The sequence below is a fragment of the Pseudomonas sp. AU12215 genome (genome assembly GCF_001675465.2).
Classification (GTDB): Bacteria; Pseudomonadota; Gammaproteobacteria; order Pseudomonadales; family Pseudomonadaceae; genus Pseudomonas; species Pseudomonas nitroreducens.
On the sequence record NZ_MACM02000186.1, the window covers coordinates 56,979 to 114,649 of the forward strand.

General features: G+C 62.7%; 48 protein-coding genes and 1 tRNA gene (2 of these 49 cut by a window edge). 39 read left to right on the top strand and 10 right to left on the bottom strand.

All coding sequences use genetic code 11. The features are described 5' to 3' along the window. From A9513_RS32660 to A9513_RS32800, 29 genes are all read left to right on the top strand, one after another. On the top strand, positions 1–1,439 hold the 3' portion of the coding sequence (locus A9513_RS32660; RefSeq protein WP_065086498.1) for an LTA synthase family protein. It extends 892 nt beyond the left edge of the window; only the last 1,439 of its 2,331 coding nucleotides appear in the window; its start codon lies off the left edge, out of view; it ends in the stop codon at positions 1,437–1,439. Positions 1,440–1,723: 284 nt separating this feature from the next. Then, positions 1,724–2,497: an ABC transporter ATP-binding protein gene (locus A9513_RS32665; protein WP_024762237.1), complete on the top strand. Its 774-nt coding sequence runs from the start codon at positions 1,724–1,726 to the stop codon at positions 2,495–2,497. Between the two features lie 14 nt (positions 2,498–2,511). Then, positions 2,512–3,264 (top strand): ABC transporter substrate-binding protein, encoded by a 753-nt coding sequence (locus A9513_RS32670; protein ID WP_024762236.1) that lies wholly within the window; start codon positions 2,512–2,514, stop codon positions 3,262–3,264. Positions 3,265–3,319: 55 nt separating this feature from the next. Further along, on the top strand, positions 3,320–4,015 hold the full coding sequence (locus A9513_RS32675) for an ABC transporter permease (RefSeq protein WP_024762235.1): 696 nt from the start codon (positions 3,320–3,322) through the stop codon (positions 4,013–4,015). Next, entirely contained in the window at positions 4,012–4,704 is a 693-nt protein-coding gene (locus A9513_RS32680) for an ABC transporter permease (protein WP_024762234.1), read from the top strand. Before A9513_RS32675 ends, A9513_RS32680 begins: the two co-directional genes overlap by 4 nt. A 66-nt stretch (positions 4,705–4,770) precedes the next feature. Next, on the top strand, positions 4,771–5,991 hold the full coding sequence (locus A9513_RS32685) for a methyltransferase (protein ID WP_065086499.1): 1,221 nt from the start codon (positions 4,771–4,773) through the stop codon (positions 5,989–5,991). A 388-nt stretch (positions 5,992–6,379) separates the two neighbouring features. Beyond that, entirely contained in the window at positions 6,380–6,853 is a 474-nt protein-coding gene (locus A9513_RS32690) for a MarR family winged helix-turn-helix transcriptional regulator (protein WP_065086500.1), read from the top strand. 2 nt (positions 6,854–6,855) lie between these two features. Next, positions 6,856–8,337 (top strand): efflux transporter outer membrane subunit, encoded by a 1,482-nt coding sequence (locus A9513_RS32695; protein WP_226045626.1) that lies wholly within the window; start codon positions 6,856–6,858, stop codon positions 8,335–8,337. Positions 8,338–8,351: 14 nt separating this feature from the next. Beyond that, positions 8,352–9,536 (top strand): efflux RND transporter periplasmic adaptor subunit, encoded by a 1,185-nt coding sequence (locus A9513_RS32700; RefSeq protein ID WP_065086502.1) that lies wholly within the window; start codon positions 8,352–8,354, stop codon positions 9,534–9,536. A 13-nt stretch (positions 9,537–9,549) separates the two neighbouring features. After that, positions 9,550–11,088 carry a DHA2 family efflux MFS transporter permease subunit gene (locus A9513_RS32705; protein WP_065086503.1) on the top strand — a complete coding sequence of 513 codons (1,539 nt, stop codon included), beginning with the start codon at positions 9,550–9,552 and terminating at the stop codon, positions 11,086–11,088. A gap of 73 nt (positions 11,089–11,161) precedes the next feature. Then, positions 11,162–11,237, top strand: a tRNA-Thr gene (locus tag A9513_RS32710). A 551-nt stretch (positions 11,238–11,788) separates the two neighbouring features. Beyond that, complete coding sequence (locus A9513_RS32715) at positions 11,789–12,760, top strand: glycosyltransferase family 2 protein (protein ID WP_065086504.1); 972 nt, start codon at positions 11,789–11,791, stop codon at positions 12,758–12,760. Between the two features lie 5 nt (positions 12,761–12,765). After that, positions 12,766–13,824 carry a dTDP-glucose 4,6-dehydratase gene (gene rfbB / locus A9513_RS32720; RefSeq protein WP_065086561.1) on the top strand — a complete coding sequence of 353 codons (1,059 nt, stop codon included), beginning with the start codon at positions 12,766–12,768 and terminating at the stop codon, positions 13,822–13,824. Further along, on the top strand, positions 13,821–14,729 hold the full coding sequence (rfbD, locus tag A9513_RS32725; protein WP_065086505.1) for a dTDP-4-dehydrorhamnose reductase: 909 nt from the start codon (positions 13,821–13,823) through the stop codon (positions 14,727–14,729). Before rfbB ends, rfbD begins: the two co-directional genes overlap by 4 nt. Further along, positions 14,726–15,607, top strand: a complete 882-nt coding sequence (rfbA, locus tag A9513_RS32730; protein WP_065086506.1) for a glucose-1-phosphate thymidylyltransferase RfbA — start codon at positions 14,726–14,728, stop codon at positions 15,605–15,607. The genes rfbD and rfbA overlap by 4 nt, the downstream gene beginning before the upstream one ends. Beyond that, positions 15,607–16,152 (top strand): dTDP-4-dehydrorhamnose 3,5-epimerase, encoded by a 546-nt coding sequence (gene rfbC / locus A9513_RS32735; RefSeq protein ID WP_065086507.1) that lies wholly within the window; start codon positions 15,607–15,609, stop codon positions 16,150–16,152. The genes rfbA and rfbC overlap by 1 nt, the downstream gene beginning before the upstream one ends. Then, on the top strand, positions 16,152–16,970 hold the full coding sequence (locus tag A9513_RS32740; protein WP_065086508.1) for an ABC transporter permease: 819 nt from the start codon (positions 16,152–16,154) through the stop codon (positions 16,968–16,970). Before rfbC ends, A9513_RS32740 begins: the two co-directional genes overlap by 1 nt. Continuing rightward, the gene (locus tag A9513_RS32745) at positions 16,960–18,273 is read left to right on the top strand and encodes an ABC transporter ATP-binding protein (RefSeq protein WP_065086509.1); all 1,314 of its coding nucleotides are present in this window, start codon (positions 16,960–16,962) and stop codon (positions 18,271–18,273) included. The genes A9513_RS32740 and A9513_RS32745 overlap by 11 nt, the downstream gene beginning before the upstream one ends. A 91-nt stretch (positions 18,274–18,364) precedes the next feature. Further along, positions 18,365–21,373, top strand: coding sequence for a polysaccharide pyruvyl transferase family protein (locus tag A9513_RS32750; RefSeq protein ID WP_065086510.1), 3,009 nt, complete (start codon positions 18,365–18,367; stop codon positions 21,371–21,373). Between the two features lie 9 nt (positions 21,374–21,382). Continuing rightward, the gene (locus tag A9513_RS32755) at positions 21,383–22,444 is read left to right on the top strand and encodes a glycosyltransferase family 2 protein (RefSeq protein ID WP_065086511.1); all 1,062 of its coding nucleotides are present in this window, start codon (positions 21,383–21,385) and stop codon (positions 22,442–22,444) included. 54 nt (positions 22,445–22,498) lie between these two features. Further along, positions 22,499–23,860, top strand: coding sequence for a glycosyltransferase (locus tag A9513_RS32760; protein WP_065086512.1), 1,362 nt, complete (start codon positions 22,499–22,501; stop codon positions 23,858–23,860). Between the two features lie 13 nt (positions 23,861–23,873). Further along, on the top strand, positions 23,874–24,884 hold the full coding sequence (galE, locus tag A9513_RS32765; protein ID WP_065327971.1) for a UDP-glucose 4-epimerase GalE: 1,011 nt from the start codon (positions 23,874–23,876) through the stop codon (positions 24,882–24,884). A gap of 120 nt (positions 24,885–25,004) precedes the next feature. Next, positions 25,005–26,801, top strand: a complete 1,797-nt coding sequence (locus A9513_RS32770) for a sensor histidine kinase (RefSeq protein ID WP_065086514.1) — start codon at positions 25,005–25,007, stop codon at positions 26,799–26,801. Continuing rightward, positions 26,798–28,192: a two-component system response regulator DctD gene (dctD, locus tag A9513_RS32775; RefSeq protein WP_065086515.1), complete on the top strand. Its 1,395-nt coding sequence runs from the start codon at positions 26,798–26,800 to the stop codon at positions 28,190–28,192. The genes A9513_RS32770 and dctD overlap by 4 nt, the downstream gene beginning before the upstream one ends. Before the next feature lie 586 nt (positions 28,193–28,778). Further along, complete coding sequence (gene arcD / locus A9513_RS32780; protein WP_083196263.1) at positions 28,779–30,230, top strand: arginine-ornithine antiporter; 1,452 nt, start codon at positions 28,779–28,781, stop codon at positions 30,228–30,230. Between the two features lie 16 nt (positions 30,231–30,246). After that, positions 30,247–31,503 (top strand): arginine deiminase, encoded by a 1,257-nt coding sequence (arcA, locus tag A9513_RS32785; protein ID WP_065086517.1) that lies wholly within the window; start codon positions 30,247–30,249, stop codon positions 31,501–31,503. Positions 31,504–31,643: 140 nt separating this feature from the next. Then, positions 31,644–32,654 (top strand): ornithine carbamoyltransferase, encoded by a 1,011-nt coding sequence (locus tag A9513_RS32790; RefSeq protein ID WP_065086518.1) that lies wholly within the window; start codon positions 31,644–31,646, stop codon positions 32,652–32,654. A 69-nt stretch (positions 32,655–32,723) separates the two neighbouring features. Then, positions 32,724–33,656 carry a carbamate kinase gene (arcC, locus tag A9513_RS32795; protein WP_065086519.1) on the top strand — a complete coding sequence of 311 codons (933 nt, stop codon included), beginning with the start codon at positions 32,724–32,726 and terminating at the stop codon, positions 33,654–33,656. 255 nt (positions 33,657–33,911) lie between these two features. Further along, positions 33,912–35,810 (top strand): beta-ketoacyl synthase, encoded by a 1,899-nt coding sequence (locus A9513_RS32800; RefSeq protein ID WP_065086520.1) that lies wholly within the window; start codon positions 33,912–33,914, stop codon positions 35,808–35,810. Between the two features lie 74 nt (positions 35,811–35,884). Here the strand turns inward: A9513_RS32800 and A9513_RS32805 are convergent, their stop codons facing one another. Continuing rightward, positions 35,885–36,709 (bottom strand): HDOD domain-containing protein, encoded by an 825-nt coding sequence (locus A9513_RS32805; protein WP_139791463.1) that lies wholly within the window; start codon positions 36,707–36,709, stop codon positions 35,885–35,887. 193 nt (positions 36,710–36,902) lie between these two features. On the opposite strand from A9513_RS32805, the gene A9513_RS32810 reads away from it, so the two are divergent. Next, a complete protein-coding gene (locus tag A9513_RS32810; RefSeq protein WP_065086522.1) occupies positions 36,903–37,442 on the top strand; it encodes a type 1 glutamine amidotransferase domain-containing protein in 540 nt (179 codons plus the stop codon). A gap of 88 nt (positions 37,443–37,530) precedes the next feature. Next, a complete protein-coding gene (locus tag A9513_RS32815; protein ID WP_065086523.1) occupies positions 37,531–38,727 on the top strand; it encodes a class I SAM-dependent rRNA methyltransferase in 1,197 nt (398 codons plus the stop codon). 163 nt (positions 38,728–38,890) lie between these two features. On the opposite strand, the gene A9513_RS32820 is transcribed toward A9513_RS32815, so the two are convergent. Beyond that, entirely contained in the window at positions 38,891–39,220 is a 330-nt protein-coding gene (locus tag A9513_RS32820; RefSeq protein WP_065086524.1) for a hypothetical protein, read from the bottom strand. A gap of 376 nt (positions 39,221–39,596) precedes the next feature. Between A9513_RS32820 and ilvD the strand changes: the two genes are divergently transcribed. Continuing rightward, complete coding sequence (gene ilvD, locus A9513_RS32825) at positions 39,597–41,435, top strand: dihydroxy-acid dehydratase (protein WP_065086525.1); 1,839 nt, start codon at positions 39,597–39,599, stop codon at positions 41,433–41,435. 64 nt (positions 41,436–41,499) lie between these two features. On the opposite strand, the gene A9513_RS32830 is transcribed toward ilvD, so the two are convergent. Continuing rightward, positions 41,500–41,961 carry a prepilin-type N-terminal cleavage/methylation domain-containing protein gene (locus A9513_RS32830; protein WP_065086526.1) on the bottom strand — a complete coding sequence of 154 codons (462 nt, stop codon included), beginning with the start codon at positions 41,959–41,961 and terminating at the stop codon, positions 41,500–41,502. 270 nt (positions 41,962–42,231) lie between these two features. On the opposite strand from A9513_RS32830, the gene A9513_RS32835 reads away from it, so the two are divergent. Together A9513_RS32835 and A9513_RS32840 are read left to right on the top strand one after the other, a co-directional pair. Next, positions 42,232–43,623 (top strand): uracil-xanthine permease family protein, encoded by a 1,392-nt coding sequence (locus tag A9513_RS32835; RefSeq protein ID WP_065086527.1) that lies wholly within the window; start codon positions 42,232–42,234, stop codon positions 43,621–43,623. Between the two features lie 48 nt (positions 43,624–43,671). Then, the gene (locus A9513_RS32840; RefSeq protein ID WP_141678567.1) at positions 43,672–44,139 is read left to right on the top strand and encodes a metallophosphoesterase family protein; all 468 of its coding nucleotides are present in this window, start codon (positions 43,672–43,674) and stop codon (positions 44,137–44,139) included. Positions 44,140–44,309: 170 nt separating this feature from the next. Here the strand turns inward: A9513_RS32840 and A9513_RS32845 are convergent, their stop codons facing one another. After that, positions 44,310–45,683 (bottom strand): GTPase/DUF3482 domain-containing protein, encoded by a 1,374-nt coding sequence (locus tag A9513_RS32845; protein WP_065086528.1) that lies wholly within the window; start codon positions 45,681–45,683, stop codon positions 44,310–44,312. Continuing rightward, entirely contained in the window at positions 45,676–47,061 is a 1,386-nt protein-coding gene (locus tag A9513_RS32850) for a DUF2868 domain-containing protein (RefSeq protein WP_065086529.1), read from the bottom strand. Before A9513_RS32850 ends, A9513_RS32845 begins: the two co-directional genes overlap by 8 nt. A gap of 164 nt (positions 47,062–47,225) precedes the next feature. Here A9513_RS32850 and A9513_RS32855 point away from each other — a divergent pair, with 164 nt between their 5' ends. From A9513_RS32855 to A9513_RS32870, 4 genes are all read left to right on the top strand, one after another. After that, complete coding sequence (locus A9513_RS32855; RefSeq protein WP_065086530.1) at positions 47,226–48,248, top strand: hypothetical protein; 1,023 nt, start codon at positions 47,226–47,228, stop codon at positions 48,246–48,248. Beyond that, the gene (locus tag A9513_RS32860; RefSeq protein WP_065086531.1) at positions 48,245–49,312 is read left to right on the top strand and encodes a hypothetical protein; all 1,068 of its coding nucleotides are present in this window, start codon (positions 48,245–48,247) and stop codon (positions 49,310–49,312) included. Before A9513_RS32855 ends, A9513_RS32860 begins: the two co-directional genes overlap by 4 nt. A gap of 20 nt (positions 49,313–49,332) precedes the next feature. Beyond that, positions 49,333–49,845: a dihydrofolate reductase gene (locus tag A9513_RS32865; protein ID WP_065086563.1), complete on the top strand. Its 513-nt coding sequence runs from the start codon at positions 49,333–49,335 to the stop codon at positions 49,843–49,845. Positions 49,846–50,193: 348 nt separating this feature from the next. Beyond that, positions 50,194–50,487: a zinc ribbon domain-containing protein gene (locus A9513_RS32870; protein ID WP_065327972.1), complete on the top strand. Its 294-nt coding sequence runs from the start codon at positions 50,194–50,196 to the stop codon at positions 50,485–50,487. 31 nt (positions 50,488–50,518) lie between these two features. On the opposite strand, the gene A9513_RS32875 is transcribed toward A9513_RS32870, so the two are convergent. Beyond that, positions 50,519–52,309 carry an acyl-CoA dehydrogenase C-terminal domain-containing protein gene (locus A9513_RS32875; RefSeq protein WP_065086532.1) on the bottom strand — a complete coding sequence of 597 codons (1,791 nt, stop codon included), beginning with the start codon at positions 52,307–52,309 and terminating at the stop codon, positions 50,519–50,521. Between the two features lie 2 nt (positions 52,310–52,311). Further along, complete coding sequence (locus A9513_RS32880; RefSeq protein WP_065086533.1) at positions 52,312–53,547, bottom strand: 3-hydroxyacyl-CoA dehydrogenase; 1,236 nt, start codon at positions 53,545–53,547, stop codon at positions 52,312–52,314. 104 nt (positions 53,548–53,651) lie between these two features. On the opposite strand from A9513_RS32880, the gene A9513_RS32885 reads away from it, so the two are divergent. Next, entirely contained in the window at positions 53,652–54,551 is a 900-nt protein-coding gene (locus tag A9513_RS32885; protein ID WP_024762196.1) for a LysR family transcriptional regulator, read from the top strand. Between the two features lie 227 nt (positions 54,552–54,778). Here the strand turns inward: A9513_RS32885 and A9513_RS32890 are convergent, their stop codons facing one another. The 3 genes from A9513_RS32890 to A9513_RS32900 form a co-directional block, all read right to left on the bottom strand. Further along, positions 54,779–55,381: a nitroreductase family protein gene (locus tag A9513_RS32890; protein ID WP_024762195.1), complete on the bottom strand. Its 603-nt coding sequence runs from the start codon at positions 55,379–55,381 to the stop codon at positions 54,779–54,781. A gap of 144 nt (positions 55,382–55,525) precedes the next feature. After that, a complete protein-coding gene (locus A9513_RS32895; protein WP_024762194.1) occupies positions 55,526–57,025 on the bottom strand; it encodes an NAD(P)/FAD-dependent oxidoreductase in 1,500 nt (499 codons plus the stop codon). Between the two features lie 134 nt (positions 57,026–57,159). After that, positions 57,160–57,671 carry the 3' portion of an ATP-dependent DNA helicase RecQ gene (locus A9513_RS32900; protein ID WP_065086534.1) on the bottom strand. The gene runs 1,414 nt beyond the window's last position, so the window shows 512 of its 1,926 coding nt (coding positions 1,415–1,926); its start codon lies beyond the right edge, outside the window; it ends in the stop codon at positions 57,160–57,162.

The window sequence follows — 57,671 nt, forward strand, 5'->3', positions numbered from 1 at the left end:
AGGGCGTCGAGCTGCTGGGCAATCCGACCCGCGCCGCCGAATGCCTGCCGGCGCAGATGCACCAGGCCGGCTTCAGCACCCACTTCCTGCAGGGCGCCGGGCTGCGCTTCATGGCCAAGGACAAGGTCATGCCGGCCATGGGCTTCGACAAGACCCTGGGCCGCGATTGGTTCAAGAAGAAGCCCTACCTGGAGTTCGCCTGGGGCATGGATGACAAGGCCTTCTTCGAGGGTGCGCTGGACTATGTCGGCCAGCTGCGCCAGAAGAAACAGCCGTGGATGCTCACCCTGCTCACCGTCGGCACCCACCAGCCGTATTCGGCCACCCCGGAGTACCTGGCCAAGTACCCGACGCCGCGCCAGGCAGCGGTCGCCTACCTCGACGACGCGGTCGATGCCTTCCTCAAGGGCCTGGAAGAGAAAGGCGTGCTCAAGGACACCCTGGTGATCGTCACCTCCGACGAATCCCACGGCATCGACAACGTACGCCTTGCCTCGGCCTGGGGCCTGAACCTGATTCTTGCACCGGAACAGGCCGCGCTCCCGCCGGTGAAGGCTGGCGTCTACGGACACGTCGACATGGAATCCTCGGTGCTCGACTACTTCGCCATCAAGGCGCCGCAGGATATTGCCGGCCGCTCCCTGTTCCGCGAATACAGCAACGGGCGCGAGATGGTGACGTTCACCAACGGCATGCAGCGCTACCACGACGGCAAGGGCAACTTCACCGAGTGTGACTTCCAGCAGGTTTGCCGGCGCTACCAGAGTGACGGCTTCATCGCTGACAGCGCCAAGTTCGTCGGGCGCTTCAGTGGCCGCGATGCCCGTCTGATGACCGCTCGCGCGGACATCCTCGACCAGTCGGTGGTCAATGCGCAGTCGGCCCGCGAATACCAGTTCGCGACCAAGGAGCGCATCCGCCTGAAGCCGCAGATCGACAACGAGTACACCGACAACCTGATCGGCGCGCAGTACCTGGAATTCCCGGCCAACACCCACACCACGGTGAGCCTGAAGATCCGGGCGATCCAGATGGACGCCAAGGGTGCGAAAGTGACACTCAAGACGCGCTCGTTCGAGAAGCCGGTGCCGATCCAGATGCCGGACTTCCCGCTGGTGAAACGCAACCAGCCGCTGGAAGTGACCTTCGGCTTCGACAACGAGGAAGCGCGCAAGGCGTTCTCCTTCCACCTGCTGGCCGAGGGCAAGGGCGTCATCGAGATCACCGACTTCCACGTGCTGACCCAGCCACGCAAATCGACGATCAATGCCACCGAAGCCGGCGGTACCGGCCTGGCCGACGCCAAGCCGCTGCCGGTCCCGCGCCTGTCCGGCCACCCGAATCTGATGGCCAGCCAGCCGCCGGAGTCCCAGGACGACATTACGCCCGCCGAGGCGTTGGAAGATCCGAATCCGCAGCTGCGGCAGATGATGCAGTAACCCGAACCGGCGGCCCCAGTGGCCGCCGGACTTTTAACTGCCGGCCTAAACTGGCACTATCCCGCGCCCGCGCCACCATCGGACACCCTCCTCCGGCGCGGCTAGTTCAGCCCAGGCGACAACGCCGAGCGGCAATGCGACAACTTGCCACTACAGCCGACGACCGCGGCAGATGGGCGCTTGGCGCACCCTGGAGTGCATGTTAGGTTGCCCCTCGCCAGGATGGCCCCGATTCTGCAGTGACCTGCTGCGAAAGCGTCCGAATAACAACAGAGGAGCCCCCTATGGCCACGGCCATACCCGCACTGGAAATCCGTAACCTGCACAAGCGTTACGGTGACCTGGAAGTGCTCAAAGGCATTTCCCTGACCGCCCGCGACGGCGATGTGATTTCCATTCTCGGCTCCTCCGGTTCCGGTAAATCCACGTTCCTGCGCTGCATCAACCTGCTGGAGAACCCCCACCAGGGCCAGATCCTGGTTGCCGGTGAAGAACTCAAGCTGAAGAAATCCAAGGATGGCTCGCTGGTCGCCTCGGACGGCAAGCAGATCAATCGCCTGCGCAGCGAACTGGGCTTCGTCTTCCAGAACTTCAACCTCTGGCCGCACATGAGCATCCTCGACAACATCATCGAGGCGCCACGCCGTGTGCTGGGCAAGACCAAGGCCGAAGCCACCGAGATCGCCGAGGCCCTGCTGGCCAAGGTCGGCATCTCCGACAAGCGCCACAGCTTCCCCGCACAGCTTTCCGGCGGCCAGCAGCAGCGCGCCGCCATCGCCCGTACGCTGGCGATGCAACCCAAGGTCATCCTCTTCGACGAGCCGACTTCGGCACTGGACCCGGAAATGGTCCAGGAAGTGCTTAACGTAATCCGCGCGCTTGCCGAGGAGGGTCGCACCATGCTGCTGGTGACCCACGAAATGAACTTTGCCCGCCAGGTTTCCAGCGAGGTGGTGTTCCTCCACCAGGGCCTGGTAGAAGAGCAGGGACCGCCGCAGCAGGTATTTGACAACCCGCAATCGGCACGCTGTAAACAATTCATGTCCAGCCACCGCTAACGGAGCATCACTGCATGAACAACTATAAGAAGATCGTTCTGGCTATCGCGGCCACCTTTGCACTGGGGAGCCAGGCCATCGCCGCGGACAAACTGCGCATCGGTACCGAAGGCGCCTACCCGCCCTTCAACGGTATCGACGCCAGCGGCCAGGTCGTCGGTTTCGACCTCGACATCGGCAAGGCGCTGTGCGCCAAGATGAAGACCGAATGCGAAGTCGTCACTTCGGACTGGGACGGCATCATTCCGGCCCTGAACGCCAAGAAATTCGACTTCATCGTCGCTTCCATGTCGATCACCGACGAACGCAAGCAGGCCGTCGACTTCACCAACCCCTACTACACCAACAAGCTGCAGTTCGTGGCGCCCAAGTCCACCGACTTCAAGACCGACAAGGGCTACCTGAAAGGCAAGGTGATCGGTGCGCAGCGCGCGACCATCGCCGGTACCTGGCTCGAGGACAACATGTCCGACGTCGTCACCATCAAGCTGTACGACACCCAGGAAAACGCCTACCTCGACCTGTCCTCGGGCCGCCTCGACGGCGTACTGGCCGACAAGTTCGTGCAGTACGACTGGCTGAAGAGCGACGCCGGCAAGGACTTCGAGTTCAAGGGCGAGCCGGTATTCGACAACGACAAGATCGGCATCGCCGTGCGCAAGGGCGACCCGCTGCGCGAGAAGCTGAACGCCGCTCTGAAGGAAATCGTCGACGACGGTACCTACAAGAAGATCAACGACAAGTACTTCCCCTTCAGCATCTACTGATGCACGTGCCGCGCCGCCCTTGCCGGGCGGCGCGCGCCTTCAGGCGTGACTCCCCATGATTTTCGACCTGCACGGCTTTGGCGATCAGTTGATCGCCGGCACCTGGATGACGCTCAAGCTCTCGCTCGCCGCAGTCTGCGTGGGACTGATCCTCGGCCTGCTCGGCGCCGTCGCCAAGACCTCGAAGAATGGCTTCCTGCGCATGCTCGGCGGTTTCTACACCACCGTAGTGCGCGGCGTACCCGAGACGCTCTGGGTATTGATGATCTATTTCGGCACCGTGGCCGGCCTGAACGCCATCGGTGACCTGTTCGGCTACCCCGAATTCGCCCTGTCGCCCTTCGCCGCCGGCACCTGCGCCCTGGGCCTGTGCTTCGGCGCCTACGCCACCGAGGTGTTCCGTGGCGCGCTACTGGCGATTCCCAAGGGCCACCGCGAAGCCGGGCAGGCGCTGGGCCTCTCCGCTCCGCGCATCTTCTGGCGCATCGTCCTGCCGCAAGTGTGGCGCGTGGCGCTGCCGGGCCTGGGCAACCTCTACCTGATTCTGCTGAAGGACACCGCGCTGGTCTCGCTGATCACCCTCGACGAAATCATGCGCAAGGCCCAGGTCGCTTCCAACGCGACCAAGGAACCCTTCACCTTCTACATGACTGCGGCCTTCATCTACCTGGGCCTGACCGTCTTCATCATGGCCGCCCTGCACTTCCTTGAGCGACGCGCCGGCCGCGGCTTCGTGAGGAACGAGCTATGACCGATCTCGAGCTGATCCTCAAATGGCTGCCGAAGATGCTTCAGGGCGCCACCCTGACCCTGGAGCTGCTGGCCATCGCCGTGGTAGCCGGCCTGTGCCTCGCCGTACCGCTGGGCATCGCCCGCGCCTCGCGGCACTGGTACGTACGCGCCGTGCCCTACGCCTACATCTTCTTCTTCCGCGGCACACCGCTGCTGCTGCAGCTGTTCATCGTCTACTACGGCTTCGCCCAGTTCGAAAGCGTGCGCAAGGGGCCGCTCTGGCCATACCTGCGCGACCCGTACTGGTGCGCCCTGCTGACCATGACCCTACACACCGCAGCCTACATCGCGGAGATCCTGCGCGGCGCCATCCACGCCATCCCGGTCGGAGAAGTGGAAGCCGCCCGCGCGCTGGGCATGTCCCGCCGCCAGGCGCTGTTCCACATCATCCTGCCGCGCGCCGCGCGCATCGCCATGCCGGCCTACAGCAACGAGGTGATCCTCATGCTCAAGGCCAGCGCCGTGGTCTACACCGTGACCCTGTTCGACATCATGGGCATGACCCGCACCATCATCGCGCGCACCTACGAGGCCATGCTGTTCTTCTGCCTCGCCGGGGTGTTCTACCTGGTCATCACCCTCCTGCTTACCCGCATCTTCCGCCTGCTGGAACGCTGGCTGAAGGTCGACTCCATGCAGGGCCGCTGACCGGCGCGCCGTTCCCCCACGGGGTCGCTATAATGCGCGCCCCGTGGCTTTCTCCCGCTTCGCACCGTGCTCTCGAACGACACTCCCCTGACCGGCCCCGACCTGCTCCAGCGCTTCCTGGCACTGGACGGCTTCCTGCTGGACCATCAGGCGCTATGGCGGCCGAAACCCTTCACGGCGCTGGAGCTGGCCTGGGAGCGCGAACACCCCGAACTGGCCGCCTGGCTGCGAAGCCGCAGCCTCGATGACGCCGAGGCGGTGCACAACGCGCCCGAGCAGCTCGACGCCCCCGCGCCCTTCCCGGCATTGGCTGCCACGGCCGCAAAGCTGTCCGTCGTCGGCGAACTCCCGGCAACGCCGCTGGGCAAGTTGCCGAACCAGCTGACCGTCGATGTGCCTGGCCGCAAGTGGCAACAGATCGAAGCCTTCGCCAGCCGCCTGGATTTCGCCGAAGCACCGCAGCAATGGCTCGACTGGTGCGCCGGTAAAGGCCATCTGGGCCGTCTGCTGGCGCGTGACGGCAAGCCGCTGCTGAGCCTGGAGTTTAACCATGCCCTGGTGGAAGACGGCCAGCGCCTGAGCGACCGGCTTCAGCTTCACGCCCGGCATCACCAGCAGGACGTGCTCGCACCGGACGTCCGCGAGCACCTGCAGACCGAGCGCACCGCCGTCGCCCTGCACGCCTGCGGCAACCTGCACGTACGCTTGCTGCAACTGGCCAGCGCCCAGGGCTGCCGCCAGCTCGCCGTGGCGCCCTGCTGCTACAACCGCATCGATAGCGAGTATTACCAGCCGCTCTCGCACGCCGCGCAAAGCTCCACCCTGCTGCTCTCGCGGGACGACCTGCGCCTGCCGCTCGCGGAAACCGTCACCGCTGGCGCCCGCGTGCGCCGCCAGCGCGACGGTTCGATGGCGCGGCGGCTGGCTTTCGACCTGCTGCAACGGGAAGTCCGCGGCAGCAATGACTACCTGCCCACTCCCTCCGTGCCGCCGACCTGGCTGGACAAGCCCTTCGCCGACTATTGCCGCGACCTGGCCGCGCTCAGGGAGCTCGACCTGCCCACTGGCACCGACTGGCAGGAGCTGGAGGCCAGGGGCTGGCAACGCCTGGCCCAGGTTCGCAACCTGGAACTGGTGCGCGGACTGTTCCGCCGCCCCATGGAGCTGTGGCTGCTGCTCGATCGCGCGTTATTCCTCGAGGAACAGGGCTATCGCGCCACCCTGGGCGCCTTCTGCGCCACCCGGATGACCCCTCGCAACCTGCTATTACTGGCCGAACGCATCTGAGACGGGCGTTCCAGGGCTTCACCCACAGACCCTGTGGATAACTCTGTTCGTAACCCCGGAAAAAACTCCCCTTCCTTACTGCCCAGACCGCCTCGCTGCGATCTGGTCATTTTCTGTACATATAAATTTAATCTTTTAAAAACAGTGGGTTATGAGACTTCGTGATTGCTATCACATCTCATATGCGATTTGCGCCCTAAAGCTACCCCCCTTGTGCATAAAGGTCTTCGGCGGTGTAGGAAATCAGCCATTCCTGTTGCCATTCCTGCTCCAATAGCGCTTCGTCGAACGAATTGTTGCGTAATCGCGACAATCTAATCTTGTCAATCGCTGCCTAGGCAGTATCATTTCGAAACATTTCACTGCCTAAGCAGCTTTCTGTTTTGACATGAATCACTACGACGTCGCGGATTTTCCATTCAAAGGCTCCATCGGCCAGCTGCTGGGTGCCACCGCCATCCTCAAGGATCGCCTGCTGGACAAGCATCTGGCGCACCTGGACATCACCGCCGCGCAGTTCAAGGTGCTGTTCTTCATCGGCAACGACCGCGCCAACACCCCGGCCGAGCTGTGCCGCGAGCTGTCCATCGACAGCGGGTCCATGACCCGCATGCTCGACCGCCTGGCACGCAAGGACCTGCTGGTCCGCGAGCCCTGCCAGAACGACCGACGCAGCGTGCGCCTAAGCCTGAGCCCCGCCGGACAGGCCGTGAATGACGAAGCCCCGAGCATCGCCGCTGCAGCCATGAACGAGCTGGTCGGCGGCCTCTCCCGCGATGAACTGCAGACCCTCACCGGCCTGCTCGACAAGATCCTGCGCGCCCACGGCGCCGCGGCCCATTGCGCGGCGCAGGAGAAATGATCATGAACCATCTCCGTATCGCCCTGCTGCCGGCCGCCGTGTTCGTCGCCGCACTGGGCCTGTCCGGCTGCGTCAGCTACAAGGGCCTGGACATCAGTGGCAAGGCCGTCGACCCCGCCAGCCTGAAGGCTGGCGTCAGCCTCGATGGTACTCCGCTGTCCACCGCTGCCTGGCCCAGCGAGCACTGGTGGATCAGCCTGGGCGACCCGCAGCTGGACAGTCTGATCAGCGAGGCCCTGCAAGGCACGCCAGACCTGGACATCGCCAGCGCCCGCGCACGCCAGGCCATCGCCGCTGCGCAAGCGCAGGACGCCGCGCGCATGCCCAGCGTCAAGGGCACCGCCAGTTATGCCGGCATCCGCGCACCGGAAAGCGTGATTCCTGCGCCCATGGGCGGTCGCTACTCGGCGGTAAAATACCTGTCGCTCAGCTTCAGCTACGACCTCGATCTCTGGGGCGGCCAGCGCGACGCCTGGGAAGCCGCCCTCGGCCAGGCCAACGCTGCCGAAGTCGACCGCCAGGCCGCCTCGATCACGCTCTCCACCAATGTCGCCCGCGCCTACAGCAATCTGGCCCACGCCTTCGTTGCCCGCGACCTGGCCAAGGATGAACTGGATCGCTCGCAGCACCTCTTCCAGCTCAGCCAGAAACGCATGGACGCTGGTCTCGACAGCAAGGTCCAGCTGCAACAGACGCAGTCCCAGGTCGCCAGCGCCAAGCAGCAGCTGGCCGCCGCGGAACAGGAAATTGCCAGCGACCGCATCGCCCTCGCCGTCCTGCTCGGCCAGGGCCCGGACCGTGGCCAGGACCTGCAGCGTCCGCAGGTGCTAAAGCCCGGCGCGCTGAGCTTGCCGTCGAACCTGCCGGCCGAACTGCTGGGCCGTCGCCCGGACATCGTCGCCGCGCGCTGGCGGGTCGAAGCTGCATCAAAAAGCATCGACTCGGCGAAGACCGAGTTCTATCCCAACGTGAACCTGGGCGCGATGGTCGGCCTGGCCGCTCTGCACACCAGCGACGTGCTGAAAGCGCCGAGCCGGTTCTTCCAGATCGCGCCGGCCATCTCCCTGCCGATCTTCGACGGTGGCCGCCTGCGCACCAACCTGGCCGGGAAGGACGCCGACTACGACCTGGCCGTCGCCCAGTACAACAAGACCCTGGTCAGCGCTCTCGGCGAGGTCACCGACGATCTCGGCAAGCTGCGCTCGCTGGAGCAGCAGATCGACGACCAGCGCGATGCCCGCGATATCGCAAAGTCCAACTTCGACCTGGCCATGCGCCGTTACGGCGAAGGCGTCGGCAACTACCTCGACGCCCTCAGCGTGCAGCAGCAGCTGCTCCTCGCCGAACGTCAGCTGGCCAGTCTGGACGCCCAACGCATCGACCTTTCGGTGCAACTGGTCCAGGCCCTGGGCGGTGGCTACCAGCCCGACACCACTTCCATTCCTGCCCCGCTCGCCCAGGCGAACGCGGCCGCCGCGCACTGAACGAGGCACCCGACATGAGCACCGCCACCCAAGAAACCCAGAACGGCAACCCCAAGCGCAAGCGCTGGCTGCTGATCCTGCTCGCCGTCGTCATCATCGCCGGCCTCGCCAGCGTCGCCTGGGAAATCCTCTACGGCCGCTGGCACGAGGACACCGACGATGCCTACGTGAACGGCAACGTCGTGCAGATCACCCCGCAGATCACCGGCACCGTGGTCAGCATCGGCGCCGATGACGGCGATCTGGTGCGCAAGGGCCAGGTGCTGGTGAAGTTCGACCCCAGTGATGCCGACATCGCCCTGCAGCAGGCCGAAGCCAACCTCGCGCGCACCGTGCGCCAGGTGCGCGGGCTGTTCAGCAACGTCGACGGCTACAAGGCCGACGTCGCCACGAAGAAGGTCGCCCTGTCCAAGGCCGAGGCCGATTTCAAGCGCCGGCAGAACCTCGCCAACGACGGCGCCATCTCCCAGGAAGAACTGGCTCACGCTCGCGACGCCCTGGACACCGCGCGCAGCTCGCTGACCAACTCCGAGCAGCAACTGGACACCAACCGCGCGCTGGTGGACGACACCGTGATCGCCTCGCACCCGGACGTCAAAGCCGCCGCCGCCAAGCTGCGCCAGGCCTACCTGGACGACGCCCGCGCGGTGATCATCGCGCCGGTCACCGGCTACGTCGCCAAGCGCACCGTGCAAGTCGGCCAGCGCGTGCAGCCGGGTGCCGCACTGATGGCAGTGATCCCGCTTGACCAGGTGTGGATCGACGCCAACTTCAAGGAAACCCAGCTCAAGCACATGCGCATCGGCCAGCCGGTGGAAATCCGCTCCGACCTCTATGGCAGCGAAGTGAAGTACTCCGGCACCGTCGACAGCCTCGGCGTCGGCACCGGCAGCGCCTTCTCCCTGCTGCCGGCACAGAACGCGACCGGCAACTGGATCAAGATCGTCCAGCGCGTACCAGTGCGCATCCGCATCAACCCCGAGGAACTGGCGAAGAATCCGCTGCGCATCGGCCTGTCCATGGACGTCAACGTCAGCCTGCACGACCAGAGCGGACCCGCCCTCGCCCAGCAATCGCCGCACGAGGCGGTGTTCTCCACCGACGTCTACCAGGAGCAGCTGGCCTCGGCCGACCAACTGATCGAGAAGCTGATCCAGGCCAACCTGGCCGACGCCAACCACAGCACCGCGCAGCGCTGATCCTACTACCGTCATGAGCCAGCCCAACAGCAGCAGTTTCAGCCCCCCCAGCCTGGTTATGGCCACCATCGGCCTGTCGCTGGCGACCTTCATGCAGGTGCTCGATACCACCATCGCCAACGTCGCCCTGCCGACCATCTCCGGCAACCTCGGGGTGAGCTCCGAGCAGGGCACCTGGGTCATCACCTCCTTCGCGGTGAGCAACGCCATTGCCCTGCCGCTCACCGGCTGGCTGAGCCGCAAGGTCGGAGAGGTGCGGCTGTTCATTGCCGCCACCCTGCTCTTCGTGGTCGCCTCGTTTCTCTGTGGCGTCGCCCAGCAGATGGGCATGCTGGTGGGCTTTCGGGCCATCCAGGGCTTCGTCGCCGGGCCGCTCTACCCGATCACCCAGACCCTGCTGATCTCCATCTATCCGCCGGCGAAAAGGGGGATGGCACTGGCACTGCTGGCGATGGTGACGGTGGTCGCGCCCATCGCCGGGCCCATCCTCGGCGGCTGGATCACCGACAGCTACAGCTGGCCGTGGATTTTCTTCATCAACGTGCCCATCGGCCTGTTCGCCGCCATGGTCGTCTACCAGCAACTGCGCGCTCGTCCAGTTGTGATCAAGCACGCGCCCATGGACTACATGGGCCTGGCGATGCTGGTGATCGGCGTCGGCGCCCTGCAGATCGTCCTCGACAAGGGCAACGACCTGGACTGGTTCGAATCCGGCTTCATCATCGGCGGCACGGTGGTCGCGGTGATCGCCCTGGCCGTGTTCGTGATCTGGGAACTGACCGACCGCCACCCGATCGTCAATCTGCGACTGTTCGTGCACCGCAACTTCACCGTCGGAACCCTGGCCCTGGTCGGCGGCTACGCCGGATTCTTCGGCATGGGCCTGCTGCTGCCGCTGTGGTTGCAGACGCAGATGGGCTACACCGCCACCTGGGCGGGCCTGGCAGCCGCACCCATCGGCATCCTGCCGATCTTCCTCTCGCCGATCGTCGGACGCTACGCGCAAAGCTTCGACCTGCGCGTGGTCGCCAGCCTTGCGTTCCTGACGATGGCCGCAACCTGCTTCATGCGGGCAGGCTTCACCACCGAGGTCGATTACGCCCGCGTCGCCCTGGTGCAGATGTTCATGGGCTTCGGCGTGGCGTTCTTCTTCATGCCGATCCTCAGCATCCTGCTCTCGGACCTGCCGCCCGACCAGATCGCCGACGGCTCGGGCCTGGCCACCTTCCTGCGCACCCTGGCCGGCAGCTTCGCCGCGTCCCTGACCACCTGGCTGTGGAACCGCCGGGCGACCATGCACCATGCCTACCTGACCGAGAACCTCAGCGCCTACGACCCAGCCACCCGGGCGACCGTCGATCAGCTCGGCGGCCCCGGCCAACACAGCGCTTCGCTGCTGGAGCGCATGGTGGAAAGCCAGGCCTACATGATGTCGACCATCGACTACTTCACCCTGTTGGGTTGGCTGTTTCTCGCCATGCTGGTGGTCATCTGCCTGGCCAAGCCGCCCTTCGGCGCCAAACCCGGTGCGGCTACGGCTGGCGGACACTGAACAGGTACTGCATCACACTGCAAAATCAGTGGTTTACACCCCAGCCGGCGCCGCTATAATGGCGGCCCTCCTTGCCGGTATAGCTCAGCTGGTAGAGCAACTGACTTGTAATCAGTAGGTCCCGGGTTCGATTCCTGGTGCCGGCACCATGACTACCAAACACAAAGGCCCACCCCGCATGGGCCTTTTTGCACTTCTTGTTACCGTTCATCCGTAACTTTTCTCCCGGGCTAGCAACCCGAGGCTTCCGTCTGTTGCTGTGGAAATGGATTGTCATAGAGCCGACGCAAACCAGACAAGTTCGCATTGGTTACAAGAATGGCCGGTCGTCGGCTCTCAGCGTCAGGTCTCTTCCCCCCGAGACAGTGCTTTCCATGAGCAGACGGCTATCACGTCACGTAAGCATTTCCTTGACTGAGCCCATGGACAGACCGTTCGACGGCCCTGAAACTTTTCGCCTTGAGCTGTGTCCAATTTCATCTTATAGATGCGAGCCATGGGATTGCTAGGACACCAGAGTGATACCAAAGAGCCACACATCTGTGCGGACATAGATTTACTCAATCGACGTGATGCATATAATGGCCGCCCTAGTTTTTCCACCTGGTCCGGCTCGTGCGTGCGTCACGCTCATCTATCCCATTGACCATGGATGGTGTAAGGGTACCAACTGGATGGATCCGCGTGAGGCGTTGCGTTGATGTTCTCCCCCTCGACATCGGCCCCAAGAGGGCTTGTTTCCCAACAACCCTCCGATCTGGTTGCCATTTTACTGTCAACCTATAACGGAGAAGAGTTCCTGGCCGAACAACTGGACTCGCTGATCGCCCAGACGCACCCGCATTGGGTGGTCTATGCCTCGGACGACGGCTCCAGCGATAGCACGCGCAGCATTCTGGAGCAGTATCAGGCAAAGCTGGGAACCGATCGACTCGTCATAGTGCAGGGCCCCTGCCAGGGCTTTGCGGCAAATTTCCTCAGCCTTCTCCGCCACCCGGATATTCAGGCCCCCTACTTCGCCTTCTGCGACCAAGATGACCGCTGGCTGCCAGATCGCCTGACAACTGGCTTGTCGCAACTGATCGCATGCCCGCTGGAGCGGCCAGCCCTGTTCTGCTCCCGGACCCAATTGATCGACGCCAGTGGAAAGCCCTTCGGCATGTCTCCCCTGTTCGCACGACCGCCGTCCTTCGAGAACGCGCTGGTTCAGAGCATTGCTGGCGGCAACACCATGTTATTCAACGCAGTGGCCCGCGACCTGCTGAAGCAGACCCCGACCACGGCACGCATCATCTCCCATGACTGGTGGGCCTATCTGCTGGTTACCGGCTGTGGCGGTAACGTCATCTATGAGCAGCGGCCAACTGTTGCTTACCGACAGCACGAACAGAACCTGGTTGGCGCCAATTCCAGTCTGCGCGAGCGCGCAATTCGCGTAGGGAAAATGTTCAAAGGCACTTTCCGCGGCTGGATGGATGCGAATCTCCACGCGCTATCGTGCTTCCGCGAACGCCTCACTCCGGAGAACAGGGAGACCCTCCGTCTGTTCGAGCTAGCTCGCGAGTCACGCCTGCCCGAACGTCTCCGACTGATCAGGCAATCTGGTGTCCATCGCCAATCTTCAACCGGAACGCTGGGACTGGCAGCGGCTGCCGTTTTTCAAAGGATATGACCGACATGACTATCCTCGTGACCGGCAGTGCCGGATTCATTGGCTCGAATTTTGTTCTCGACTGGCTGGCTGAAAGCAATGAGAAAGTCATCAGTCTCGACAAGCTGACCTATGCAGGCAATCGCCAGAACCTGGTGAGCCTGGAGGGCGACGATCGACACGTCTTCGTCCAGGGCGACATTGGCGACAGCTCGCTGGTGTCGCAGCTGCTGGCCGAGCATAAGCCGCGCGCAATAATCAACTTTGCCGCTGAGTCCCACGTGGACCGCTCTATCCATGGACCGGAAGACTTCGTACAGACAAACGTCGTTGGCACTTTCCGCCTGCTTGAAGCCGCAAGGGCTTACTGGCGCGACCTCGCAGAGCCGCTGCAGGCCGATTTCCGCTTCCTCCACGTTTCCACGGACGAGGTCTATGGCTCGCTTAGCGATGATGCCCCGGCATTCCGTGAAGACAACAGGTACGAACCCAATAGCCCGTACTCGGCGTCCAAGGCTGCATCCGATCATCTGGTGCGCGCCTATCACCATACTTACGGACTTCCAGTACTTACGACAAACTGCTCCAACAACTATGGTCCTTATCACTTCCCCGAGAAGCTGATACCGCTGATCATCCACAACGCCCTCTCAGGGAAGGCTTTGCCGATATACGGCGACGGCCAGCAAATCCGTGACTGGCTCTACGTCAAGGATCATTGCGCAGCGATCCGGCGGGTATTGGAAGCAGGCCGGACTGGCGAGACTTACAACGTCGGCGGGTGGAACGAAAAAGCCAACCTCGAGGTAGTACATACCCTGTGCGACATCCTGGATGAGGAAAGACCTCTCTCGGCTGGCCGTAGCTACCGCGATCTCATAACTTTCGTGAAGGATCGGCCTGGCCACGATCGCCGCTACGCTATCGATGCAACTCGGCTCGAGCAGGAGCTGGGCTGGAAACCTGCAGAAACCTTCGAAACCGGGATCCGCAAAACTGTGCGCTGGTACCTGGATAATCAGGAGTGGGTGAATAACGTCACCAATGGCTCCTATCGCGACTGGGTAGGCAAGCAGTACGAATGAAAAAAATTCTCTTGCTCGGGGCCAATGGGCAGGTCGGCTGGGAGCTCCAGCGCTCCCTGGCCCCCATTGCGCAGCTCGTCGTTTGCGATCGTCAACGCGCTGATCTGGCCGATGTGGACAGCCTGTCCAGGCTCCTCACCGAGGAAAAGCCGGATGTCATCGTCAATGCCGGTGCATATACCGCGGTCGACAAGGCCGAAAGCGATTACGTGACTGCACACAAGATCAACGCAGAAGCGGTCGACATCCTTGCTCGCTACGCAAGAAAATCGAACTCCTGGCTAGTTCATTATTCCACTGACTATGTATTCGATGGCGGCAGCGACAAGCCATTCGACGAGGAAACCGAGCCGGCGCCAGTGAATGCCTATGGCCGCTCAAAACTCGAAGGCGAAATAGCGATTCGCGAGAGTGGCTGTCGCCATCTTATTTTCAGAACCAGTTGGGTATTTGCATTACGCGGAAACAACTTTGCCAAGACGATCCTGCGTCTTGCAAAAGAGCGAAATGAATTGCGCGTGATCGCCGATCAGTTTGGTGCACCAACCAGTGCAGAACTAATTGCTGACGTCACAGCACAGATACTGCAGCGACTTTCCAGCGACGTCGACCTGCAACAAACCGCTAGCGGCACTTACCATTTGGTTGCCAGCGGAGAAACTAGCTGGCATCAGTATGCACAACTGGTAGTCGCAGAAGCGCTCAACCTTGGCTGTTCGCTGCAGGCCTCTTCGGAGCGCGTCGTTCCAATCACTACCGCTGACTATCCATTGCCCGCGAAGCGACCACAGAACTCCCGCCTGGCCAATGCCAAGTTGCAGCGCACGTTTGGCCTGGTGCTCCCCGATTGGACCATACACCTTCGGCGCATGGTCCAGGAATTGGTAGAGCAGGAGAAGAAATGAAACGCAAAGGAATAATTCTCGCAGGTGGTTCCGGCACGCGGCTGCACCCTGCAACGCTGGCAATCTCAAAGCAACTACTGCCAGTTTACGATAAGCCAATGATCTACTACCCGCTGAGCACACTGATGCTCGCCGGGATTCGCGACATCCTTATTATTTCCACCCCCCAGGACACACCGCGCTTTCAGCAACTGCTCGCTGATGGCAGCCAATGGGGTCTGAACCTGCAGTACGCCGTACAACCCTCACCGGACGGCCTGGCTCAAGCCTTTCTAATTGGTGAGGATTTTATTGGCCAGGACGGCTGTGCTCTTGTCCTGGGCGACAACATCTATCATGGCCATGACTTCCAGGATCTGCTCCTCAACGCCACACAGCGCAAGGAAGGAGCAAGCGTCTTTGCCTATCACGTACAAGACCCTGAGCGCTATGGCGTCGTCGAGTTCGATGAAAATGGCAAAGCAATCAGCCTGGAAGAAAAGCCAACCAAACCAAAATCCAGCTATGCAGTAACTGGACTTTATTTTTACGACAACTCCGTCATTGATATTGCCAAGAGTATCTCCCCATCCGCCAGGGGTGAATTGGAGATTACCGACGTCAACTCCGTTTATCTCCAGCGCAACATGCTTTCCGTTGAGATAATGGGGCGCGGCTATGCCTGGCTGGACACCGGCACGCACGACTCATTACTGGAGGCGAGCCATTTTATCGCCACCCTGGAAAACCGCCAGGACCTCAAGGTGGCGTGCCCCGAAGAAATCGCCTTCCGCCAGAAGTGGATAAGCCCCGAGCAACTGGAAGAACTTGCCGACCCATTGCTCAAGAGTGGTTACGGGCAATACCTCAAGCGTCTGCTCGTCGAGAAAATTTACTGATGAAAGCCACTCCCCTATGCATTCCTGAGGTCATCCTGTTCGAACCCAAGGTATTTGGCGACGAGCGTGGCTTTTTCTTCGAGAGTTTCAATCTTCAGCAATTCGAAGAAGCCATAGGCAGGCCGGTCGAGTTTGTTCAGGACAATCACTCACGCTCGGCCAAGGGCGTACTGCGCGGCCTGCACTATCAAATCAAGCAGACACAGGGAAAGCTCGTCCGTGTCACTGCCGGTGAAGTTTTTGACGTTGCCGTGGATATCCGGAAGTCATCACCGAACTTTGGAAAATGGGTCGGCGCCTACCTGAGCGCAGAGAACAAGAGGCAACTCTGGGTTCCCGAAGGATTTGCCCACGGCTTTCTTGTACTGAGTGAGCATGCCGAGTTCCTGTACAAGACAACTGACTATTACGCCCCCGAATATGAGCGGTGCATTCGCTGGAATGATGCAGATCTAAATATAGACTGGCCGCTAGAAATTACTCCAATTCTGTCCCCAAAAGACTTGGCGGGCACTCCACTCTATGATTCGGATCATTTTTCCTGATGAAAAGCTTCAGCATGACTCCACTAGAGGCATTTGCCAGCTGCTGGAGGAACCGCAATCTTATCTTCTCCATGACTCGCCGAGAAGTAATTGGCCGATACAAAGGATCAACCCTGGGGCTGCTCTGGTCATTCTTCAACCCCATTCTGATGCTGTCAGTCTACACATTCATCTTCAGCACAGTATTCAAGGCACGCTGGGCCGGCGGAAGCGATTCGAAAACCGAGTTCGCGCTTGTCCTGTTTACCGGCCTACTTATATTCAATCTTTTTTCCGAATGCATAAATAGAGCCCCGAGCCTGATCCTGAGCAACGCGAATTACGTAAAGAAAGTAATCTTTCCACTTGAAATCCTTCCGTTGATAGCGTTCTGCTCTGCAGCATTCCACTTGTTGATCAGCCTCCTGGTCTGGCTGATCTTCTACCTATTCTTCTTTGGAGTTCCACACCTCACGATTCTGCTGCTCCCACTATCGCTGATTCCCACCATCATGCTGACGCTAGGACTTTCCTGGCTTCTTGCATCTTTGGGCGTTTACCTCAGGGACGTCAGTCAGATTGTGGGTGTCATCACTACGGTGTTGATGTTTCTCTCCCCTATTTTCTACCCCATTGATGTTCTTCCAAAGGAGTTCCGCTCCCTGCTTGGCCTGAATCCATTGGCCTTTGCCATCGAGCAGGCCAGGGACACGATGATCTGGGGCCACGGCATCAACTGGAATGAATGGGCCATCTACACCGCTGCCACGTCCGTCATCGCGTGGCTCGGGTTTGCATGGTTCCAGAAAACACGTAGGGGTTTCTCCGATGTCATCTGAAGCTGCTATCTGCGTAAAAGGACTCGGGAAGTCATATCAGATCTATGAAAAGCCTCATCATCGCCTGATGCAGATGATCCTCGGGGGTGGGGGCCGACGTCGCTACTTCAAGGAGCACTGGGCCCTGAAGGAGATCGACTTCGAAGTACCTCGCGGCAGCGTCGTGGGAGTCATGGGCAAAAATGGCGCGGGCAAATCCACCTTACTGCAGATCCTCTGCGGTACTCTGGCGCCCAGCCTGGGCTCCATTCAGATCAATGGACGAATTGCCGCCCTACTCGAACTAGGCGCTGGATTCAACCCCGAATTCACCGGGGTTGAAAACGTTTACATGAATGGTCAGCTCCTGGGCCTATCCAGAAGTGAAATCGATGAGAAACTCGATGCCATTTTAAAGTTCGCCGATATTGGCGATTTCGTATACCAACCGGTTAAAACCTACTCTAGCGGCATGTACGCCAGACTGGCATTTTCCGTGGCGGTACATGTTGACCCGGACATTTTAATTGTCGATGAAGCACTCAGCGTCGGCGATTCCTGGTTCCAGCACAAGTCGATTGCACGCATGCGGAAGCTGATGTCGAACGGCTGCACCGTTCTCTTCGTCAGTCACTCCATCGAGTCCATCCGGGCGCTCTGCGACACTGCAATCTGGATCGACGCCGGGCGCGTGCGAATGCAAGGTGACGTTACCGAGGTAACAAATGAATACATGAACGATGTATTCATTGAGCACAACCGCATAGCGCTTGAGTCACACGCAAAGGCAATCGAAGATAACAAAAGTGACGGGGCAGAACTCCCCCCAGATCTCGAGACCTCCAACATCGTCAATACACAGACCTCCGTCAGCGAATCCAGCATTCTAGAGGTTATATCTAGCAACCTCAGAAACAGCAAAGGCGAACTCACGGACCACTTGGAACAAGGTGAAAAATTCACCTTGGAATTCAAAGTTAAATTCATAGAATCCGTAAAAAACGTCAGTCTCGGATTCCTAATAAAAGACCAATTCGGCCAGGATCTTACTGGACAAAGTGTATTCAATACCTACCGCCGCAGCCTAGACTTCGAGAAGGGCGAAGTTGCTGCTTTCTCCTTCTCCTCGGAAATGATCCTCCGCGGCGGCCAAACCTACTCCGTCGCAGTGAGACTTAATCAAGTAACAAAGTGGGACCGTAGCGACAACATCACCATCTACGCCAACGAACTTGCTTTTGTATTCTCAGTAATTCACGACACCGACAATCCAATGTGGTTCAAATTCCGGCAGGACTTTTCACTAAGCATAGTCAAACAGTAAAGGCAGGCAGCCGTCAACGACTACTGGAAACCCTCGCCCCAATACAGATGCCCATGCTAAACACCTGCCCCAGAAATAACGGAACCTGACAATGAATCCGATCATCAAAGATGACCCTCTCATCAATTTCCTCATGGATCACGGGGGCAAAACTATCTACTACCTCCCGAATCCAGGGAATGCTGGAGACGGATTCATTGCCTACGCAACATACTTGCTGTTTGACCAATACAAAATCAAGACAGCACATATCAAAGCGGGAGAGGAAATTAGTGGTGAGACAATCTTCATTGGTGGCGGAGGAAATCTTGTAGAAGGCCGCTACCATGAGGTAGCTGACCTCATTTCGCGGTATGCTGATAAAAACAATGTAATTCTCTTGCCCCACACCATCGTGGGATACAAGGACATCCTTTCTGAAACCCACAGAAATCTAACGATATTCTGTCGGGAGCGCACCAGCTATAAAAATGCTTTAGAGAATGGCGCCAACCCCGAAAGAACACACCTCTCCCACGATCTAACATTATTCCTTAATAAAGAGTACTTCAAGAAGTACTTCCAGGATAGCGCTGGCGAGCTGCACGTACTGCGCACTGACGGTGAGTCGACACATGCTGTCGAAGTCCCCCCGCAGAATATCGATATATCGCTTAGCTGGAACGGTGACATCTGGACATCTCCAGACTTCTGCAGACATGTGACCCACAGCCTTGCCGCTTTCATAGCCCCCTACGAGAGCGTCGTCACTGATCGTCTGCACGTTTCTATTCTTTCTGCTTTCCTCGGCAAGAAAGTCACCCTCTTGTCCAATCAGTACTTCAAAAACCAGGCTATTTACGAACACTCGCTAAAGGAGAACTTCCCCAAAATGGAATTTAAACTTCTTGAGCCTGCCACTCAGGCAGCGCCGGAACCCGACCCCGTGACTGAGTCTGAAGTCGCCTCCACTGCCTGCGAGTTGGCCGTAAGCGCCGACGTGACCGAACCAGTACTCACCGAGTTACCGCCGAACACTGACAAGCTGTTTGAAGAAGTAATGGTGTTGTCTCCACTCGACAGCTGGGTCCTGGATGAAGAATTCATCCAGGAAACGCTTGCGCGCTCCGCAAATGCCAATGTCGTGTCGTTTGACATCTTCGATACCGCATTGACCCGGCTTCTTGATAGCCCGGTCGATGTCTTCGCAGAGGTAGAGCGTCGTTTGGTCGACTGCTTCGGCACCGCCGCTCGTGGATTTGCCCTGGCACGAGAGGACGCCGAGCGAAGCGCCAGGAAGCGTCTCTTCGACCTGAATGGCGCCGAAGAAATCGGTTTTTCAGATATCTATGAAGAACTCCCGGCTTTCCTTCCGGAGTTCAAGGAATGGCAACTCGCAGCAGAGCTCGAACTGTTCGTCGAGAAGGGCCTGCTTCACGCTGTACCCGATATTCTGGAAGTCACTCGAAGGCTAACGCAGCAAGGCAAGCCCTATATCTTTATTTCGGACATGTACCTGCCGAGCAGCTTCCTCGCCGAGGCGTTGACGAAAGCTGGGTACACTGGCTGGTCCGCCGTTCATGTCTCTGCCGAAGTTGGCCATACAAAAGCCACGGGCAAGATCTGGCCGGAGCTGCTTCCGGCTTATGGTCAGAAGGTCCTGCACATTGGCGATGACGAATGGTCCGATGAACTGGGTCCGCGCAAGCACGGGGTCGAAACACTGGCTTATGTTCGTGCGCGCTCCGAACGTAGAGTCGGTGCAAAACTTGACCCGAACCTGCTGCCATTTTCGGCTGCTAAACGCTACTTCGAACTCCAGTCCCGAAACACACTGAATCCGATTTCAACCGAAGACGCGCTGATAAATCTTGGGCGGTCCTTGGGCGGTATCGTTGTCGGGAACTTCATAAAATGGCTAGCCGACAAAGTTACTCAGCACAAAATCGACCGACTATATTTCTGTGCCCGCGATGGCTTCCTGATCAAGAATGCTTGGGAGATTGCCGGCCTGGCCGAAAAGCTGGATGTCAAATTCAGCTATCTCTATATCTCCCGTGCCGTACTCAATCTTGCTGCTGGCGTGCACAATAGCACTCCCCAGAAGCTCAGCCAGGAACTGCTCAACTTCCTGAGTAGCTCTGCAGGAAAGACAACCGTGCTTACCGCACTTGAGCGAGCAGGGCTCGCTGAACAGAAAGAGCTGGTTGCAAATGCCAAACAAGCCTTTGGCTCCCTGAATCAACTGCTGCTCTTCCCCGAACTGACATTGCGTTTCGAGCAGCTGCTGCAGCAACACTCGGCTATTGTCTATGAATGCTTGAAGCAGCGGAACGCCAGCTGCATAGAGTATCTCCGTCAGCAGGGAATGTTTGAGCCAGGGCGGCAGGCAATGGTCGACATTGGCTGGCACGGCACAATGCAGCGGAGTCTCCGCGGCCTGATTGGCACAGCGGGCGGCCCTGATGAATTCTTCGGTTTCTACTACGGCCTATGGCCGGCGGCGCTCGGCAATCGTTTCTCTGCGGGTTTGATGGAGTCCTGCCTCACGACAGAGTTCCTTCCCAACCATCAACAGTTGGAAGTGGAGCAAGGTGTCGCACTGCTGGAGCAGTTCCACAGTGCACCGCACGGCAGCGTAAAAGACTTCCAGATCGATGCAGCTGGAATTGCCCAGCCCGTCACCCAGGAAAATCAGTCGGAACTTCGTCAGTACGAAGAGAAAACCAAGTATTTCCAACTCGGGACTCTGGAGTCCATACAGAAGATCTTCGCCGGCGCCAACAACTACCCCATCACTGAGGCAGACCTGTCCCGTGAGAGCGCAGTGTCTGCACTTGGCGCTGTAATGCTTTCCCCCTCGAAGAATGAACTCGAACTGTTCTCCGGATTTGGCCACTGCGCCACGTTCGACCATAGCCTTCATGAACCTATACTCGATTCGGCCGTTCCTGAATCCCATCACCTCGCTTACCAGAAGTTCATTCATTCGGACTGGCGTGTAGGTCAACTCAGGCACTGGTGGCTGGCGGCCAACGATCACCAAAAAAACGTGCTACGCGATATCATGAGAGATCACATGTCGCATTTGAACGACCGTATCAAGCGCCAATTTTACTGAGTTTAAACCATGAATACTTTCTTCCCTAACAGCATGAGCAAGGTTCAACACGAACCATCCGATGGCAAAGTCATTATTGTCACGCGCACAAAGGACCGGCCGATATTGCTTGCCCGCGCCTTCGCCAGCGTACTCTCGCAGACTTACCAGAACTGGCACATTTCCGTAGTAAACGATGGCGGCGACCCCGAGCCCGTCGATAAACTTCTGAACCAATATATGACCTCGTTCAAGGGGCGTATTTCGGTGAAGCATCACCCTGCCAGCATGGGTATGGAGGCAGCGTCCAACTCTGCACTTGAGGGGATGGAGGGTGAATTCGTTGTCATCCATGATGACGATGATGCCTGGCAGCCTGATTTCCTGTCCGAAACAGTTGAATACCTCAAAAAGGAAGAGAATAAGAAGTTTGCTGCGGTTGCAACAAACTGCACAGTTGTGATGGAAGAAATCGCCGACAACAAAGTCATAGAGCACGAGCGCATGACTTGGAGCTACTGGAAGGAGCGCGTCGACCTCCTGGATCAGCTTCGAGGCAATAACTTCCCTCCAATCTGCCTGCTGATTCGCATGAGTGTCGTCAAGAGCATTGGCGGCTACAACGAATTCCTGCCTGTACTAGGCGACTGGGATTACAACCTGCGAATCCTCCTGGCCGGTGACATTGGAACCATCAATAAGCCGCTTGCCTACTACCATCACCGCCGCCCTACGAGCAACACCAGCGGCTATGGGAATTCGGTAATTGCAGGGCACAACAAGCATCTTGACTACCAGGTTCTCTATCGCAACGGCATGCTGCGGACTCTCCTGGCCAAGGAGCCCGGCTACGCGGGTCTGATTCACCTTTTGCTGGTCAGAATCGAATCGCTGGAGAACATGCTCAACAACAAACTCAATGCAATGCACTGGGATATCAATCACCAGGATGGGCTTGGCCAGGACGACCTCCGCGACCAACTGATCCCGCTAGTCAATACGATCAACAAGATGCTTCGGCCACTTCGCTGGGGCTGGCGAAAGCTGCTGCCTCTGCGAGTCCAGGTTGCCCGCCTGCGCCAAAGAATCTAAACCTGCGTCGCTGACTGCCCGTAACTCAACACTCAGGACATATTGAAGAAGCGAATGGCCAGAAAGATTACAATTCTCTGTAACGACTTCATCGGCCAGCGAATGGCCGGGACGGCCATTCGCTCGGTTGAGATTGCAAGATGTCTGTCAGAGCATTTCGACGTTACCGTCGCTGCACCTGACATTGGGGAAAGTCTCGACTTTCCGTTCCCCTGCATATCGACCGGCTCCAGCGAGTTCAGAGATTCGATCTCGTCCAGTGATGTAATTCTTCTCCAGGGCAGCGCGCTGAAGGAATATCCATTCCTTAAGGACTCCAGTGCCGCCCTGATTGCGGATTTGTATTGCCCAATACCGTTGGAGTATCACCAGGCATCGGTAGACAAAGACGTAGACGAGAGAAATACGACCATCGCCTATCTGGCAGGGATGCAGGCGGAACAACTGGCGTATTCGGACTATTTCCTGTGTGCCAACGAACGGCAACGCGACTTCTGGACCGGCGCGCTGATGCTTAGCAGCAGGATTAATGCCTTGCGCTGGCCAAACGCAAAGGACGCAAAGATCCCTGACCTGCTCTCCATGCTTCCTTTCGGCCTGCCTGAAGCCAAGCCCGTACAATCCCGAAAGGGAATCCGTGAGCTCTTCAATATCCCTGAGGACGACTTCGTGCTGGTTTGGGGGGGAGGCATCTACCAGTGGTTCGACCCCATAACAATCATTCGGGCGATTCAGAAAATTGTATCCGAAGGGTACCGGGCACACCTTGTTTTTATCGGTGTAAAGCACCCCAACTCCGGCATTGAGCAGCATAACGTTTGCGCAGAAGCTATAACTCTGGCGAAGGAATCCGGTCTACTGGGCGAATTTGTCCACTTCAACTTCAACTGGATTGATTATGCTGATCGGCATAACTACCTGCTTGATGCTGACATAGGTGTTTCGGCTCATTTCGATAATCCGGAAACCCGATTTTCCTTCAGAACTCGCATGCTCGATTACCTTTGGTGCGGACTTCCGATCGTATGCAGCAAGGGCGATCACTTCGCTGAAGTCGTCTCCGCAAACGGTCTGGGGTTGGTGGTGGACTTTGGCTCTACAGACGACTGGAGCACAGCGCTGAAGAGATTGATATCCGACAAGGCGTTCCGGGAGGAGTGTGCACAGGCCTCGGCCAAGTGCGCCGATGATTTCCGCTGGAGTAAAGTGACACAATCGCTAATTGACGTTTGTCATACCATTACTCCATCACCTGACCGGGCATACTCCAGAGCTGTGCTCAGGAACTTCAATCGACCCAACCTCACCATGCAACTACTACGCGCTATCAAGCGCAGACTACCAAAGTGGTTGCAGACCGAAATTTATCGAGTGCTGAAGGCGATCTCTTCGGCGACTATCAACTCTCGTCCATAACGCCTGGAGTATCATGAAAGTATTGGTAACCGGGGGCGCTGGATACATTGGCTCCCACACCTGCATCGAACTCCTGAACAAGGGGTATGAACTGGTCATCTACGACAACTTCTGCAATAGCCACCCGAATGCTGTCGATCGGATCAGGAAAATTACTAACAAGGACGTAACCCTGGTAGAAGGTGACGTTCTTGATCAGGACCTACTGGAAGAGACGCTGAAGCTTCATAAGTGCACAGCGGCCATCCACTTTGCCGGTCTGAAAGCCGTTGGCGACTCTGTGAAAGAGCCGCTTGCGTACTACGAAAACAATGTCGTCGGTACCTTAAGGCTGCTCGCTGCCATGCGCTCAGCCAATGTCAAGAAGCTGGTATTCAGTTCTTCTGCAACGGTATATGGCGATCCACAGGCCCTCCCCATTCCAGAAAGCCACCCGCTCGGTGCGACGAATCCCTATGGCCGCACAAAGCTCATGGTCGAAGAGATCCTGCGCGATTTCCATGCAGCCAATACAGACTTCAATGTCTCCATTCTTCGCTATTTCAACCCTGTTGGAGCTCACGAGAGTGGACTCATTGGTGAGGACCCACTGGGAACCCCGAACAACCTCATGCCCTTCGTTGCGCAAGTAGCAGTTGATCGGCGACCACAGCTCAGTGTCTGGGGCGGGGACTACGCAACTCACGATGGAACCGGCGTGCGTGACTACATTCATGTCATGGATCTTGCTGAAGGCCATGTGTGCGCCTTGCAACAACTCGACTCCTCTCCTTATTTCACGGTGAACCTTGGAACTGGCCGAGGCTACAGCGTCCTTGAAGTTGTTCGTGCTTTTGAAAAGGCGTCAGGCAAAACAATTCCCTACACGATTTGCCCTCGTCGCCCTGGGGATATTGCCGCGTGCTATGCCAACCCAGAGCTAGCCCAGGCGCTGCTGGGTTGGAAAGCTACCCGCAACCTTTCCGACATGTGTGTCGACACCTGGCGCTGGCAGAGCCTCAATCCGACGGGTTACGCAACTTAACTCATTGAGCCAGCCCCTGATTCCGGGACATCGCAAATCAAGCGTGTCCCGGGATACTCCTCGCGACACCGGCCGCCTACACTGGGCCTACCGACCGCAGCCCCCAAGCACATCCAAAACATGGACAGACCAACGCACTGGCGGCTACTGCTGATCACAACCGCTGCGGTGTTAGTACTGCTCTGGCCCCTCCACCACTTCGCCGAGCGCTACTACAGCCAGCAGATCGCCCAGCAGAACCAGCAGACCCTCGACCTCTACGTCGCCAACCTGCTCGGTACGTTGCGCCGCTATGAGGACCTGCCGCCGATCCTCGGCGAACTTCCGACGCTACGGGCCGCGCTCCAGTCTCCCGGCAACCTGCCCCTGCAGAACGCCGCCAATCTCGAACTGGCGCGCATCCGGGGGCGCACCGGCGCCGACGTCATCTACCTGATGCAGCCGGACGGCCTCACCCGCGCCGCCTCCAACTGGGACCAACCCGACAGCTTCGTCGGCCGCAACTTCTCGTTCCGTCCTTACTATAAGGAAGCGATGCAGGGGCGCCCCGCGCGCTTCTTCGGCCTGGGCACCACCTCCAAGCGTCGCGGCTACTTCTTCGCCAGCGAGGTGCGCGACGGGGATACGCTGCTGGGTGTGCTGGTGGTGAAGGTCGACCTGGAACACATGGAACAGCTGTGGGGCAATACGCCCGACCAGTTACTGGTGATGGACAGCGACGGCGTGGTCATCCTGTCGTCCAACAAGGCCTGGCGCTTCCATACCAGCCGGGAACTGTCGCCGGCCAAGCAGCGCGAAATCGCCGAGAACATCCCCTACCCCGTCCTGCATCCCGCACCGCTGAAGATCGACCAGCGCCGCTGGATCAGCCAGAGCCGCCAATTGCCGGAAACCGGCTGGACCGTCAGCATCTATACCCCGCGCACCCAGGTCGACGGTCCGGTGCGCAGCGTCGTGCTGATCGGCGCGGCCACCCTCGTCGCGCTGCTCCTGCTGCTGTCGCTGCTGACCATCAGCCGCCGCCATTACCTGGAACGCATCGAGCTCGAAGCACAGGCCAAGCACGAACTGGAACTGCGCGTGCAGGAACGCACCCAGGAACTGGAAGACACCAACAGCCGCTTGCAGGAGGAAGTCAGCAACCGCGAGCAGGCACAACGCGAGCTGATGCATGCCCAGGACGAAGTCGTGCAAGCCGGCAAGCTCACCGCCCTAGGCACAATGTCCGCCAGCATCAGCCACGAACTCAACCAGCCGCTGGCGGCGATCCGCAGCTACGCCGACAACGCCCGCGTACTGCTCGACCACGAGCGCTACGATGACGCCCGCGGCAACCTGCAGCAGATCGGCGAGCTGACCGGACGCATGGCCTCGATCATCGGCCACCTCAAGGCCTACGCCCGTGGCGCCCGGCGCGCGCCGGAAAACGTCGCCCTGCAGCCGGCGATCAACGATGCCCTGGCGCTCGTCGCGCCGCGCCGGCAGGCGATGAACGTGGAACTGCTGCGCGACCTGCCGGATGCAGCGATCTGGGTGCAGGCCGGCGAAACCCGGCTGCGGCAGATTCTCTCCAACCTGCTGTCCAACGCCCTCGACGCCCTTACCGAGAAGGCGCCACCGCGACGCATCTGGCTGACCGCCGAGCAGACGCCCGAGCGCATCATCCTGTCCCTGCGCGACAACGGCCCCGGCTTCTCCGAACAGGCGCTGGCCCATGCCCGCGAACCCTTCTTCACCACCAAGACCAGCGCCAAGGGCCTTGGCCTGGGCCTCGCCATCTGCGACACCCTGTTACGAACGCTCGGCGGTCATCTGGAATTGGGGAATCACCCCGAGGGCGGCGCTCTCGTACAATTGCATCTGTTGCCGGGCATCCCCGGCGTGACTTCGACGCCGCAGGAGGAAACCCGCGCATGAGTTTGGCCGAGCCGTTCGACTCCACCACCCAGGTGTTGCTGATCGATGACGACCCGCACCTGCGCCAGGCACTGTGCCAGACCCTCGACCTGGCCGGCTTCAAGGTCGTCGCCCTGGCCGATGCGCGCCAGCTCGATACGCAGCAGGCGCGGGACTGGCCCGGCGTGATCGTCAGCGATATCCGCATGCCCGGTATCGACGGTCTGCAGCTGCTGGAACAGTTGCACGGGCAGGATGCCGAACTTCCGGTGATCCTGGTCACCGGTCACGGCGACGTCCCGCTGGCGGTCAAGGCCATGCGCTCGGGCGCCTATGACTTCCTGGAAAAACCCTTCCCCAGCGATGCATTGCTCGACAGCGTACGCCGCGCCCTCGATGTACGCCGCCTGGTGCTGGAGAACCGCAGCCTGCGCCTGGCGCTGTCCGAGCAGAAGGAACTGCGCGGCCGCCTGGTTGGCCAATCCGCCCCCATGCAACGCCTGCAGCAGCAGGTCGCCTCGTTGGCGGCGATCCAGGCGGACGTGCTGATCCTCGGCGAGACCGGCTCGGGCAAGGAGGTGGTCGCCCGCGCCCTGCATGACCTGTCCAGTCGCCGCAACGGTCCCTTTGTCGCCATCAATGCCGGCGCGCTCGCCGAGTCGGTGGTGGAGAGCGAGCTGTTCGGCCATGAGCAAGGCGCGTTCACCGGCGCGCAGAAGCGACGCATCGGCAAGTTCGAATATGCCAATGGCGGCACGCTGTTCCTCGACGAGATCGAGAGCATGAGCCTGGACGTGCAGGTCAAGCTGCTGCGCCTGCTGCAGGAACGCACGGTTGAGCGCCTGGGCTCCAACCAGCTCATCCCGCTGGATATCCGCATCATCGCGGCCACCAAGGAAGACCTGCGCCTGGCCTCCGATGAAGGCCGCTTCCGCGCTGACCTCTACTACCGCCTGAATGTGGCCAGTCTGCGCATTCCACCATTGCGCGAACGGGGCGACGACATCCTGCTGCTGTTCCAGCACTTTGCCGAGCGCGGTGCGCAGCGCCATGGCCTGAACGCCCGCCCGCTGGACTCGGCGCAACGTGCGCAACTGCTGGCACACGACTGGCCGGGCAATGTCCGCGAGCTACAGAACGCCGCGGAGCGCTACGCCCTCGGCCTGGACCTGGGGCTGGACGACAGCCACGGGCAGGCCACCGCCGCCACTCCCGGCGCCGGGCTGAACGAGCAGGTGGAATCCTTCGAGCGCTCGCTGATCGCCGCCGAGATGGGCCGCTCGCACAACTCCCTGCGCAGCCTTGCCGAAGCGCTAGGCGTACCGCGCAAGACCCTGCACGACAAACTGCGCAAGCACGGCCTGCTGTTCTCCGGCAGTGGCGGAAATTCCGCCGACGACAACGACCTCTGAGCAGAAATCCGCCGATGGCCTGGACTGCGACCAAGGGCGAACAGCGCCACAGAGCGCTCTGACGTAGTCTTCAGCCCTGGCACACACCTTGCTCTGCGACACAGGTGCGATTGCCTTGTGCATCACATCTCGCGACGTGCCTGCCACGTCGCGCCCGCCGGGCCACGAACCCGGCGGTGTCCTTCGGGCTTCTTGCCATCTCGTGCCTTCGATTCGACAGGCGCATCGCCGGGTGCAGTGATCCTGCCCCGGCCAATTTTCCCCTCTCGCATCTTCGTTCAGGACTTTCCTACACAGCGGTCCTGCGCCTCTCTGCATCTGCGAATCAAGCGCAACGGCGCGCCCTGCGTGGGCCTGCGAAATCGACTGCCATTCTGCGGTCATGAAACCGCGCTCAAATCTTCACGAAATCCCCTCTAAATCGGGCGCTAATGCAAAACCTCTCCTATGGTTTATGCGGGGTGGGCAGAGCAGGAAGTACTGCCCAATACATTGGATAGCAAGCTATTGACCTGAATCAGGAGTGCCCCGCCAAGACGGGCGCTAAATAGCCTCACTCTCCAACTTCCTATAGGGAGATTCTTAAATGTCGCAAGAAAGCAGCCAAAAACTAAAGCTAGGCGCTTTGACGGCTCTTGTTGTCGGCTCGATGATTGGCGGGGGCATCTTCTCTCTCCCGCAAAACATGGCCGCCAGCGCTGACGTCGGCGCGATCCTCATCGGTTGGGCCATCACCGCGGTCGGCATGCTGACCCTGGCATTCGTCTTCCAGACCCTGGCCAACCGCAARCCCCAACTCGACGGCGGKGTGTACGCYTACGCSAAGGCCGGTTTCGGYGACTACATGGGCTTCTCMTCGGCCTGGGGTTACTGGATCAGCGCCTGGCTCGGCAACGTCGGYTACTTCCTYCTGCTGTTCAGCACCCTGGGCTACTTCTTCCCGATCTTCGGCAAGGGCGACACCGTCGCGGCGATCGTCKGCGCGTCGRTCCTCTTGTGGGCCCTGCACTTCCTGGTRCTGCGCGGGATCAAGGAAGCGGCGTTCATCAACACCRTCACCACGGTGGCGAAGRTCGTCCCGCTGTTCCTGTTCATCCTGATCTGCCTGTTCGCCTTCAARCTGGACATCTTCACCGCRGACATCTGGGGCAAGAGCAAYCCKGACCTGGGCAGCGTGATGAACCAGGTGCGCAACATGATGCTGGTCACCGTGTGGGTGTTCATCGGCATCGAGGGCGCSAGCATCTTCTCCTCCCGTGCGGAAAAACGYTCGGACGTCGGCAAGGCCACCGTGATCGGCTTCATYACCGTCCTGCTGCTGCTGGTRCTGGTGAACGTSCTGTCCATGGGCGTGATGACCCAGCCGGAACTGGCCAAGCTGCAGAACCCGTCKATGGCRCTRGTGCTGGAGCATGTGGTCGGYCACTGGGGCGCGGTSCTGATCAGCGTCGGYCTGCTSATCTCCCTGCTSGGTGCCCTGCTCTCCTGGGTMCTGCTGTGCGCCGAGATCATGTTCGCYGCCGCCAAGGACCACACCATGCCGGAGTTCCTCCGCAAGGAGAACGCCAACCAGGTGCCGGCCAACGCCCTCTGGCTGACCAACATCTGCGTGCAGGTCTTCCTGGTCATCGTGTTCTTCACCTCCGGCAGCGCCGACGGTGGCATGGACCCGTACACCAAGATGCTGCTGCTGGCSACCTCGATGATCCTSATCCCGTACTTCTGGTCCGCRGCCTAYGGCCTGCTGCTGGCAGTCAAGGGCGAGACCTACGARAMCGACTCGGCCGAYCGCASCAAAGACCTGATCATCGCCGGTATCTCGGTTCTCTACGCGGTGTGGCTGATCTACGCAGGTGGCCTGAAGTACCTGCTGCTGTCGGCGCTGCTGTAYGCGCCCGGCGTMATCCTCTTCGCCAAAGCGAAACATGAAGTGGGYCAACCCATCTTCACCAATGTCGAGAAGCTCATYTTCGCGGYTGTCGTGATCGGTGCAYTGRTCGCGGCSTATGGCCTCTAYGACGGCTTCCTCACTCTGTAACTCYTGGAGACATCTCATGAGCACGGAAAAAACCAAACTWGGCGTCCATTCTGAAGCTGGCAAACTACGCAAAGTGATGGTCTGCTCGCCCGGACTCGCCCATCAACGCCTGACCCCGAGCAACTGCGACGAGTTGCTGTTCGACGACGTTATCTGGGTGAACCAGGCGAAGCGCGACCACTTCGACTTCGTCACCAAGATGCGYGAACGCGGCATCGATGTTCTGGAAATGCACAACCTGCTGACCGACATCGTGGCGAACCCCGAAGCCCTCAAGTGGATCCTCGACCGCAAGCTCACCGCCGACAGCGTGGGTGTGGGCCTGACCGAAGAACTGCGTGGCTGGCTGGAAAGCCTGGAACCGCGCAAGCTGGCCGAGTTCCTGATCGGTGGCGTGACCGCTGACGACATCCCGGAAAGCGAAGGCGCCAAGGCGCTGAAGATGTATCGCGACTACCTGGGCCACTCCAGCTTCCTGCTGCCGCCGCTRCCCAAYACCCAGTTCACCCGTGACACCACCTGCTGGATCTACGGYGGYGTGACCCTGAACCCGATGTACTGGCCGGCGCGACGTCAGGAAACCCTGCTGACCACCGCCATCTACAAGTTCCACCCGGAATTCACCAACGCCGAATTCGAAATCTGGTACGGCGATCCGGACAAGGACCATGGTTCCTCCACCCTCGAAGGTGGCGACGTAATGCCCATAGGCAACGGTGTCGTACTGATCGGCATGGGTGAGCGCACTTCCCGCCAGGCCATCGGCCAAGTCGCTCAGAATCTGTTCGCCAAGGGCGCCTGCGAAAAAGTCATCGTCGCCGGCCTGCCGAAGTCCCGCGCCGCAATGCACCTGGACACTGTGTTCAGCTTCTGCGACCGCGACCTGGTGACTGTCTTCCCGGAAGTGGTGAAAGAGATCGTCGCCTTCACCCTGCGCCCGGACGAGAWGAGCCCCTACGGCATCAACGTCCARTGYGAAGACAAGGACTTCATGACCGTCGTCGCCGAGTCCCTGGGCCTGAAGAAACTGCGCGTYGTCGAAACCGGCGGCAACAGCTTCGCCGCCGAACGCGAGCAGTGGGACGAYGGCAACAACGTGGTCTGCCTGGAACCGGGCGTGGTGGTSGGYTATGACCGCAACACYTACACCAACACCCTGCTGCGCAAGGCTGGCGTGGAAGTCATCACCATCAGCGCCGGCGAACTGGGCCGGGGCCGTGGCGGCGGTCACTGCATGACCTGCCCGATCATCCGCGACCCGATCGACTATTGATCGATCGGCACCCGATAAACGCGACTACCTCAACCAGAGCGCATTGACCTCACGAGGCGGCCCTTGCCAGGGCCGCCCGCCCCGCCAGCCACGAGCTGTACTGACGAGGGCCGAGATTGGATCCCACAAGGAGAAACACCATGGCTTTCAACATGCACAACCGCAACCTGCTCAGCCTGATGCACCACAGCACCCGCGAGTTGCGCTATCTGCTCGACCTGTCCCGCGACCTGAAGCGCGCCAAGTACACCGGTACCGAGCAGCAACACCTGAAAGGCAACAACATTGCGCTGATCTTCGAAAAGACCTCGACCCGCACCCGCTGCGCCTTCGAAGTCGCCGCCTATGACCAGGGCGCCAACGTCACCTACATCGACCCGAACTCCTCGCAGATCGGCCACAAGGAATCGATGAAGGACACCGCCCGCGTACTGGGCCGCATGTACGACGCCATCGAATACCGTGGCTTCAAGCAGGAAATCGTCGAAGAACTGGCCAAGTTCGCTGGCGTACCGGTGTTCAACGGCCTGACCGACGAGTACCACCCGACCCAGATGCTGGCCGACGTGCTGACCATGCGCGAGCACAGCGACAAGCCGCTGCACGACATCAGCTACGCCTACCTGGGCGACGCCCGCAACAACATGGGTAACTCCCTGCTGCTGATCGGCGCCAAGCTCGGCATGGACGTACGGATCGCAGCTCCCAAGGAGCTCTGGCCGACCGACGAACACGTCGCCGCCTGCAAGAAGTTCGCTGAAGAAAGCGGTGCCCGCATCACCATCACCGAAGACCCGAAAGAAGCCGTCAAGGGCGTGGACTTCATCCACACCGACGTCTGGGTATCCATGGGTGAGCCGGTCGAAGCCTGGGGCGAACGCATCAACGAGCTGCTGCCCTACCAGGTCAACATGGACATGATGAAGGCCGCCGGCAACCCGCGCGTGAAGTTCATGCACTGCCTGCCCGCCTTCCACAACAGCGAGACCAAGGTCGGCAAGGAAATCGCCGCCAAGTACCCGAACCTGAAGAACGGCATCGAAGTGACCGAAGACGTCTTCGAATCCCCGTACAACATTGCCTTCGAGCAGGCGGAAAACCGCATGCACACCATCAAGGCAATCCTCGTTTCGACCCTCGCCGACATGTAATGCCGGACAGCCCCGGACCGCGACAAGGTCGCCGGTCCGGGCGCTCCCACTCTTTCGGAGGAAATGAATATGCGTATCGTCGTCGCATTGGGCGGCAATGCCCTGCTGCGTCGTGGCGAGCCCATGACTGCCGACAACCAGCGCACCAACGTACGGATCGCTGCCGAACAGATCGCCAAGGTTGCCCCCGGCAACGAGCTGGTGATCGCCCACGGCAACGGCCCGCAGGTCGGCCTGCTGGCCCTGCAGGGCGCGGCCTACGAGAAGGTCAGCCCGTACCCGCTGGACGTTCTCGGCGCCGAGACCGAAGGCATGATCGGCTACATGATCGAACAGGAAATGGGCAACCTTCTGCCGTTCGAAGTACCGTTCGCCACCCTGCTCACCCAGGTCGAGGTCGACTCCAAGGACCCGGCCTTCAAGAACCCGACCAAGCCCATCGGCCCGGTCTACTCCAAGGAAGAGGCCGAAGCCCTCGCCAAGGAGAAAGGCTGGAGCATCGCCCCGGACGGTGACAAGTTCCGCCGCGTCGTGGCCAGCCCGCGTCCGAAGCGCATCTTCGAGATCCGCCCGGTCAAGTGGCTGCTGGAGAAAGGCACCATCGTCATCTGCGCTGGCGGCGGCGGCATCCCGACCATGTACGACGAATCCGGCAAGAAACTCTCCGGCGTCGAGGCGGTGATCGACAAGGACCTCTGCTCCTCGCTGCTGGCCCAGGAGCTGTCGGCTGACATCCTGATCATCGCCACCGACGTGGACGCGGCCTACATCGACTGGGGCAAACCGACCCAGAAAGGCATCGCCCAGGCCCACCCGGACGAACTGGAACGCTTAGGCTTCGCCGCCGGCTCCATGGGTCCGAAGGTCATGGCCGCCATCGAGTTCGCCCGCGCGACCGGCAAGGACGCAGTGATCGGCTCGCTGGAAAACATCGTCGCCATCACCGAAGGCAAGTCCGGTACTCGCGTCAGCACCAAGAAAGCTGGCATCGAATACCGCTGAGTTCTGCCGCGGTAAAAAACGGGAGCCCTTCGCGGCTCCCGTTTTCATTCATGAGCCCTGCAGGATTCGCTCGGGAACTCGTCGCCTTCTTCCGACAAATCCTGGCGCGAGCGTGACTCGGCGGTCATCATCCTCGTCAGCTAAAGCATTCCGAATCACTAGAAGCCACGCCTGGCTTTGTGCCACCGGGCCGCCCCGCCATGGGCCACCGTCGTCCGGCGCGCAAGATGCACTTGCTGAAGGAGTTTCCGAGAGATGTCTCGACTACCGGTCATCGTTGGTTTTGGTGGATATAACGCGGCTGGCCGCAGTTCCTTCCACCATGGGTTCCGCCGCACCGTCCTCGAATCCATGGAGTCCGCCGCCCGCCAGGAAACCCTCGCCGGTCTCGCGGTCATGATGAAACTGGTCAAGGCCGTCGACGGCCAGTACCAGGACGCCGACGGCAACAGCCTCGACCTGGCCGCCATCGAGCAGCGCTTCGAGCAGCAGATTCGCCAGTCCACCCTGATCCGCCGCATCGAGCTGCAATACCTCGACGTCGACGCCGCGCACTGCCACAAGAGCCTGACCGTCAGCGCCGCCGGCAGCCCGGTGACCTTTACCACCCTGCGCAAGCAACTGCCCGAGCCGCTGCCGGCCAACTGGTCGGTGGAAGAACTCGAAGGCGGCGAAGTCCGCGTCACCCTGCACGACAGCTGCGAATTCAAGGTCGACAGTTACCGCGCGCTGCCGGTGAAATCCGCCGGCCAGCTGCCCACCGGCTTCGAGCCGAGTGAGCTGTACAACTCGCGCTTCCACCCGCGCGGCCTGCAGATGTCCGTGGTCGCCGCCACCGACGCGGTGCGCTCCACCGGCCTCGACTGGCAGACCATCTGCAACGCCGTCCAGCCTGACGAAATCGCCGTGTTCTCCAGCAGCATCATGAGCCAGCTGGACGAGAACGGCTTCGGCGGCCTGCTGCAGTCGCGCCTGCGCGGCCACCGCGTGTCGGCCAAGCAGCTGCCGCTGGGCTTCAACAGCATGCCCACCGACTTCATCAACGCCTACGTGCTGGGCAGCGTCGGCATGACCGGTAGCGTCACCGGCGCCTGCGCCACCTTCCTGTACAACCTGCAGAAAGGCATCGACGTCATCACCACCGGCCAGGCCCGCGTGGCCATCGTCGGCAACGCCGAAGCGCCGATCACCTCCGAGATCATCGAGGGCTACGCCGCCATGGGCGCGCTGGCCACAGAGGAAGGCCTGCGCCACATCGAAGGCCGCGACGACGTCGACTTCCGCCGCGCCAGCCGCCCGTTCGGCGACAACTGCGGCTTCTCCCTGGCCGAGTCCGCGCAGTACGTGGTGCTGATGGACGACGCCCTGGCCCTGGAGCTGGGTGCCGACATCCACGGTTCGGTGTCGGACGTGTTCATCAACGCCGACGGCTTCAAGAAGTCCATCTCCGCTCCCGGTCCGGGCAACTACCTGACCATGGCCAAGGCCGTGGCCGCCGCCGCGCAGATCGTCGGCGAGAAGAGCGTGCGCCAGCACAGCTTCGTCCACGCCCACGGTTCCAGCACCCCGGCCAACCGCGTGACCGAATCGGAAATCCTCGACCGCGTCGCCACCGCCTTCGGCATCGAGGGCTGGCCGGTCACCGCGGTGAAAGCCTTCGTCGGCCACTCCCTGGCCACCGCCAGCGCCGACCAGATGATCTCCGCCCTGGGCACCTTCCGCTACGGCGTCATCCCCGGCATCAAGACCGTCGACAAGTTCGCCGACGACGTCTTCAAGGACCACATCGCCCTGTCCAGCAGCGACGTGCGCCGCGACGACCTGGAAGTCTGCTTCATCAATTCCAAGGGCTTCGGCGGCAACAACGCCACCGGCGTGCTGCTGTCCCCGGCCATCACCGAGAAGATGCTGCGCAAGCGCCACGGCGACGCCGCCTTCGCCGACTACCAGGGCCGCCGCGAAGCCACTCGCGCTGCCGCCCGGCAGTACGACGAAGCCGCGACCCAGGGCCGTTTCGACATCATTTACAACTTCGGCAACGACATGATCGACGAGCAGGCCATCGAGATCAGCGACCGTGGCATCCAGGTCCCCGGCTTCAGCCAGACCATTGCCTACAAGAAGGATGCACGTTTCAGCGACATGCTCGACTGATCGCCGACGTTGAACGAAAAAGCCGGGCAGATGCCCGGCTTTTTCATATCCAGCTCCAGTGCAGGAACCTGAGGTCAGTACGTCCCCTGCCCCACGCCCAACTCGAGAATGCTCGCCTTGAGGTTCTCGAAGTCGTACTCGCTGAGCCCGACGTAATCCAGCACCAGCGCGCGCACGCTCTCCCACTCGTGGTCCTCGTCCTGGTTGCCCAGCACGCGGTAGGAACCGCAGATGTGCTCGGCCATCTTGAGGATCGCCAGCAGGTTCTTCAGCTGGGTATCGCGGCAGTTGTCCTCGCTGAAGATAGACAGCGCATTGTGGTGGTTGGCGATGGCCTCGCAGACGTGCTCCGGCAGGCGCCAGGAGCGCGCGGTGAAGTAGCCGACCACCGCATGATTGGTGTTCAACACGCGGTTCTCGGTGTCCACCACGCGGCGCTCGTCGCTCGCGCTGGCATAGGCCTCCTCCAGCACCGCCATGTAGTGCGGGAAGCGCTTGAGCATCAGCGGAATGCCGCAGTTGTGGAACAGCCCCAGCGCGTAAGCCTCGTCCACCGACTCATAGCCGATGCGCTTGGCCAGCGTCAGGCAGCTCATGGCCACGTCCTGGGCGGTGTCCCAGAAGCGATTGAGGGTGACGATGGTCGCGTCGCTCATCTCGCCCTTGATCGACTGGGCGTTGATCAGGTTGATCACCGAGCGGCTGCCCAGCAGGTTCACCGCGCGCTGGATCGAGGTGATGCGATTGGCCAGGCCGAAGAACGGCGAGTTCACCAGCTTCAGCAGCGCGCCGGACAGCCCCGGGTCCTGGCTGATCAGCTTGGCGATCGCCTTCAGGTCCGGGTTGGGCATGAACTGCTCCATCTGCAGGTCAACCATGATCTGCGGCTGCGGCGGCACGCTGATACCCTGCAGGGCCTGACGGATCTGTTCGGCGGAGAGTTCTTGAGACATGGGCGCGCTGGGAAAAGTTGACGGGGCGCACAGTTTACCCAGAGCCGGGGCTTCTGGAAGTGCTGCTTTTGATTGAACTTTCATCGGCGGCTGTGTCGGAACCTTTACACCCAAGCGGACGAAATGGGAGACAAGCCACATGAGCCAGACACTCAAAGGCAAGACCATCGCCATCCTGGTCACCGACGGTTTCGAGCAGGTGGAGCTGACTGGCCCCCGCGACGCCCTGAAGGAAGCCGGTGCCAAGGTGAAGATCCTCTCCGACAGCAAGGACAAGGTACGCGGCTGGAACCACGACCAGCCGGCGGACAGTTTCAAGGTCGACGGCACCTTCGAGACCGCCCGCATCGACGAGTACGACGCCGTGCTGCTGCCAGGCGGGGTGATCAACGCCGACCAGATCCGCAGCCTGCCCAAGGCCCAGGAAATCGTGCAGAAGGCCGCCGAGGCCGACAAACCCATCGCGGTGATCTGCCATGGCGCCTGGTTGCTGGTCTCAGCCGGCCTGGTGAAGGGCAAGACCCTGACCAGCTGGAACTCGCTCAAGGACGACATCAACAACGCTGGCGGCCACTGGGTCGACCGACAGGTGGTCAACGATGGCGGGCTGATCAGCAGTCGCAAGCCCGACGACATCCCCGCCTTCAGCAAGCAACTGATCGAAACCCTCGCCGCCTGAGAGCCGCCGATCAAAAGCCCGTGCGCCGCGCTCCGGCGGCGCACGCTGCTGCGCTATAATCCCGCTCTTTTTGCCGGAGCCCTCCCCCATGACCCTGCCCAGCCTGCGTCTGAAAGCCAACGCCGAGCGCCGCCTGCGCGCCGGCCACCTGTGGGTCTACAGCAACGAGGTGGACGTCGCCGCCACCCCGCTGAACGGATTCGGCGCCGGCGAACAGGCCATCCTGGAAATGGCCAACGGCAAGCCGCTGGGCATCGTCGCGATGAGCCCGAACAACCTCATCTGCGCCCGCCTGATTTCTCGCGATACCAAGCACGTTCTCGACAAATCCCTGCTGGTTCACCGCCTGAACGTCGCCCTGAGCCTGCGCGACCGCCTGTTCGACAAGCCTTTCTACCGCCTGGTCTACGGCGACTCGGACCTGCTGCCGGGCCTGGTGGTGGACCGCTTCGGCGATGTACTGGTGGTCCAGCTCGCCTCGGCGACCATGGAAAAACACCGCGACGACGTGCTTGCCGCCCTGCTGCAGGTGCTCAAGCCCAGCGCCGTGCTGTGGAAGAACGATTCCAGCGCCCGTGACGCCGAAGGCCTGGAGCGCTATGTCGCCAACGCCTACGGCGAAGTCCCGGAATGGGTCGCCCTGGAAGAGAACGGCGTGAAGTTCGAAGCCCCAGTGCTGGCCGGCCAGAAGACCGGCTGGTTCTACGACCACCGCATGAACCGCGCCCGCCTGCAGCCCTATGTGCAGGGCAAGCGCGTGCTCGACCTGTTCAGCTACATCGGCGGCTGGGGCATCCAGGCCGCGGCCTTCGGCGCCAGCGAAGTGATGTGCGTCGATGCCTCCGGCTTCGCCCTCGACGGCGTCGAGCGCAACGCCACGCTGAACGGCCTCGCCGAGAAAGTCGCCTGCGTGGAAGGCGACGTATTCGACGCCCTGCGCGAGCTGAAGGCCGCTGACGAGCGCTTCGACGTGATCGTTGCCGACCCGCCCGCCTTCATCAAGCGCAAGAAGGACCTGAAGAACGGCGAGGCCGCCTACCGCCGCCTCAACGAACAGGCCATGCGCCTGCTGTCCAAGGACGGCGTGCTGGTCAGTGCCTCCTGCTCCATGCACCTGCCCGAGGACGACCTGCAGAACTTCCTGCTGGGCAGCGCCCGCCACCTGGACCGCAACATCCAGTTGCTCGAGCGCGGCGGTCAGGGTCCGGACCACCCGGTGCACCTGGCGATCCCGGAAACCCGCTACATCAAGAGCCTGACCGTGCGCCTGCTGCCCAACGGCTAAGGCTTCACGTCACTCCAGAAAACGGGGCGTTTCCGCAGGGGAACGCCCCGTTTTTCATGCAGCAATGGATGGCGGATAACGCCGGGGGCGTTATGCGCCCTACGGTGTGCAGCCGCGTAGGGCGCATAAAGCGGGACGCTTTATCCGCCATCCCCTCCTGCGATTACTTCATCGGCATCAACGAATCCGCCTCGCTGATCACTGCGTTGCCGGTCTTGCGCTCGAACAGGCACAGCTCGAGGCCCGGTTTGCCCTTCATGTGCTTCTGAGCATTCTTTTTCTGAGGGTATTGCCCGCCGATCATCAGCGCCGTGTAGCCCACGCTGTCATCGAACAGCACCGGCGAGCCCAGCACCTTCTTGTTCTGCAGATGACTCAGCGCCAGGCAGGCTTCGCGCTGCTGCTTGTCCTGCGCCTGCCAGGCTTCGTCGGACGAGGCCTGCACACTGCCGGCAAACAGCGCGGCGAGCAGGGCGATGCGGGTGACTTTCATGGGGTTGCTCCTTCAACGAACGGGACGGGAAAAGCGCCAGTGGCCATTCAGACCACGCCGGGGCGGCGAAAGTCTATGCCTTGTGCCGACCGCCAGCCTTTCCCTGGCGGCAAGGGCCGGCGTAGAATCCGGGGCATTCCTGCCATTTATCCCCCGGCGGGCCTGTGAGCCCCGGCCGAGCAGGCGGTGACCCCGCCAAGCCCCGCGCCGACCTCGCCCATGCAAGGCCATCTGCTGTTTGCATCCGGTGCGTACCGCGCTCACGATACGACTTAGAGTTTGCTCAAGGTCTCGCCGGCCAGCCCTACCCGCTGTACGCCGCCGCACAGAAGACCCGGATCGACTCCCACCGTGACCTGATGCGCAGGAACCTGTCATGCCCGATTACCGCTCGAAAACCTCCACCCACGGCCGCAACATGGCCGGCGCCCGTGCCCTCTGGCGCGCCACCGGGATGAAGGACGAAGACTTCAAGAAGCCGATCATCGCCATCGCCAACTCCTTCACCCAGTTCGTGCCCGGCCACGTGCACCTGAAGGACCTGGGCCAGCTGGTCGCCCGCGAGATCGAAAAACACGGCGGCGTGGCCAAGGAATTCAACACCATCGCCGTGGACGACGGCATCGCCATGGGCCATGACGGCATGCTCTATTCCCTGCCGTCGCGCGAGATCATCGCCGACTCCGTGGAATACATGGTCAACGCCCACTGCGCCGACGCCATCGTCTGCATCTCCAACTGCGACAAGATCACCCCCGGCATGCTGATGGCCGCCCTGCGCCTGAACATCCCGGTGGTGTTCGTCTCCGGCGGCCCGATGGAAGCTGGCAAGACCAAGCTGGCCAGCCACGGCCTGGACCTGGTCGACGCCATGGTCGTTGCCGCAGACGACTCCTGCTCCGACGAAAAGGTCGCCGAGTACGAGCGCAGCGCCTGCCCGACCTGCGGCTCCTGCTCCGGCATGTTCACCGCCAACTCGATGAACTGCCTGACCGAAGCCTTAGGGCTTTCCCTGCCGGGCAACGGTTCCACCCTGGCCACCCACTCCGACCGCGAGCAGCTGTTCCTGCGCGCTGGCCGCCTGGCCGTCGAACTGTGCCAGCGCTACTACGGCGAAGGCGACGAGTCCGTACTGCCGCGCAATGTCGCCAGCTTCAAGGCGTTCGAGAACGCCATGACCCTGGACATCGCCATGGGCGGTTCGACCAACACCATCCTGCACCTGCTGGCCGCCGCCCAGGAGGCGGAGATCGCCTTCGACCTGCGCGACATCGATCGCCTGTCGCGCAAGGTGCCGCAGCTGTGCAAGGTCGCGCCGAACATCCAGAAGTACCACATGGAAGACGTGCACCGCGCCGGTGGCATCTTCTCCATCCTCGGCGAGCTGGCCCGTGGCGGCCTGCTGCACACCGACGTACCGACCGTGCACAGCCCGAGCATGGCCGACGCCATCGCCGAGTGGGACATCACCCAGACCCAGGACGAGAAGGTCCACACCTTCTTCAAGGCCGGCCCCGCCGGCATCCCGACCCAGGTCGCCTTCAGCCAGAGCACCCGCTGGGACACCCTCGACGCCGACCGCGCCGAAGGCTGCATCCGCAGTGTCGAGCACGCCTACTCCCAGGAAGGCGGTCTGGCCGTTCTTTACGGCAACATCGCCCTCGATGGTTGCGTGGTGAAGACCGCTGGCGTGGACGAATCCATCCATGTGTTCGAAGGCCGCGCGAAGATCTTCGAAAGCCAGGACGGCGCCGTGAAGGGCATCCTCGCCGACGAAGTGAAGCCGGGCGACATCGTGATCATCCGCTACGAAGGCCCGAAAGGCGGCCCGGGCATGCAGGAAATGCTGTACCCGACCAGCTACCTGAAGTCCAAGGGCCTGGGCAAGGACTGCGCCCTGCTCACCGACGGCCGCTTCTCCGGCGGCACCTCGGGCCTATCCATCGGCCACGCCTCGCCGGAAGCCGCCGCAGGTGGCGCCATCGGTCTGGTACAGGACGGCGACAAGGTGCTGATCGACATCCCCAACCGCAGTATCAACCTGCTGGTCAGCGATGAAGAACTGGCCGCCCGCCGCGCCGAGCAGGACAAGAAGGGCTGGAAGCCAGCTCAGCCCCGCGCGCGCAAGGTGAGCACCGCACTGAAAGCCTACGCCCTGCTGGCCACCAGCGCCGACAAGGGCGCGGTGCGCGACAAGGCGCTGCTGGACGGTTGAGTCTGGCGGTGACATGAAAAAGCCCGGCGAATGCCGGGCTTTTTTATTGATGTGGCCTGAAGGCTTATGACTTGGTTGCAGGCACCTTCGGGCAATCACCCGAACCCGGCTTGAGCCCACGATCCGCATTGCAGATGGATCCCTTCTCTTCCCAAGCGACCGAGCTCTCTCCCGTTGCCTTGGTAGGAGTCAGCTCAATCTTGAGCGCATTCCCATCCGCATCAGTGGCCGCAGTCGTAGCCTTAATCACGCCCTTCTCGACGGCATAGTCGCCAGTGATGTTGGACGTCGCAGCAAAGTTTTCCGGTATCCCGTAATCACCCGCCTTGCAATCATCTGCCTTGCCCGTTTCAGAGATACAAAGGCTCACAGCGGTTTTGACGGCGGACAGCTCTGCCTTGGCTGCCGCAGCTCTTGAGCGCGACGAATAGTCCGAATACATGGGAATGGAGACCGAAGCCAGAATCCCGATGATCGCCACCACGATCATCAGCTCGATCAGGGTGAAGCCTTGTTGTTTACCCATCGTCGTATCCCTCTGGATAGAGCCGGACGCCCGAATGGCTCCGGATGCATTCCAGTGAAGCCACGCCAGCGGGCCGACACACTCAGACGCTTCCGCGCACCCTGTTGAAATTTCGGCAGTTTTTTCCACGCCGAAAGCCTTCGGAGTGCCACCGCACTATGACGCCGTAGGAACCCAGGCTTCCCCATTCATCCCAACTTGCCTCATGGCACTGTGCGATCCCGCCGTGGGCCAGTAAAATCGCGCTCTTTTTTTCCCGGACCGCCGCCCATGAGCTCCCTCGAGAATCCGTCCGCCGCCAAGGACCAGCCCGATCTGGTCTACGGCCTGGAAGACCGCCCCGCCCTGCCCATCGCATGGCTTGCGGCACTGCAGCACCTGCTGGCGATCATCGTGCCCATCGTCACCCCCGGCCTGCTGATCTGCCAGGCGCTGGGCGTGTCGCCGCGCGACACCAACCTGATCGTGTCGATGTCGCTGGTGATCTCCGGCATCGCCACCTTCGTCCAGTGCAAGCGCTTCGGGCCATTCGGCGCGGGCCTGCTGATCGTCCAGGGCACCAGCTTCAACTTCGTCGGCCCGCTGATCGCCGGCGGCGCGCTGATGGTGAAGAACGGCACCCCGGTGGAAGCGGTGATGGCGGCGATCTTCGGCGTGGTCATGGCCGGCTCCTTCGTGGAGATGGGCGTGTCGCGCATCCTGCCCTTCGTGAAGCGCCTGATCACTCCGCTGGTCACCGGCATCGTGGTGCTGATGATCGGCCTGACCCTGATCAAGGTCGGACTGATCAGCATGGGCGGCGGCTTCTCCGCCATGTCCAACGGCACCTTCGCCAACGGCGAGAACCTGATGCTGTCGGGCCTGGTGCTGGCGATCATCGTCATCCTCAACCGCATCCCGGTGGTGTGGATGCGCAGCGGCGCCATCGTCATCGCCCTGGCCGTGGGCTACGCGCTGGCCGGCTACCTGGGCCGCCTGGACTTCACCGGCATGCACGAGGCGCCGGCCTTCCAGGTCCCGGTGCCGCTGCACTTCGGCCTGGGCTTCTCCTGGAGCCTGTTCATCCCGATGCTGGTGATCTACCTGGTGACCTCGCTGGAAGCCATCGGTGACGTCACCGCCACCAGCAAGATTTCCAAGCAGCCGGTCGAAGGCCCGCTGTGGATGCAGCGCATCAAGGGCGGCGTACTGGTGAACGGCGCCAACTCGCTGCTGGCCGGCCTGTTCAACACCTTCCCAAGCTCCGTGTTCGCGCAGAACAACGGTGTGATCCAGCTGACCGGCGTCGCCAGCCGCCACGTCGGCCTGTGGATTGCCGCGATGCTCATCGTGCTGGGCCTGTTCCCCAGCGTCGCCGGGGTGATCCAGGCCGTGCCCGAGCCGGTGCTCGGCGGCGCGGTGATGGTGATGTTCGGCGCGGTCGCCGCTTCCGGCATCAACATCCTCGCCGGCACCCACCTGGACCGCCGCGCGCTGCTGATCATCGCCGTCAGCCTGGCGCTGGGCCTGGGCATCTCCCAGGTGCCGGAGTTCCTCGCGCACATGCCCCACGCGATCCGCAACGTGCTGGAATCCGGCGTAGCCACCGGCGGCATCTGCGCCCTGCTGCTCAACTGGTTCCTGCCCGAGTCCGACGCCGCCAAGGCCTCGCACAACGGCTGAACCGCCACGACGCCACCTTCGGGTGGCGTCGTCGTTTATGCTTCCCGGATGACCACTTCCCTGCGCATCGGCGTCATCGCCGACACCCACGGTCTGCTGCGCCCCGAAGCGCTGGCGGCGCTGCAAGGCTGCGGGCGTATCCTGCACCTGGGCGACATCGGCCCCGCCTCATTGCTCGACCAGCTGCGCGCCCTGGCGCCGCTGGACGTGGTGCGCGGCAACAACGACACCGACGACTGGGCCGCCGCGCTGCCGGAAACGCTGCTGCTGGAACTGGGCGGACGGCGGCTCTACCTGATCCACGACCTCAAGCAGTTGGCCATCGATCCGTCGGCCGAAGGCATCGATGTCGTGCTGGCGGGCCATTCGCACAAACCGCTGAACGAGGCGCGCGATGGGGTGCTGTACCTGAATCCGGGCAGCGCTGGACCGCGGAGGTTCAAGTTGCCGATTGCCTTGGCGATTCTGGAGATCGCCGAAGGGCAGCCAAGGGTGGAGATGGTCACGCTCGTCTAAGAGCATTCGCGAGGCCGAAAACGGCATTCCCCACATCCAAGTGAGTCACAAGCTCGCTCCCACAGGTAAATTCAGCGCTCATGCTTGCCCTCACCCCAGCCCTCTCCCGGAGGGAAAGGGCTGGGGTGAGGGGGCGTCAGCCATGCCGATTTCGCAAATGGACGATGGGCTTATGGTTCGAGCAACTGCGAAGCCAACTGCGCCACCGCCTCCTGCCGCTCGGTCTTCTCGCTGCGCAAGCGACCGTTGAGGCCGGACCACTCCGGATGCGCACGCGCCTTGCGCAACGCCTCGGGCAGCTTGCCCTCGCGCCACTGCCTGTCTTCGGGCGACTGCACCTGGATCGCCTCCACCGCCGCATGCCCGCGCGTCTGCAGGGCCGCCAGCAGTTGCCGCTGCCGCAGCGCCAGCAGACGCAGCACGCTGTCGTCCACCGACAGTTCGCGGCTGCCCTTGAGCTTGCCCAGCAGGCGCTGGCCGTAATGGCCGACGGTCTGCCAGGCGCCGCCGGCGATGGCGCCCAGCGCGGTGGCCGCGCCGAGGGTCAGGCCGCCCACCAGCAGGTCGATCCCCGCCCCTGCCGCCGCACCGGCCGCAACGCCACCACCGAGGCGAATGCCCAGTTGGCGGAGGGTTTCCGGGTTGAACAGGTCATCGCCCCAGCGTCCGTCCAGCAACGGCAGGTCGGCGGCGCGGGCGTCGTCCTTGCGGAAGGCGTAGAGGCTGAGCAGCGCCTTCACGCAGATATCTTCGCGCTTGCGCACCTGATTGCGCAGCGTCTCGGTGGCTGCTCGAACAGCACTGTCGCCAGCGGGCACCAGTTGGCGGCAAGCGGCGACATCCACCAGCAGCTCGGCGATCAGCCGCGCCCCGGCCTCGCGGCGGGCGACGGCCTGGGCCTCGTGATCTGCGACCAGTCGATCCAGCTGCGGGCGCGCACGCTCCAGCAGCAGCGCCAGGCTTTCGTACAGGCGGCGCTCACCATCCAGCGGCGGCGCCACACTATCGAAACGCACCAGCGCATGCAGGCCGAGACGGGAAAGCGCCTCGCGCCACTGCTCCTCGCGGTGCTGTGGGCTGGCGACGAAGTTGAGTACCGGCAGCAACGGCCGCGCGCAGGCGGCGAGCACTGCCAGTTCGTCGCGGTACTTGGCCAGCACCGGTTCGCGGGCGTCGATCACGTAGAGGCCGGCGTCGGAGGCGAGCAATTGGCGCAGCACCTTGGCTTCCTGCTCGAAACGCCCGCGGGCTTCGCTGCCGTCGAGGAAGCGCCGTAGCTTCTCCGGGCCGTCCAGGCGCTCGCCGGGGCGCTCCAGCCCATCGAGGAAGTCGCGCAGGGCGATGGCATCTTCCAGGCCCGGCGTGTCGTACAGCTCCAGCAGCGGCTCGCCGTCCACCGACAGCCGCGCGCCTTCCACATGCCGCGTGGTGCTGGGGCGATGGGATACCTCGCCGAAGCCCACGTCACGGGTCAGGGTACGCAGCAGGGAGGTCTTGCCGACGTTGGTGTGGCCGACCACGGCCAGTTTCAGCGCATCAGTCATGCCCGGTCTCCAGCCAGCCCAGCGGCGATGCCGAGGTGTGCGGCAGTTGCAGGCGCTCGACGCCGGCGTGCCAGTCGCCCAGGCGCTCGGCGTCCAGCGCTTCGCCCGTCGGTGCCTGCAACAGCCAGACGCGGGTGGCGGCGGCGCAGCGCGAGAGTTCGGCGATCAGCGCCAGGGTGCCGCGATCCGGCGAGCGACGCGGGTCGCAGGCGATCACCAGGCGCGCCGGCGGGTAGCGGGTGAGTTGTTCCAGCAGTCGGCGACGCTGGGCACCGTCGTCGAGGTCGCCGGCATTGGCGATGCCTTCGGCCAGCTTCGGCGGCCAGTTGGGCCGGTCGAGCAGTTCGATGGACACCAGCACGGCGCCGTCGGCGGTGGTCGCCGGGGCCTGCGCCTGCGGCTCAATCAGTTCGTCCGGCGCGGCATCGCTGACGCCCAGCCGCTCGCTGGCCGGCATCAAACGCTCGCGCAGCAGGGCGTAGCCGGGCAGCGAGACATCCAGCGCCAGCTGCGCACGCCCGCGCTTCCAGCGCCACAGGCAGAGCAGCCACAACGCACCGCGCAGCAGCACGCCGTACACCAGCAGGATGCCCACCAGCCAGCCGGCCCAGGCGTGGCGCGCGTTTTCGCTGGCCACCAGGGCATCGCCGCTGGCGCGCACCAGCTCCGAGTCCGGCTGCGGGAAGCCGAGCAGCGACGGCAGCGCGCCGAGGCCGTGGGTGAGGGCGATGAAGGTATCGCCGGCGAGGATGGTGGTCTCCCAGACGAAGCCGTAGCGCCGCGTCGCCAGCAACGCCAGCATCACGCCCAGCGCGCTGCCCAGCGCCACCAGCCAGAGGCCATGAACCAGCAGGCCGAGCGCCCAGCGCGTGAGCTTCTGCCGGTCCAGCAGCACCAGCAGCGCGGGCGCCAATTGCGCAGCATGGGCGTCGCGGGCGAACTTGCCACTCAACCACAACCACAGGCGGCCGAGCGCACCGGCGGCCTCACCGCCAGCGAAGAAGGCCAGGGTCCAGCCGATCAGGGTAATCAGGTGCAGGCCGAGCAGGCTGGCCAGGGCCCAGAACACGTTGACCGGGCGCAGGCCGTCGCCGAGGGCGGCGAAGGCCAGCCCGCCGCCGGTGAACAGCGCCAGCGCCAGCAGCAGGTACAGCGCCAGGCGCGAGCCTTGCACCCAGGTGCGCAGGGCGGCGCGCTGACCATCGCGTTCGGCGAGCAGCAGCGCGCGGTGTTGCAGGCGGCGGACGAGGTCGCCGCCGCTGACGATGGCGCGGCGGTTGGCTTCGCTGTCTTCCAGCGGGCCGACCTGCTCCTCGCGCAGACGCACGGCCTCGCACAGCCACAGGGATTCGAGGGCGGAAGCGGGGGTTTCGCTCACGGGGTCTCCGACAATCGGTACTCGGCACCAAGGATAACCGCTGCTCGCCGCCGCGTCCCGGCACCGCCGGTAACACCCGGTGGCGTCAACCAAACCAAGGGGGGGCTCTCGCCGTGCCCGGCCAGCCTCACACTCGGAAAAAACAACAAGAATGAGGCCTCGCCATGCTGCGCTCGATGCTCAGTGCCTTGCCCCTGCTGCTGGCCGCCGCCACCGCGGTTGCCGTGGAAACACCGCCGGTGCGCCCCTCCGACTGGGGCCCGGACACCCCGCTGATGCAGGCGGTGCCGCCGCGCGTGCTGGACGCCAACGTCAGCGCCCGGCAGTCCGACAGCAACACCTCGCAACTGTGGATCAGCCACACCGACTTCCGCCTGCACGACGACATCGGCTTCTTCATCCGCAAGATGCTGATCCAGATGAGCCCGGTGGCGGGCGCCGGCACGCCGCTGATGCTCGACGACCCGAAGTCCATGGTCGCGCGCATCCAGGCCGGGGACATCTTCGTCGCTGACGCCACCCTCGCCAGCCTGCTCAACGAGGAGCTGCGCAACGCCAACGCGCCGGTGCGCAACCTCAAGCTCAGCACCCGCGCCGACGGCCAGGAAGTCCACGGCGAGCTGCTGCGCAAGGGCCGCTGGCGGCCGCTGCGGATGGTCACCGGGATCGAGCAGGCCGGGCCGCTGAAGGTGGCGCTGGTGCCGCAGCGAATCTTCGTCGACGGGGTGGACGTCACACCGTCGCTGACCGCTGCTTCCATCGAGATGTCCGAGGTGCTGCAACTGCACACCGCGCACATGCAGCTGATCGGCAACCGCATCCTGGTCGACCTCGACGGCCTGTTCCCACCGCCGCGCCTGGACTTCACCGTCAGCCACCTGAAGCTCGCCGACGGCGGCATGGACCTGCTGCTGGGCAGCGACCTGGCCGAGCTCAAGTGGCCACAGCTCAAGGCGCCGCAGAGCTACATGTTCATCGAGGGCGGCGACATCAAGATGGCGCGGACCATCCTGGTGAAGGCCTACGCGCTCTTCACCAGCCTCAGCCCGGACGCGCCACTGCTGTTCAACCTCTACGACTACCGCCGCCAGCTGCAGTACGGCGAAATCCGCCTGCGCGAAGACGGCATGGTGCACATCGCCGTCTCGCCGGTTAAGGCGCCGGCCCCGGAGGAGAAAGCCCTATGAGAACCCTCCTTGCTTCCCTTCTTTGCCTCACGCTGGCCGGCCAGGCCGCGGCCGAGAGCGCCATCGACAAGCAACAGCGCGAACTGGGCGTGCTGCGCCAGGGCTGGTTCCAGCAGACGCCGCCGGCGGCGGACTTCAAGGCCAGCCGGCCGGGCGGCCTGCGCGATTCCGGCCAGGACGGCGTGGGCATCCTGCTCAACAAAGTGGACATGTACTTCCAGGGCGACATCGGCTTCCACAGCCCGCTGCTCAAGGGCTGGCTGGTGCCGCTCAGGGCCGGCGAGCCGATCGACTTCGACCGCCCGCAGGACATGCGCATCAACGTTTCCGAGGGCGAGGTGATCCTCAGCCCCGAACAGCTCGGCAACCTGTTCAACCAGCACATCCTTGCCTACCCGGAAACCATGCTGCGCGACTTCAAGCTGAGCATCGAAGGCGACCGCCTGCTGGTCTCCGGCGAAGTGCAGCCGCTGGGCGTCGGCCCCTGGCTGCCGCTGCGGCTCTCCGGCACGGTGAAGCTCGACGGCGACAACCTCGACTACCAGCCCGACAGCGTGAAGGTGCTCGGCGTGCCCAGCTACGGCGCCATGAGCCTGGTAGGCCTGCGCCTGGATTCGCTGGTGACCCTGGAGCGACCCGGCGCGGTGCTGCAGGACAACGTGATGCACCTGAACTACCACCAGGTCTTCCCGCTGGTGGGCATCGACGGCCGCGTCGAGTCCACCTGGCTGGACGCCAAGGGCCTGCACCTGAAATTCGCGCCCAGAGACGGCGCCGCCTCGCTGGCCTTCGAGCCTCCGCGCCAGGCCGGGCAGTCCTACATCTGGCTGCAGTCGGGCGACCTGAAGATCTTCGAAATCCTCATCACCTACTCGCAGGTGCTGCTCAAGGCCGAGCGCCCGGACCAGACCCTGGCCTTCAACCTCAAGGACTATCGCAAGGTGCTGGCCACCGGCATCACCCAGGTCAACGAGGACGGCACCTTCTTCATGCGCGTTCCGCCACCCGCCGGCCCCGCCGACGGCGAGCGGCTGGTATCCTCTGGCAACGGGAGTTCCCGCTGATGTTCACCACTGGAGTCGAGATGACCCAAGCACTGCCCCTGGCGATGATCGCCGCCCTTGCCGAGAACCGCGTGATCGGCGTCGACAACCGCCTGCCCTGGCACCTGCCGCAGGACCTCAAGCACTTCAAGGCCATGACCCTGGGCAAGCCGGTGATCATGGGCCGCAAGACCTGGGATTCGCTCGGCCGCCCACTGCCGGGCCGCCTGAACATCGTGGTCACCCGCCAGGCGGGCCTGACGCTCGAAGGCGCGGAAGTCTTCACCAGCCTCGACGCAGCCCTGGAGCGCGCCGAGCAATGGGCCAAGGAAGAGGAAGCCGACGAGCTGATGCTGATCGGCGGTGCGCAACTCTACGGTGAAGCCCTGGGCCGCGCCGAACGCCTCTACCTGACTCGCGTGGGCCTGAGCCCGGCGGGCGACGCGCACTTCCCCGAAGTGAACGAAAGCCAGTGGCACCTGGCGTCGAGCATCGAGCACGACGCGGAAGGCGAGACGCCGGCCTATGCGTTCGAGGTTTGGGAGCGGGCCTGATAGCCCTGCGTATCCGGAGCCCCTCACCCCAGCCCTCTCCCAGAGGGAGAGGGAGCCGTATGTGCCGAGATGAATCCTGCTCTCCCTGATCGACCGGCTGACGCCTGACTCCCAGAGCGCTCCGAACGGTCCCCTCTCCCTCAGGAGCGGGGCGCGCAGCCAGGGTTAGGGTGAGGGAACACCCAGCTCCGAATTACCAAAAGAAAACGCCGCCCCGATCACCCAGCGCGGCGTTTTTCATAGGGCGCTCTTTTGCGAAATCTCCGCTCACACTCCCAAGCCTTGACCCTGTAGCAACTACAGGCTGCCCAATGACTCCACCCCACGACGGGAAACTGGAGGTACATCATGGGTTGGCTCGAACGTTTGATGATGGGCGGTCACCACGGCCGCGGCGGTTATGGCGGGCACGGTGGCGGTTACGGCGCACCGGGCTATCCGCCGGCACCCGCACCACCACCGACAGCCAATGCGGCTCCCACCCAGCCCTGCCCGCAGTGCAGCGCGCAGAACCCGCAGGACAGTCGCTTCTGCAACAACTGCGGCGGGTCGCTACAGGCCACGCCATGCAAGGGCTGCGGCGCCGCTGTCGCGCCTCAGGCACGCTTCTGTGCGCAGTGCGGCCAGGAGCGCGGCAGCTGACGGGCCCGCGGCAAAACCTCGGGCCCTGGGCTCAGAAGGCGAAATGCTCCGCGTCCAGCGCCATCAGGCAATCCGCACCTCCCAGCAGCGCCTCGCGGTGCATGCTGGCGCGCGGCAGGATGCGCTTGACGTAGAACTCGGCGCTGGCGAGCTTGGCGCGGTAGAAGTCCGCATCGCCCTCGCCGGCCGCCAGCTTCGCCTGGGCCACGCCAGCGGCCTGCAGCCACAGGCCCGCCAGCAGCACATAGGAGCAGTACTGCAGGAAGTCCACCGAGGTGGCGCCGATTTCCTGCGGGTCGCGCTGGCAGGCGGCGATCACTTCGCTGGTGAGGCTGCGCCATTCCAGCAGGCGTTGGCGGACAGTTTCAGCCAAGCCGGCAAGCTCGGAGTGGGCACCTGCGGTCTCGCAGACCGCCGCCAGTTCGCCCATCAGCGCATTCAACTCCGTACCGCCGTCGCCCAGCAGCTTGCGACGGATCAGGTCGAGCGCCTGGATGCCGTTGGTGCCTTCGTAGATCTGAGTGATGCGGCTGTCGCGCATCAGCTGCTCCATGCCCCACTCGCGAATGTAGCCGTGACCGCCGTAGACCTGCACGCCGAGGCTGGAAACCTCCTGGCCGACGTCGGTGAAGAACGACTTCACGATGGGGATCAGCAATGCGGCGCGCTTGCCCGCGGCCTTGCGGCCGTCCGCCTCGGGATGGCCGTGCTCCAGGTCCAGCTCCCGTGCGCAGAGCGCCGACACCATCCGGCAGCCCTCGGTCAGGGTCTTCTGGGTCAGCAGCATGCGCCGCACGTCCGGGTGGACGATGATCGGGTCGGCGGCTTTCGACGGCTGGGCCGCGCCGGTCAGCGCGCGCGATTGCAGGCGCTCGCGGGCGTAGGCCAGCGCGCCCTGGCAGGAGCGCTCGGCGATACCCAGTCCCTGCAGGCCGACCTGGAAGCGCGCGTCGTTCATCATGGTGAACATGCAGGCCAGCCCCTGGTTGGCCTGGCCGATCAGCCAGCCGGTGGCGCCGTCGAAGTTCATCACGCAGGTGGACGCGCCCTTGATGCCCATCTTGTGCTCGATGGCACCGCAGCTCAGGGCGTTGCGCGCGCCCGGCGTGCCGTCGGGGTTGGCGATGAACTTGGGCACGAGGAACAGGCTGATGCCCTTCACCCCGGCCGGCGCATCCGGCAGGCGCGCCAGCACCAGGTGGACGATGTTCTCCGACAGGTCCTGTTCGCCGCCGCTGATGAAGATCTTGCTGCCGCTGACGCTGTAGGAGCCGTCAGCCTGCGGCTCGGCGCGGGTGCGCAGCAGCGCGAGGTCGGTACCGGCCTGCGGCTCGGTGAGGCACATGGTGCCGGTCCACACGCCACTGACCATCTTCGCCAGGTAGTCGCGCTGAAGCTCCGGCGCGCCGTGCTTGTACAGCGCCAGCACCGCGCCCTCGGTCAGCCCGGAATAGACGCGGAAGGACAGCGAGGCAGCCATCAGCATCTCGTGGAAGCTGGCCGAAACCATCTGCGGGAAGCCCTGGCCGCCGAACTCGGTCGGCCCGGTCATGCTCGCCCAGCCGTTGTCGCAGTACTGCTTGTACGCCTCGCGGAAACCGTCGGGGGTAGTGACTTCACCGTTCAGCAGGGTCGCGCCCTGCTCGTCGCTGTTGCGGTTCAACGGTGCAACCACCTCGCCGGTGTAACGCGCACCTTCTTCCAGCACGCCGTCGATCAGCTCGCGGTCGAGGCCGTTGCCCAGCAGCTCGCAGTGCGCGCTGACGTCGAACAGTTCGTGGAGGACGAAGCGCATGTCGCGCAAGGGTGCCTGGTAACTCATGTTCAATGCTCCTGTTTGACGTCGGCGAAGCGGCCATTGGCGGCGGCCAGGCGCTCGATCAGCGCGGCCGGCTGCCAGTGCGCGCCGTGCTCGCCAGCCAGGTCGCGCAGGCGCGCCAGCACGCTCTGCAGGCCCTGGGCATCGGCCCAGGCCATTGGGCCGGACTTGTCCTTGGGGAAGCCATAACCATTGAGGTAAACGGTGTCGATGTCGGCGCTGGTGGAGGCGATGCCTTCGTCGAGGATCTTCGCGCCTTCGTTGACCAGGGCCAGCAGGCAGCGCTCGAGGATTTCCTCGGCACCGATATCGCGGCGGGCGTAGCCCAGGCGCTCGGATTCGCGCACCACCAGGGCGTCGACTTCCGGGTCATGCTCGGCCTGGCGGCTGCCCGGCTCGTAGTGATAGAAGCCGTTGCCGCTCTTCTGGCCGAAACGGCCCATCTCGCACAGGCGGTTATCCACCTGCACGGTCGGCGCGTCCTGGCCCTTGCCGGCCAACTCGCGGGCGCGCCATTCGAGGTCGATACCGACCACGTCGAACATGCGGAACGGCCCCATGGCGAAACCGAAGCTTTGGATCGCCGCGTCCACCTGGTGCGGCAGCGAGCCTTCGAGGATCAACCGGCGCGACTCCTGGACGTACTTCTCCAGCATGCGGTTGCCGATGAAGCCGTGGCAGTTGCCGGCCACCACGCTGACCTTGCCCATGCGCTCGCCCAGTTCCAGCGCGGCTTCGAGCACGGCGGGCGCGGTCTTCGCACCGCGCACGATCTCCAGCAGCTTCATGATGTGCGCCGGGCTGAAGAAGTGCAGGCCGAGCACCTGGGACGGCCGCGAGGTCACGGCGGCGATGGCGTCGACGTCCAGGTAGGACGTGTTGGATGCCAGGATCGCCGAGGGTTTCAGCGCCGCGTCCAGCTCGCGGAAGATCGACTGCTTGAGCTCCAGGTTCTCGTATACCGCCTCGATCACCAGGTCCACTTCGCGGATCGCCGCGTAGTTCGCCACCTGGGAGATACGCGCGCGGCGGCGCGCCGCCTCGGCCTCGTCGATGCGGCCCTGGCGGACGTTGTGGGCGTAGGTGTCGGCCACGGCGCCGAGGGCCTGGGTCAGCATCTGCGGGTTGTTGTCCAGCCACAGGACCTGCACGCCGGCGTTCGCCAGGCACATGGCAATGCCCCGGCCCATGGTGCCGGCGCCAATGACGGCGGCGCTGGCGATGCGGATGTTCTGGCTCATGTTGATCCTCTTGTCAGCCTGAAACGCTCGTTTGAAGACCACTCACCTTAGGGAAGGCGGTACTATTTTTGAAATTTTGAGTTGTGATAAGTGGCATTCAGCCGATGAATATGAATACGTTCGACCTCAACCTGCTGCGGGTGCTGGACGCGCTGCTGCGCGAGCGCAACGTCTCGCGCGCGGCGGAGCGCCTGTCGCTGAGCCAGCCGGCGGTGAGCAACGCGCTGAACCGCCTGCGCGAGCTGCTCGATGATCCGCTGCTGGTGCGTGTCGGCCGGGCGATGCAGCCGACGCCCCGGGCGCTGGAGCTGGAAGCGCCGATCCGCGATGCGCTGCAGCGCATCGGCCAGAGCCTGGCCGGCGGCGACAGCTTCGACCCAGCGCGCAGCCGCCAGCGCTTCACCCTGGCACTGACCGACTATGTGGAAGCATTGTGCATGCCACACCTGCTCGAAAGTCTGGGCAGTACGGCGCCGGGCATGGGCCTGGCCATCCAGCACCTGACACCAACGCTACCGGCCGAGGCGCTGGACAAGGGCAATCTCGATCTCGTGCTGGGCCGCTTCGAAGACTTGCCAGCGCGCTTCCAGCGCCGCCCTTGGGTGAGCGAGACGCTGCGCCTGCTAGCCAGGCGCGGGCATTCGCAGGTGGATGGAGGGATCGATCTGGAGACGTTTCTCCAGCAAAGGCACCTGTGGGTTTCCGGCGGGCAGACCAAGGGCATGGTCGACCAGTGGCTGGCCAGCCAGGGACTCAAGCGGGAAATCGCCTACACCACGCCCAACTACCTGCAGGCGGCGCATCTGGTGGCAACCACGGATTTGCTGACGGTGCTGCCGACGCGGCTGGCGGCCTACTTCGCCGAGTTGCTGCCGTTGCAGGTGCTGGAGCTGCCGTTCGATGTGGGGCAGTTCCACCTGGAGCTGGTGTACCTCGCCCAGCGCGAGCGGGATGCGGCGTTGCAGTGGTTGGTCGAGCGGATCATCGAGGCGGCGCCGGATTGAGGGCGGGGCACGCAAATGTGAACCTTGCGCTCGAGGGCTACCCTCACCCCCGCCCTCTCCCAGAGGGAGAGGGAGCTGTCCGCACCGGCTGATGGCACGGTTACAGCCGGCACGCTCCAGTCCCCTCTCCCTCTGGGAGAGGGTTAGGGTGAGGGAAGACACAGGCTCGGAGGCGGGCGGTGTGCAGAAGAAAGCAGAAACGCGCCCGGAGGCGCGTTTCGTGGGGATCAGAAGCGATCGCGAACGATCGTCTCTTCCAGCGGCAGGCGACCAATGCGCGGCTTGGCTTCAACCGCCTGCTTGCCCACGGCGATCATCAGGCCGATGGCATGGTTGGCCGGCAGGTTGATCAGCTTGCCCACGGCGTCGAAATCGAAACCGACCATCGGCACGCTGTCCAGGCCACGACCACGGGCGGCGAGCATCAGGGTCTGGGCCACCAGGCCGCTGCTGCGCATGGCTTCGTCGCGCTGGGTCTGCGGTTTGCCTCTGTAGTAGCCGTCGATGGCGCCGACCATGTAGTTCTTCACTTCAACCGGGGCGCCGTCCCACACGCGTTCGGCATTCTTCTCCCAGCTGTCGACCTGCGCGCAGACGATCACCAGCATCGAAGCGTCGGTCATCTGCACCTGGTCCCAGCCGGCTTCGCGGATCTGCGCACGCAGCTGCGGGTCGCTGACTTCCACCAGGCGCACGTGCTGCAGGTTGAACGAGGTGGGCGCGAGCAGCGCCTGTTGCAGCAGGTCGTCCTTCTCCTCGCGGCTCATCACGTAGGAAGTGTCGAAACCACGGATGGAGCGGCGGCTGCGGATGGCGTCTTCGATCAGCATGGAAAATCCTCTGGCTGGCATGGGCGGGAATGGCGCGCATGGTAAGCCCAGAGGCAGCTCCGTGGCAGAACGGCATATCGATAATGTCTATCCGCTGCCTCGATAGAACGAAGCCCGCCAGGACCGGCGGGCTCCGAATGCCCATCAGCTCTCCAGCGCTTCCACCGGCGCGGCCGTGGCCTGGCGCTGCTTGGGCGAGGTGAAGCTCAGGTAGCCATCCTCGACCTTGCCGAAGCGCAGCAGGGCCAGGTCCAGCGCGTAGTTCTGGTAGAGCTTCCACGGCGTGCGGTCGCCCTGCTTGGGCATGCGGTCGGCAGCGCGCTGGATATAGCCGGAGTTGAGGTTGAGGAAGGGCTCTTCCTTCACCGATCCATCGGTCTGACGCGGCGTGCACTGGCGCATGCCGATAGCATCGAGGTGGTTGATCAGGCGGCAGAAGTACTCGCTGGACAGGTCCGCCTTGAGCGTCCAGCTGGCGTTGGTGTAGCCGACGATGGCCGCCAGGTTGGGCAGATCGCGCAGCATGATACCCCGATAGCCCATGCTCTGGGTGACGTCGAACGGCTTGCCGTCGATGGCCAGTTCCGCGCCGCCGAACATCACCAGGTCGAGCCCGGTGGCGGTGACGATCACGTCCGCTTCGAGCAGTTGCCCGGACTTGAGCAGGATGCCTTTCTCGGTGAAGCGCTCGATGTGCTCGGTCACCACCGAGGCTCGCCCCTGGCGCAGTGCCTTGAACAGGTCGCCGTCCGGCACGCAGCACACGCGCTCGTCCCACGGCTTGTAGCGCGGGCTGAAGTGACGCATGTCGAAATCCTTGCCCAGCTGCAGGTTGGCCAGCTTGAGCATCAGCTTGCGCACCGCGCCGGGGAACGCCTTGGAAGCCATGAAGAAGATCATCTGCATGGTCACGTTGCGCGCCCGCGCCTGGCGGTACACCCACTTCTCCGGCAGGAAGTTGCGCAGGAAGTTGGAGATCGGGTCCTTCGCCGGCAGGGTGATCACGTAGGACGGCGAGCGCTGCAGCATGGTGACATGGGCGGCCTTGTCGGTCAGCGAGGGGATCAGCGTGACGGCGGTGGCGCCGCTGCCGATCACCACGATGCGCTTGCCGCTGTAGTCGAAATTCTCCGGCCACAGCTGCGGGTGGATGACCTGCCCGCCAAAGCTTTCGCGGCCCGGGAAGTCCGGGGTGTAGCCGGCGTCGTAGCGGTAGTAGCCGGTGCACATGAAGAGGAATTGCGCACTCATGCGCACGGGCTCCTCTTCATCGCCGCGCTGCACGCTGAGGTTCCAGCGTGCGGTGTTGCTGTCCCAGTCGGCCTTGAGCACGCGGTGGCGGTAGCGCACCTTGTCCTCGACGCGGTACTCGCGGGCGGTTTCGCGGATGTAGTTGAGGATCGACGGGCCGTCGGCGATGGCCTTGGGATCGGTCCAGGGCTTGAAGTTGTAGCCCAGGGTGTACATGTCCGAGTCGGAGCGGATGCCAGGGTAGCGGAACAGGTCCCAGGTGCCGCCCATGGCCTCGCGGCCTTCGAGGATGGCGTAGGACTTGCCGGGGCATTGCTTCTGCAGGTGACAGGCGGCGCCGATGCCGGACAGGCCGGCGCCGATGATCAGTACATCCAGGTGCTCGACGGACATGCTTGGGGCTCCTCGGCCGTTGGGCAGGCAGTGCCTGGTGAGTCTAGGAGGAATTTCCTCCCCTCACCCTACAAGCAGCCCGGGCGGCATCACGCCGACCTTTAGTCGTGCGTGGCACCGCCGAATTCAGCCGTTCAGAGCTGCGCCTGTACCCAGTCGCGCACCTGGGCGTAGGGGTAGTCTTCCAGCGTGGCGTAGCCCGGCAATCCACGCGCGCGCATGCGGGTGAAGGCCGGCACGCTGATGCCACAGAGGAAGCGCGTGATGCAGTCGGCGCTGGGCGCGGTGCCTCGGGCACTGCGGTACTTCTCCAGGAAGGCGTCGCATCGGTTGTGCAGCGACTGGCCATCCAGAGCCGGCAGTGCAGGCGGTTCCGGCAGGCGGGCGACATGGCCGGCGCATACCGAACAGTGACCACACTGGCGCGGCGCCTGCTGGTCGCCGAAGTACCGGGCGAGGCGCCAGCTCAGGCATTCGGAGCTGCCCAGCAGATCGAGCATGGCGCCGATGCGGGCGATCTCGCTTTCCTCGTGGCGCTTGAAGTAGCCGTGCAGCTCCTCGCTCAACTGATCCACAGCGAAGGAGGCGTCGCGCACCGAGTAGACCTCCGTCATCTGCTTGCTCTCCAGCTCCACCCAGCCGCGCT

Bases quoted from the DNA above. Each gene is read 5' to 3' on its own strand.
- A9513_RS32665 (WP_024762237.1), top strand. From the start codon at position 1,724: ATGGCCACGGCCATACCCGCACTGGAAATCCGTAACCTGCACAAGCGT.
- A9513_RS32740 (WP_065086508.1), top strand. From the start codon at position 16,152: ATGAAAAGCTTCAGCATGACTCCACTAGAGGCATTTGCCAGCTGCTGG.
- A9513_RS32855 (WP_065086530.1), top strand. From the start codon at position 47,226: ATGCTGCGCTCGATGCTCAGTGCCTTGCCCCTGCTGCTGGCCGCCGCC.
- A9513_RS32675 (WP_024762235.1), top strand. From the start codon at position 3,320: ATGATTTTCGACCTGCACGGCTTTGGCGATCAGTTGATCGCCGGCACC.
- A9513_RS32790 (WP_065086518.1), top strand. From the start codon at position 31,644: ATGGCTTTCAACATGCACAACCGCAACCTGCTCAGCCTGATGCACCAC.
- A9513_RS32840 (WP_141678567.1), top strand. From the start codon at position 43,672: ATGACCACTTCCCTGCGCATCGGCGTCATCGCCGACACCCACGGTCTG.
- rfbD (WP_065086505.1), top strand. From the start codon at position 13,821: ATGAAAAAAATTCTCTTGCTCGGGGCCAATGGGCAGGTCGGCTGGGAG.
- A9513_RS32750 (WP_065086510.1), top strand. From the start codon at position 18,365: ATGAATCCGATCATCAAAGATGACCCTCTCATCAATTTCCTCATGGAT.
- rfbB (WP_065086561.1), top strand. From the start codon at position 12,766: ATGACTATCCTCGTGACCGGCAGTGCCGGATTCATTGGCTCGAATTTT.
- A9513_RS32870 (WP_065327972.1), top strand. From the start codon at position 50,194: ATGGGTTGGCTCGAACGTTTGATGATGGGCGGTCACCACGGCCGCGGC.
- A9513_RS32875 (WP_065086532.1), bottom strand. From the start codon at position 52,309: ATGAGTTACCAGGCACCCTTGCGCGACATGCGCTTCGTCCTCCACGAA.
- A9513_RS32845 (WP_065086528.1), bottom strand. From the start codon at position 45,683: ATGACTGATGCGCTGAAACTGGCCGTGGTCGGCCACACCAACGTCGGC.
- A9513_RS32865 (WP_065086563.1), top strand. From the start codon at position 49,333: ATGACCCAAGCACTGCCCCTGGCGATGATCGCCGCCCTTGCCGAGAAC.
- A9513_RS32755 (WP_065086511.1), top strand. From the start codon at position 21,383: ATGAATACTTTCTTCCCTAACAGCATGAGCAAGGTTCAACACGAACCA.
- A9513_RS32895 (WP_024762194.1), bottom strand. From the start codon at position 57,025: ATGTCCGTCGAGCACCTGGATGTACTGATCATCGGCGCCGGCCTGTCC.
- galE (WP_065327971.1), top strand. From the start codon at position 23,874: ATGAAAGTATTGGTAACCGGGGGCGCTGGATACATTGGCTCCCACACC.
- rfbA (WP_065086506.1), top strand. From the start codon at position 14,726: ATGAAACGCAAAGGAATAATTCTCGCAGGTGGTTCCGGCACGCGGCTG.
- dctD (WP_065086515.1), top strand. From the start codon at position 26,798: ATGAGTTTGGCCGAGCCGTTCGACTCCACCACCCAGGTGTTGCTGATC.
- A9513_RS32770 (WP_065086514.1), top strand. From the start codon at position 25,005: ATGGACAGACCAACGCACTGGCGGCTACTGCTGATCACAACCGCTGCG.
- A9513_RS32760 (WP_065086512.1), top strand. From the start codon at position 22,499: ATGGCCAGAAAGATTACAATTCTCTGTAACGACTTCATCGGCCAGCGA.
- A9513_RS32690 (WP_065086500.1), top strand. From the start codon at position 6,380: ATGAATCACTACGACGTCGCGGATTTTCCATTCAAAGGCTCCATCGGC.
- A9513_RS32880 (WP_065086533.1), bottom strand. From the start codon at position 53,547: ATGAGCCAGAACATCCGCATCGCCAGCGCCGCCGTCATTGGCGCCGGC.
- arcC (WP_065086519.1), top strand. From the start codon at position 32,724: ATGCGTATCGTCGTCGCATTGGGCGGCAATGCCCTGCTGCGTCGTGGC.
- A9513_RS32700 (WP_065086502.1), top strand. From the start codon at position 8,352: ATGAGCACCGCCACCCAAGAAACCCAGAACGGCAACCCCAAGCGCAAG.
- A9513_RS32715 (WP_065086504.1), top strand. From the start codon at position 11,789: ATGTTCTCCCCCTCGACATCGGCCCCAAGAGGGCTTGTTTCCCAACAA.
- ilvD (WP_065086525.1), top strand. From the start codon at position 39,597: ATGCCCGATTACCGCTCGAAAACCTCCACCCACGGCCGCAACATGGCC.
- rfbC (WP_065086507.1), top strand. From the start codon at position 15,607: ATGAAAGCCACTCCCCTATGCATTCCTGAGGTCATCCTGTTCGAACCC.
- A9513_RS32705 (WP_065086503.1), top strand. From the start codon at position 9,550: ATGAGCCAGCCCAACAGCAGCAGTTTCAGCCCCCCCAGCCTGGTTATG.
- A9513_RS32835 (WP_065086527.1), top strand. From the start codon at position 42,232: ATGAGCTCCCTCGAGAATCCGTCCGCCGCCAAGGACCAGCCCGATCTG.
- A9513_RS32820 (WP_065086524.1), bottom strand. From the start codon at position 39,220: ATGAAAGTCACCCGCATCGCCCTGCTCGCCGCGCTGTTTGCCGGCAGT.
- A9513_RS32670 (WP_024762236.1), top strand. From the start codon at position 2,512: ATGAACAACTATAAGAAGATCGTTCTGGCTATCGCGGCCACCTTTGCA.
- A9513_RS32885 (WP_024762196.1), top strand. From the start codon at position 53,652: ATGAATATGAATACGTTCGACCTCAACCTGCTGCGGGTGCTGGACGCG.
- A9513_RS32680 (WP_024762234.1), top strand. From the start codon at position 4,012: ATGACCGATCTCGAGCTGATCCTCAAATGGCTGCCGAAGATGCTTCAG.
- A9513_RS32800 (WP_065086520.1), top strand. From the start codon at position 33,912: ATGTCTCGACTACCGGTCATCGTTGGTTTTGGTGGATATAACGCGGCT.
- A9513_RS32860 (WP_065086531.1), top strand. From the start codon at position 48,245: ATGAGAACCCTCCTTGCTTCCCTTCTTTGCCTCACGCTGGCCGGCCAG.
- A9513_RS32695 (WP_226045626.1), top strand. From the start codon at position 6,856: ATGAACCATCTCCGTATCGCCCTGCTGCCGGCCGCCGTGTTCGTCGCC.
- A9513_RS32890 (WP_024762195.1), bottom strand. From the start codon at position 55,381: ATGCTGATCGAAGACGCCATCCGCAGCCGCCGCTCCATCCGTGGTTTC.
- A9513_RS32810 (WP_065086522.1), top strand. From the start codon at position 36,903: ATGAGCCAGACACTCAAAGGCAAGACCATCGCCATCCTGGTCACCGAC.
- A9513_RS32745 (WP_065086509.1), top strand. From the start codon at position 16,960: ATGTCATCTGAAGCTGCTATCTGCGTAAAAGGACTCGGGAAGTCATAT.
- A9513_RS32830 (WP_065086526.1), bottom strand. From the start codon at position 41,961: ATGGGTAAACAACAAGGCTTCACCCTGATCGAGCTGATGATCGTGGTG.
- A9513_RS32815 (WP_065086523.1), top strand. From the start codon at position 37,531: ATGACCCTGCCCAGCCTGCGTCTGAAAGCCAACGCCGAGCGCCGCCTG.